Below are 57,080 nucleotides of genomic sequence, written 5' to 3'. Positions count from 1 at the left end.
GATGCGAGAATTGTGAATGAACAAGCTTGAGACGGCCAGCATGGGCAGCAACCATTGCCTGGCCCGCCGCAATCGCCGTCGGATCGCGGTCGAGCGCGATCACCTCGGCGCCGGCCGCAAGGATGGCCGAGCTGTAACCGCCCGCACCGAATGTACCGTCGAGGATGAGCTTGCCAGGCGCGGGCGCCAGCGCCGAAAGCACTTCATCAAGAAGAACAGGAATGTGACGAACCGGTCCGCCGCCGGCATCAGTTGAACCTCCGCCAGGATTCGCCACCATTCCGTTCCCTCGTTCTTTCAGGAACGCTTGCCCGCCAGCTTGCGCTCCCCTCGTGCCTGCGCCTGCGCAGCCACAAAAGCCTGCGGCTGCCAAAGCTGAAAATGATCCGCCCGACCGACGAAAGTCACTTCGTCCGAGATGCCGGTAAAGCCGCGAATGAAATCCGTGACCATCAACCGCCCCTCGGCGTCGAGCTTCATGAAGACCCCGCCCCCGTGGATGAGGAGCGACATCTCGTTCGCATCCGGCGAAAACGGATCCTCCGCAGCGATCTGCCGTTCGAATCTTTCGAGAAGATCCGGACCGCCGACGCTGATCGCCGGAAACACAAAGTCCTGGAAGCAATAGAGCTCCAGAACATTGCGCTGCGCCAGCACGGAACGAAACGCCGAAGGCACGGAAACCCTGCCCTTGGCATCGATCCTGTTGGTCGCATTCGAAAGGAAGCGGCTCATCACACGAAACATCCGTTCCCGCAGGGATCCGGACCAAAAGACGCCCGAAACTCCCGATATCAGGCACAGCTTCGCAAGCCGGATGAGTAAAGACCCCTCCGACGCTTCCAGAGAGGAAGACGCCTTTGCTTTGCGATGAATGGGCAGGTGATTGCCCTGGTGCAGTGCGCATTTGGGATAGCATGGGACCATATGGGCGTCAATGGGATACGCCCATTTTGCAATAGACGCATGATCAAAAATTTATAAGCCGTTAAGTTTAACAAAGGGTTAGGATCGCCCATCTCGCGATGGCGACCGCGCTGCTTTTGGAAAAAGAATTTTCAACAGGCGGAATGCATGAGCATCCACTTGAAAACTGTCGATTTCAGTGACTTAGCTGGAAGTGATCGCTGACATCGGGGCTTGGTCGCGCCACAAAAGTTAATCGCCAGTTGGCCTGTAAGCCGGGTTCTGTATGGCACCGGCGTGAACCGGAACGTGGCAGCCATTCGTCTGGGACAGCGTTCGCACGCTGCCTCGCGCAACCCACCCGGATGACTGGCCTGGAAACCGGCCGGAAGGCCTTTCGGCCTGCCACGTCATCCCTATTCGGTCTTGCTCCCGGTGGGGTTTACCGTGCCATTTCCGTTGCCGGAGATGCGGTGGGCTCTTACCCCACCCTTTCACCCTTACCTGTCATGACAGGCGGTTTGCTTTCTGTGGCACTTTCCCTGAGGTCGCCCTCGCCGGACGTTATCCGGCACCGTGTTTCCGTGGAGCCCGGACTTTCCTCACCCTACCGCCTTTCGGCATTGGTAAAGCGCGGCTGCCCAGCCAACTGGCAGGGCTCCCATAAACGAGAGAGATGGCAATTGCCATCAAAAACGATGGGCCTAGCGAAATTGCGGTGTGAAATCCGTGGAATAGCCCTGTTCGCTGATTCTGCCCGACAAAAGCAGCTCGGCCCCGAGCCGGCCGATTTCGTCCGAGCTCTTGGCAGAGGTGCCGGCGCAACCCGTCAGCACCGCAATGTCCGGCGATGAAGTGTAGCCGATCATCGGATGGCCCCTTTCCGTCTGCGACACGACGCAGGCGGCGGTCGAAATCGACAGCGGCGCCATGTCGGGCACGAGCCCTTCGACGATACGGTTGAGATATGTGCGCACGATCTCGCGCCCCTCGGTTTTGAACCAGGCGCGCATCGCGACCTCGTCGCCGAGCACCAGATCGTCGGGATCGCCGCCAATCTTCAGGTAGAATTTGCCGTCGGGATAACGGATCGGCGGCAGCAGATAGATATGGATGCCAGGCACATCAAGAATGAGCGACGGCATGGCCGCAAGACGCAGCGCATCGGTCTCGCTCACCTCGAAAAGCGTGACCGTCCGGCCATAAACTGTCATGGCAACCGGACGCGGCAACAGATTCTTCGCAATGGAAAATCCGCCCGCAGCCAGCAGCACCTTCTCACCGCGATAGCTCCGGCCGCCGGCTGTCTCGACCACAGCCGATCCGCCCTCGCTGCGGATCGAGACGGCATGGTCGCGAATGACCGCAGCACCCGCCTTTTCCGCCAGCAGCGACTGTGCCTTGACCAGGCTGCGCGGACTGATGTGGCCGGCCCCCTTCGCCTCGAAGACGCCGGCGGCGTCATCGGGAAAAGCGAAGTACGGAAAGGCGGCTTTCAGCCCGGCCTCATCGAGAAGGCGGGTCTCGACGCCGAGCGAGACCGCCGCCTGCCGGGTCCTCTCCAGATAATCGCTTCCATCCGGCGCGACGACCACGCAGCCGACCTCGCGATAGAAGTCGATGCCGCTGTCGCGGGCAATCTCGCGGTACCGGCCGATCGCGCGGTTGGCGAGCAGCGCCCAGTTGCGGTCGGGATCGATGGTGCGGGTGATCCGCCCCTCGTCGTAATGACTGGCGAAGACGCCCTGATGCGCCTTGCGATCATCAGGCTCGTCGGGGCCGATCACCGCCACGCCATCCGCCTGGCGGGCCAGATGCCGCGCCGCCGCAGCCCCCATCAGCCCGCGGCCGACGACGATATATTTGAAATCGACTGCCATGATGCTCCCTTTCAGGCAAAGACCGGCGTCAGCTCGCCGCGGAAATCACTGTCGCCGAGCGCACCTTCGGTCAGAAGCGCGGCGCCCAGCCGTCCGAGTTCGTCGGAGGATTTGGCTGCGACGAAATTGCCGCCGGTGAGCACCGCGATGCGCGGCGACTGCGTAAATCCGGCATAGGGATAACCGGTCGGCGTGAAATTCGCCACGCAAGGCCCCGAGGTGACCGGGCAGCCGGCAAGCGCCGGCATCAACGTGAGGGCGATGCGCGCGAGATGCTCGCGTTCGGCCACGCTGCCATCGGAATGGAACCACGCGCCAACATCCTCCAGCGCTCTGAAAGACAGCATCTCGGTATCGCCGCCGAGTTTCAGATAAGTCTTGCCGTCGGGATAACGCACTGGGGGCAGGATATAGATGTGGTCCTCCTCCCGCTCGCCGAGCACGATCGTCGACGGCATATCGCCGAAAATCGCCATCTCGCGCTCGCCGATCTCGTAGAAGGCGACCGTGCGAGCCATCACCCTGGTATCGACGGGACGCGGCAGCAGGGCATTGAAATTGCTGAAACCGCCGGCAGCGACCAGCACGCGCTCGGCACTGTAGATTCGGCCACCGGCCGTCACCTCGACATGGGCGCCGGCGTCGCGCACGGATGTCGCGACTGCTTCGATCAGCGAGACACCGCCCTGTTCGGCAAGCCTCGCCTGCGCCCGCACCAACGCCCGCGGGTTGATGTGCCCGGCGCGCTTGCGCTCGAAATATCCTGTGAAATCAGGATCGACGGCAAGATAGGAAAAACGCTGGCGAAGGTCCGACGGCGCGATGGTCTCGATATCGCTGCCGAGCGTCCGGCTGACGGTTAGTGCCCGGTTGATATAGTCCTGCTCGTCCTTCGGCGTCGGACCGGCAAAGAGGCAGCCGACCTCCGAATAAAAGGAAATGCCGCTCCTTGCCTCGATCTCGCGGTAGCGGTCGAGCGCACGAGCGGCGAAACTTCCCCAGGCCAGATTGCCGTCGAACGTGCGGGTGATGCGCGCTTCGTCGTAATGGCTGGCGAATATCCCGTGATGGGCCTTGCGTTGCTCCGGCTCGCGCGGGCCGATCAGCGCGATGCCGTCGGCCATCGAGGCGAGATGCCGTGCGGCGGCCGCCCCCATCATGCCGCGCCCGATGACGATGAACCTGAAATCGACTGCCATACCTAACCTCATCTCGAGGTGGCCTAACCTCATCTCGAGGTGGCCTAACCTCATCTCGAGGTGGCCTCACCTCGCATCGAGGTGGCCCACCTCGTTTCAGGTGGGGATATCACGGCAAGCATCCTGATTCATATCGCAAAAATGCCGGAAGAATTCTCGCCCGACGCGTCCGGCGAAGCTCAGTCGAGCATCGCCAGGACCTTGCCGCAATAGGTCTTGGACACCGGGTTCATGCGCGTGGCGGCATGGCCGGCATTGTACTTCAGGATAGTGTTGCAGGTCTGCCCGCCGCCAAGCTGATGGGCGGCCGCCAGATATTTCATCCCGTACTTGATGTTGGTCTCCGGATCGAACAGGCCCTTCTTCGTGCCGGAATACCCCATCATCCGCGCCGTCGCGGGCTTGATCTGCATCAGCCCGATTTCGCCGGCACTGCCGCGTGCCTTCGGATTGAAATTGCTCTCGACGCGCACGACGGCCTGAGCGAGCGCCACCGGCACATCATATTCCGCAGCATATTTGTTGATCAGCGCGGCATAGGGAATGCTCGCGGAAAAGTCCGGCATGGCATAGCCGCTCTGGCGATCGACGGTTTTCAGCGGGATGGTTTCGGCCCTGGCACCCCAGTCATCACCAGCCAAGGCAAAACTATTTCCCGCCAGCAGCATGCCAACGCATGCCGCAGCACCAACAATCATATTCTTCATGTAGTCTATTCACTCCGACCCATAGAATTGCAGGACTGCGCGCCTCGCCGTCATCCGGTCACACACGATCAATGATTGATCGCGTTCCGCAGCAATTCTTATCGTTTCATTTGGCGCTCGTGGTTACACTTGAAAAAGCCGTGAGCGCTGTTCAGCGGGCGTTCTTAGACCATCGCAATGAGGAGATAATAGGGAGATGATGTGGCGCGCTGGTTTTCTCGGCGGCCGCGCGAAAACTGCCCGGGTGTCCGGCTCTTCCGCTCAGGAATAACGCGGTAGCGCCGACAGCAGCCGGTGCAGCGTGTCGATCGTCGAGAAATCGGCGATGCCGTCCACCCGTTCAGGCCGGAAATGGCGCTGGAAGGCTTCCACGTCACCCGCCGTCCTTTCGGAAAATTGGCCTGTGATTTCAGTGCCGTAACCATAGAGAGACAACATCGACTGCAGTGCCTCCACAGGCTGGCCGGCGTCGCCCCGTTGGAAGAAGCGCCCGCCGGTGATCGTCGCCGGCTCGACCCAGTGCCCGATGCCCGCCTTGTGGAGCTCGCCCCAGGGAAATTTCTCACCCGGATCGACCTTGCGAATCGGGGCGACATCGGAGTGCCCGAGGATCCGTTCCGGCGCGATCGACCAACGTTTGACACAGTCGCGACACAATTCGATCACCGCGGCGATCTGCTCTTTAGGGTAATCGGGAAGTCCGCCGGGATGGCCGGCATTGGCGATCTCGATGCCGATCGACAGCGAATTGATATCCGTCTCGCCGTGCCAGCTGCTCTTTCCCGCGTGCCAGGCCCGCCGCACCTCCGGCACCAGCTGCACCACCTCGCCGTTCTCATGCACGAAATAATGGCTGGAGACCTGGCTCTCGGCGCGACAGAGCCAGTCGAGCGCGCCATCGGCCGTCGGCATGCCGGTATAGTGCAGCAGGATCATGTCTGGACGGCGCCCGTCCGCGCGCTCGCCATGGTTCGGCGAAGGCTGCACGCGGGCGCTCCCGCAGTCGGCCTCGAAAGAGGTCATGCGGCGCGGCGTTCCTTCTCGATCGCCGCATAGGCCGCGTTCAGCGCCGCCATGCGCTCATTGGCGATGACGTGGAACTCCTTCGGCACACCGCGCGAGATCAGCCGGTCGGGATGGTGTTCGCTGACGAGGCCGTGATAGCGGCGGCGGATGGTCGGGAAATCGTCCGAGGGCAACACGCCGAGCACCTTGTAGGGATCGCCGCCTGTGGAGACGTGACGGGCGGCGATCTGCTCGAAGCGCGTCTCGCTCATCTGGAAGATCTCGGCTATATGGCTGAGGAAATTCAGTTCCTTCTCGTGGATCAGCCCATCGGCCTTGGCGATATGGAAGAGACCGTCGAGCACGTCTTCCAGCACCGTGCAATTGGCCGCGCAGGTGATGCAGAGCGTCGAGAGCCGTTCGGCATAGGCTTCGTAGCCGGCCACGTCCTGGCGTGCGAGGTTGTAAAGCCTGGCGACGTTTTTGGCCTGGTCCTGCGGGAATTCGAAGATTTCGCGGAAGGCTTCGACCTCCTTCTCGCTGACGATGCCGTCGGCCTTGGCCATCTTGGCCGACAGCGCGATGATCGCCACGGAGAAAGCCACCTTGCGCCGGGTCTCGGGATCCCCTTCGAAAACCGTTCGGATAGCCTCGACCACCGCAGACAGCGCATTGCCCGCGGTATTGCCAATGGCATTCAACAGTTTTTCCCAGAAGGACATCGAAATCTCTCGCACGCTTGTCACCTTATATACAAACAGCTTGACCAAAGAATCGTAGCCTTTGCAAGGCGACTATTGGTCGTAGGGCCGAACACAGTTTTCACGATTTGGTAATTGTCGCACCGCAGCATATAGCCCTCTGGACCCGGCACCTGCGCCCCGCACCGCGCTCGCCGGCAATTTCCACAAGAGTTGTCGACAGTCAGAACGGGCTTGAAACGATTATATCTGCTGTTCCGGTCGCCACGCGGCAGAAAGGCGCGTTTTCGTAAATTCTTTACTTTACAGGCTCCTTTCCCTGCCGCATCCATGCGCTCATACATGTCGCTCGGAAGTGTGCAGCGGGTCCGGGATGACGACATGCATGAAAACAATGAGCTAAGCGCGTCGCTTGAATCGAATTCGATACGGCGCCGATAGCTGACACCGCCGTACCGAAACGCCATAGGAGGGATCATGGCCAAGCAGAAAGTCGCAATGCTGACCGCCGGAGGCCTGGCGCCCTGTCTTTCCTCCGCCGTCGGCGGCCTCATCGAACGCTACAGCGATATCGCCCCCGACCTCGATATCGTCGCCTACAAGTCCGGCTACCAGGGCGTATTACTCGGCGACAGCATCGCGATCACCCGCGAGATGCGCGAAAAGGCGCCGCTGCTGCATCGTTATGGCGGCTCGCCGATCGGCAACAGCCGCGTCAAGCTCACCAATGCCGCCGACTGCGTCAAGCGCGGCCTGGTCAAGGAAGGCGACAACCCGCTGCGAGTGGCCGCCGAACGTCTTGCCAATGACGGCATCACCATTCTCCATACGATCGGCGGCGACGACACCAACACCACCGCTGCCGACCTTGCCGCCTATCTTGCCGCCAACGGTTACAACCTGACCGTCGTCGGCCTGCCGAAGACCGTCGACAACGACGTCGTGCCGATCCGCCAGTCGCTCGGCGCCTGGACGGCCGCCGAAGTCGGCGCGCATTTCTTCGACAATGTCGGCAACGAACAGACGGCCGCCCCCCGCACCCTCGTCATCCACGAGGTCATGGGCCGCCATTGCGGCTGGCTGACGGCCGCCACCGCCCGCGCCTATCTCCAGCGCACCAGCCGCAACCAGTATGTCGACGGCCTGATGATGGACGCGCATCTGAAGAGCATCGACGCCGTCTACCTGCCCGAGATGGCCTTCGACCTCGACGCCGAGGCTGCCCGCCTGAAGGAGAGCATGGACCGCAACGGCCACGCCACGGTCTTCGTCTCCGAAGGCGCCTGCCTCGACGCTATCGTCGCGGAACGCGAAGCCGCCGGCGAGACGGTCAAGCGCGACGCCTTCGGCCATGTGAAGATCGACACGATCAATGTCGGCGCCTGGTTCCAGAAGCAGTTCGCCAGCCTGTTGAACGCCGAACGTTCGCTCGTGCAGAAATCGGGCTACTTCGCCCGCTCGGCGCCCGCCAACGGCGACGATCTCCGGCTGATCCAGAGCATGGTCGATCTCGCCGTCGAAAGCGCGCTCAATAAAGTCTCCGGCGTCACCGGCCACGATGAAGCGCAAAACGGTAAATTGCGCACTATAGAATTCCCACGCATCAAGGGCGGCAAGGCTTTTGACCTGTCGACGGCATGGTTTGCCGAAGTCATGGACAATATAGGCCAGAAATACAAAGAAGCGTGATTGACGGATGGTTAATATGATGTCTTTGCTTGTTCCTGAGGAATAGGAGGAGACACCATGTCACTTGAAGCTTGGCTCGCTTTTGCGGCCGCATCCGCCATCATGCTGGCCATACCGGGACCGACGATACTGCTCGTCGTTTCCTATGCGCTCGGTCATGGACGCAGGACTGCGTTTGCGACGGTGGGCGGCGTGGCGCTTGGTGACTTCACCGCGATGACGGCGTCTCTCTTCGGTCTCGGCGCCGTCCTCGCCGCTTCCGCCGCCCTCTTCACCGTGCTGAAGTGGATCGGCGGCGCCTACCTGATCTGGCTGGGAATCAAGCTTTGGCGGGCGCCCGTCATCGGCGAACCGGTTGCCGACAACGACAATCTTCCGGAGGAGAAATCGCTCAAGATCTTCCTCCACGCCTATGTCGTCACCGCCCTCAATCCGAAGAGCATTATCTTCTTCGTCGCCTTCGTGCCGCAGTTCCTCAACCCGGCCCTGCCCTTCCTCGGCCAGATGGCGATCATGGAAGCGACCTTCCTCGTGCTGGCGATCCTCAACGCCTCCACTTACGCATTTCTCGCCCATACCGCGCGCGGACTGATTCGCAAGGCGAGCGTCCAGCGCGCCGTAAACCGCACCGGCGGCACCCTGCTGATTGCGGCAGGCGCCGTAACCGCAGGGTATCGCCGTATTGCGGCTTAGAGCCTTTCCCGGTCAGATTGCAGCATTCTGCCGGAGCAGGTTTTCGTCGGGGCAGAGGCGATTGGCGACGGGCATACCCCTTGGTACGTTCCGAGCCGATCGCCTCTGATCCTGGCGGAAAGATGCCCGGCCCACCGGCCGCACCGCTTCGCCATGGCGAAGCGATCAGTGCGTCCGGCGCTTCCCAAGTCTTGCAGATTTGCCTGGCAAATCTGCGGGAGGGTTGGCTGAAACGGGCCGGCTGATCGACCGGCCAGCTTGGCCGTAGAGTTGGGCTACGACGCGCGCCGGCCGGTCGACCATCCGACTCCGTTTGAGCCAACAGAACGCTGCAATCCGACCGGGAAAGGCTCTAAAAATATTCCGTGGTTGCCGGAATGTCACGAATGGGTTAATGGGGTCGTCAGGTTTAAGCTTTTTAGTAACTTTTATAACGCTGCCGGGGCGGCGCGATTTCACGAAAGTGACGGAATGGTAGCGATCGGATTGTCCGGGCTGAAACGCAGTCTTGTCGTTTCTACGGTGCTCTGCTGTGGCGTGATGACCGGCTGCGCAAGCGTCGAATACACCTCCCAGGCCGAACTGACAGCTGCTCAGACCGTGGTGCCGATGCCGAAACCCGGTGAAGACGCCACGCTTGCCGCGATCCCGACAGCCGAAGGCACGGCCGCTCAGGCAGTCGCCGGCGCTACCCTTGCCCCGGCATCCCCTGCCCTGACCGCGACGGCGATGCCGACCGTGACCGCCTCCCAGCCTGCCGATCTCACCATGCAGCCGGCAGCTTACGCGCAGATCCCGCTGACACCCGAGATGACGGCGATCCAGTCCGTGGTGCCGACGCCGCGTCCGGGAGCGCCGGCACAACCGGCAACGCAGCTTGCCTTTGCCGCGACACCGCAGAACGGCGCGCTTGCGGCACTTGCCGCAGTCGACACGACGCCGCGTGCCAGCATGGACTACGGCTTCGATGAATCCGGGCCGATCGATCCGCCGACGGCGCCGCCGATGTTCAGCGACGACGACAAGGACGATGCGCCGACCGTCGAAAAGAGCTTCGTCACCAAGCTCATTCAGAAATATTCGAAACTCTACGAAATTCCGGAGACGCTGCTCCACCGCATCGTCCACCGCGAGAGCCGCTACAATCCGAAGGCCTACAACAAGCGCGGCTATTTCGGCCTCATGCAGATCAAGTACAACACCGCCAAATCAATGGGCTATGACGGCGCCCCGGGCGGTCTCTTCGATGCCGAGACCAACATCAAATATGCCGCGAAATATCTGCGCGGCGCCTGGCTCGTCTCCGACAGCAAGGAAGACGATGCCGTCCGCCTTTATGCGCGCGGCTATTATTATGACGCCAAGCGCAAGGGCATGAATGACGTCGCCCAGGGCAATTACTGACAACTCCCCCAGAAAAACGGCTTCAATGCTTCGGCCTATGGCCGCGGCCGGACCTGCCGCTCTGATCCGGCCTGCTGTTGCGGCATGCCCGATTGCGGCGACGCCGCCAGGACTGCCTTGAGAAGCGTCTGCGGCTGATAACCGAGCCAGCCCGGCGTCAGGCCAAGCCGAACGACGACGAGATTGGCGGACGGCACGATCGCCATGCTCTGCCCGTCATGCCCCGTCAGCCAGAACGTGTCCTCCGGCAGTCCGAATGCAGCACCCGAGCCGCCAGGCGCGAGCCACGCCTGGCCTTGCGTATACCTACCGTTCGATGCTGCTGTCGGCGTGCGCATGGCGCCGACGAACCCTTCCGGCAACAGCCGCCGGCCATTCCAGACGCCATCCTGCAGCAGGAACTGTCCGAAACGCGCCCAATCATGCGCAGTCGCATAGAGATAGGAGCTTCCGGCAAAGGTGCCGCGCGCGTCGAGTTCGAAGACGGCGCTGGTCATGCCGAGCGGGGAGAAGAGTGCGTCATGCGGATAGGAAAAGGCTGCCTGCGCATTGCCGACCCTGTCCATCCAGATGCGTGACAAGAGCGCCGCCGTGCCGCTCGAATAGCGGAACCGCTGCCCGGGTGCTGCCTCCATCGGCGCATTGGCCGGCAGCGAGACCATGTCTGGATCGAGATAGAGCATGCGCGTCACATCGGCGACGCTGCCGTAATCCTCATTGAAGGCAAGGCCGCTCTCCATGCCGAGCAGGTCGGAAACCTTGATCCTCGCACGCTGATCGTCCTTCCACTGTGCCATCAAGTGATCGTCGTCGAACGAGATCTTGCCGTCGAGCATCAGCCGGCCGAGGATGGCCGCGTTCACCGTCTTCGTCATCGACCAGCCGATCAGCGGCGTCTTCGACGAAAATCCGGGACCATAGGCTTCGGCGACGATACGGCCGTCGCGCACCACCACGATCGCCCGCATGGCCGGACCGGCAAATCGGGCATCGGCCAGCACCGCGGCGATCTTCGCGTCCGGCTGATTGCCGGTGCCCTCGCCTTGCGGCCACACCGCGTCATTCGCCTGCATTTTGGCCGGCGGATCGAACGGCACCGCGCCAATCGCCGCCTCGAAATTGCCGTCCGGCACGCTGGTGCATCCGAGAGCGCCGCGATAGAGCGCATAACTCGATGCGAACAGCCCCATGAAGCGCGCCGTCACCCGGCCGCTGTCACGCTCGACACCGACGCGCACCAGCCTCAGCAGCGGATTTCCCGGCGCCTGGACGTCGTCATGCAGCACATCGTCGGCATCCCGGCCGGCGACGAAGACATTGGAGCAGACGATCTTGGCGGCGTAGCCGTCCCCGACGCGCAAGAGCTCCGGCGGCCAGGCGAAGAGCCAGCCGGTCCCGGCAGCGATGATGAGAACCACAAGGAGAGCAAGCGCCTTCAGGACACGCAGCACAAATCGCATGGCATTCCTCCATGCCGGGAGAGAAGCAGGAATCGCACCTGTCGGAAAGGGGCCGGCGCGAAGTAGGCGCACCATTTCGATCACTCTTCATTGATGCCGGAGCCTTCCGAGAACGGCGCCCACAGCCCGCGTCATCAAACTGTAGCAGTGGCGCGCTACACGCCCTGAACGCTAAAAAGGTGACAGACTCATGTCAGAATTTGCACCGGATGCCGGCTTCCGCAAGAACCGGAAACTCAAGGACGCCCTTCTCCGCCACAAGGCTTTTTCGAAGGAAGGTTTCTCCGAGCGCCTCTTCGGCCTCCTCTTCTCCGGCCTCGTCTACCCGCAGATCTGGGAGGATCCGGATCTCGACATGCAGGCGATGGAGCTGAAGCCGAACCACCGCATCGTCACCATCGGCTCCGGCGGCTGCAACATGCTCGCCTATCTCTCCAAGGCGCCGGCCTCGATCGACGTCGTCGATCTCAACCCGCACCATATCGCGCTGAACCGCCTGAAGCTTACCGCCTTCAAGCACCTGCCGGATCATGTCGATCTCGTCCGCTTCCTGGCGATGCCGAACGAGAAGTCGAACAGCCGCGCCTACGACCTGCATCTCGCCGCCAAGCTCGACGACGCGACGCGCAGCTATTGGAACGGCCGCAAATTCGGCCGCCGCCGCGTCACCGTCTTCGACCGCAACATCTATGAAACCGGCCTGCTCGGCCGCTTCATCGGCGCAGCCCACCTTCTGGCCCGCCTGCATGGTGTCAAGCTGGGCGAGATGACCAAGACCCGCTCGATCCGCGAGCAGCGCCAGTTCTTCGAAGAGCAGATCGCGCCGCTGTTCGAAAAGCCGGTCGTTCGCTGGATCACCGGCCGCAAGAGTTCGCTCTTCGGCCTCGGCATTCCGCCGCAGCAATATGACGAACTTGCAAGCCTTGCCGCCGATCATTCGATCGCACCGGTGCTGAAGCACCGCCTGGAAAAACTCGCCTGTCATTTCCCGATGCGCGACAATTATTTCGCCTGGCAGGCCTTCGGCCGCCGCTACGGCACGGAAGAGGAAGGCCCGCTGCCGACCTATCTGAAGTCGGAACACTACGAGGTGATCCGCGCCAATGTCGACCGCGTCAACGTCCATCATGCAAGCTTCACCGAGCTTCTGGCCCGCGAGCCGGCCGCCTCGCGCGACCGCTACATCCTGCTCGATGCGCAGGACTGGATGACGGATGAGCAGCTGAACGACGTCTGGCGGGAAATCACCCGCACGGCACGCGACGGCGCCCGCGTGATCTTCCGCACCGCCGCCGAAAAAAGCATCATCGAAGGCCGCCTGTCTCCCTCGATCCGCGACCAGTGGGAATACTTCGAAGAGAAGTCGCGCGAGTTGACGGCGCTCGATCGCTCGGCGATCTATGGCGGCTTCCACATTTACGGGAAGAAGGCGTGAGCAAGGCCGGCACCGACACGGCAGGAAAGAGCGGCGAACATGCCAGCCTGATGGATGGCATGTACCGCTACCAGCGCCATATCTACGACCTCACCCGCAAATATTATCTCCTCGGCCGCGACAGCACGATCCGCAATCTCGACGTGCCCGAGGGCGGCACCCTGCTCGAAGTCGGTTGCGGCACCGGGCGCAACATGGCCTTCGCCCACAGGCATTTCCCGACTGCCAAGCTGTTTGGGCTCGACATTTCCCAGGAAATGCTGATCTCGGCGCGCAAGGCCTTCGCGACCAAGGCAACGATCCCGGATTTCCGCGTCGCCGATGCCACCGCCTTCACCCCGCGCGAATTCGGCGTCAGCGGCTTCGACCGCATCCTGATCTCCTATGCCCTGTCGATGATCCCGGATTGGGAGCGCGCCGTCGATGCATCGATCGCCGCACTCAACCCCGGCGGCCAGCTGCACATCGTCGATTTCGGCCAACAAGAAGACCTGCCCGGCTGGTTCCGCCGCATGCTGCAGTCATGGCTTGCAAAATTCCACGTCGCCCCGCGGCCCGATCTGCGCGAAGTCCTGGAAGCGCAAGCCCATGAAAATAACGCGAGATTGCTGTTCGACACCATCGGCGGCGGCTATGCCTGGCGGGCTGCCATTATCAGCAAGCGCTCATAATTCGCTTGAAACTAACCGATTTTTTACGTTGATATGGTGAAAAGAGGGTTATTCCTCTGCTGGACTCGTTTTTCTCGAAGGTCAGGCTGTGGGGCAAAGAGATCATTCGGTTCACGACGGGATACCCATGCGCCGGCTTTTGTTTTGCGTTCTGCCTTTGGCCATCCTGCTGGCTGGCTGCTCCTCCTCCGGTCATGACTATCTCGAAACCGCGTCGATAAAGCCGAAGACACGCTTCCAGGACACCGATCCGCAGGATTTCGGCCCGAAACATCCGCAGCAGAATGCGATCCATGGCATCGACATTTCCAAGTGGCAGGGCGATATCGACTGGAGCACGGTGAGGAGCTCCGGCGTCGCCTTCGCATTCATCAAGGCGACGGAAGGCAAGGACAGGGTCGACCCCCGCTTCGACGAATACTGGCGGGAAGCCCGCAACGCCGGCATCCCGCACGCGCCCTATCATTTCTATTATTTCTGCTCTTCGGCCGACGAACAGGCCGACTGGTTCATCCGCAACGTGCCGAAGGAGGCCATGCGCCTGCCGCCGGTGCTCGACGTCGAATGGAACGCCGAATCGAAGACCTGTCGCTATCGGCCCGGCCCGGAAACGGTACGCTCCGAAATGCAGCGTTTCATGGACCGGCTGGAGGCTTATTACGGCAAACGCCCGATCATCTACACTTCGGTCGATTTCCACCGCGACAATCTCGCCGGCTACTTCCAGGATTATCATTTCTGGGTCCGTTCGGTGGCGAAACACCCGGAAGTGACCTATTCCGACCGCCGTTGGGCCTTCTGGCAATATACCTCGACCGGCGTTATCCCCGGCATCAAGGGACCGACCGATATCAACGTCTTTGCCGGCAGTGCAAAGAACTGGAACAATTGGGTCGCGGCCGTTTCCAAGGATAGAAATTCTTAGTAACGTCTTTCCATGTTTCTTGCTTCCGTCACATTCCTCTGGGAAAGCGACGGACATCCATTTGATATAAGGACCGCATCCATGCACCGCTCGCTCGCAAGCCGCTCTGCACTCGCCCTTCTGTTTGCCCTCGCCCTTGCGGGCGGCGCAGCCGCCCAGCAGGCGCCTACAGCCGACCCTGCTGCCCCGGCAGCACCCTGCGGCGGCGATCTCACCGCCTTTCTTGAAGGCGTCAAGAAGGATGCAGTTGCCGCCGGCGCAAGCGCAGCAGCCGCCGACTCCGCCCTTGCCGGCGCCGAGATCGACCCCAAGGTTCTGAGCCGGGATCGGGCCCAGGGCGTCTTCAAGCAGACCTTCCTTGAATTCTCCCAGCGCACCGTCAGCCAGGCCCGCCTCGATATCGGCCGCCAGAAGATGAAGCAATATGCCGACGTCTTTGCCCGCGCCGAACAGGAATTCGGCGTTCCCGCCGGCGTCATCACCGCCTTCTGGGCGATGGAAACCGATTTCGGCGCCGTCCAGGGCGATTTCAACACCCGCAACGCCCTGGTGACGCTATCGCATGACTGCCGCCGCCCGGAACTTTTCCGCCCGCAGCTGATCGCCCTCATCGAGATGGTTCAACACGGCGATCTTGACCCCGCCACCAATACCGGCGCCTGGGCCGGCGAGATCGGCCAGGTACAAATGCTGCCGCGCGACATCATCGCCTACGGTATGGACGGCGACGGCGACGGCCATGTCCGCCTGAAGCAGAGCGGGCCGGACGCCATCCTGACGGCGGCGAAATTCATCCAGCACCTCGGCTTCGAGCGCGGCCAGCCCTGGCTGCAGGAAGTCACCCTGCCCGATAACCTGCCCTGGGAGAAATCCGGCCTCGGCGGCACGATGACGGCAGGCGAATGGTTCGCCCTCGGCGTCAAGCCGCGCGACGGCAATACCGCCTTCGGCAACCTCGAAGGCGACCTTGTTCTGCCGCAGGGCCGGATGGGACCGGCCTTCATCGCCTACCCGAATTTCAAGATCTATCTCGAATGGAACAAGTCGTTCATCTACACGACCTCGGCCGCCTATTTCGGGACCCGGCTTTCCGGCGCCCCGACCTATCTCAAGGGCGTGCCGGAACAGGGCCTCGCCAACGACCAGATGAAGACACTGCAGACCAAGTTGCAGTCGCTCGGCCACGATGTCGGCGAGATCGACGGTATCCTCGGCTCCGGCACGCGTGTCGCGATCCAGAAAGAGCAGCAGCGCCTCGGCATGCCGGCCGACGGCTGGGCGACGCCTGCCCTTCTCAACGCTCTCTGATCGCCGCCAGCACCTTACCGCCACCCGCTTCGCAAGAAACGGGTGGCGCGGTCCGCCGTCTGCGCTAAGCATGAGCCTGAAAGCTGGTGCCGGCTTTTGGCAACCGAGCGGCTTAAGGTGGAGAAACCGGTATGGACAGCAGAATGAATGCCTGGACCTGGGCCCTGCTGCTCCTGCTCGGGCTGATCTGGGGAGGCTCCTTCTTCTTTGCCCGCATTGCCGTCCAGCACGTGCCGCCGCTGACCCTTGTCTTCCTCCGGCTGCTGCTCGCCGCGCTGGCCCTGCACGTCTATATCGCCGGCCGCTTCGACGTCTATTCGATCCTCAAAGCCCGCTGGCGCGAATTCTTGATCCTCGGGCTGATCAACAATGCTCTGCCGCATGCGTTGATTTTTTTCGGCCAGACCCGCATCGGCGCCGGCCTTGCCGCGATCCTGAACGCGACGACGCCGATCTGGACGGTGCTGATTGCCAACTACTTCACATCCGATGAGAAGCTGTCCTCGGCAAAGATCGCCGGCTGCGTGGTCGGCCTCGCCGGAACGATCGTGCTGATCGGCCCCGGCCTGGCAGCTGGCGGCGAAGCGCCGCTCTGGGCTCTGCTGCTTCCCGTGCTTGCCGCCGTCTCCTATGGCTTTGCCGCCACCTACGGCAAGCGGTTCAAGGATGTTCCGGCACCGGTCACCGCGGCCGGCCAGTTGACGGCTCCTCGCTGATAACTCTGCCGCTGTCGTTGCTGGCCGATCGTCCCTGGACGCTTCCGATGCCGCCGGTCGATATTCTCGCCGCCGTGCTGGCGCTGGCGCTGGTATCGACCGCCTTCGCCTATATCCTCTATTTCCGGATCATGGCGGCGGCAGGTGCCACCAACGCCTCGCTCGTCACCTTGCTGGTGCCGCCGAGCGCCATCCTTCTCGGTGTGCTTTTCCTCGGCGAGAGGCTCACATCCGGCGAATTCGCCGGCATGGCGCTGATCGGTTTCGGCCTCGTCATTCTCGACGGCCGCGCCTATCGCCGGCTGGTGAAGACCACCTGATCTCAGTTTCGAATTCCGCGTGTTTTCAACCGCTTGCCGGTTCGCCATGTTTTCGGCGCATAGGTAAACCCGCAATCGCCGGATTTAACGGCATGTTAAAATCTGTGAACAAAAAATTATCGAATATAATCGATTAGTTTCAACGGCTTGCCGACAGGCTCTTCAACTTGTTCACCGCGCTCTTCTGCAGCGCAGCATAGAATTCGCTTTCCAACCGACATATTTCGGACATATTATCCACCGGTTAACGCGAGGAGACAGACATGGGACTCACGCAATCCTTGAATGTTCTGTTGGTCAGTGCAGCGTTTGCTTTCGTCTTGTCCATGCTCTTCATCTGAGCCGGCCGATGAAAGCGGAATGACTGGTAGTACCTGAACTCCCCTGATCAATCCGCCAATGAAAAAGCGCATGTCCCGCCCGACATGCGCTTTTTCACTTTTTTCAACCGTGTAGATCAGGCGGCCGCGCCCGCACTTTTTGCCGCCCGGCGGGAAAAGCCGAGATTGTCGAGCACGGCGGAAACCAGCGGCGCGCGGTTCATCGTGTAGAGATGGAACTCATTGATGCCGCGCCGGACGAGATCCTCGATCTGCTCGGCGGCGACATCGGCGGCGACTTTCGCCCGCTCCTCGGGCTTGTCGTCGAAGCCGGCGAAGCGTTCATCGAGGAAGGCCGGGATGATCGTGCCGCAGGCGCCGGCGAAACGCTTCAGCTGCGTCAGGTTCTGGATCGGCATGATGCCGGGCACAACCGGGATCGAGATCCCGGCAGCGCGCACCTTCTCCAGGTAGCGTTCGAAATTGTCGTTGTCGAAGAAGAACTGTGTCAGCGCCCGGTCGGCGCCGTTATCGGCCTTGCGCTTTAACATGTCGATATCGGCGGCCGTATCGCGGCTTTCCGGGTGTTTTTCCGGATAGGCGGAAACTGAAATCTCAAAATTGCCGACCGACTTGAGGCCGGCCACTAGCTCGGCCGCATTGGCATAGCCGCCGGGATGCGGCTGGTAGGGGGCGCCGGCGCCGCCGGGCGCATCGCCGCGCAACGCCACGAAATGCGTGACACCGACCTTGCGGAACGTCTCGATCATCTGGTGCGTCTCTTCCTTCGTCGCGCCGACGCAGGTGAGGTGCGAAGCGGTGGCAAGCGGCGTCTGCGACAGGAACCGCGTGACGGCGGTCAGCGTCGGCGCCTTGGTGGTGCCGCCGGCGCCATAGGTCACAGACACGAAATCCGGGTCCCAGTCCTGCAGCTTGCTGACAGTATCCCAGAGCTGCCCTTCCATCTCCTCCGATTTCGGCGGGAAGAATTCGAAAGAGATCCCGATATTGCGGCCGCGTGCCTCGTTATTCAAAGCCATGTCATACTCTCCCGGCAAATGTAGGTTCGGCGCCTTCGCTTAGTTGTGAAGCCATCAGGCGCCTTGGGTCGCGCGCGAGCCAGACGGTGACCGTCAATCCCTGCCCGCTTTGCTGCCCCGGATGAAGATCGACGACCTGCTCGACGTCGAGCCCGGCCCTGTGCAGCCAGTCGGATATCGCCTGGTGCGAGAAGCCGAGACGGACATGCGCATGCTCATCGCGGAGATATTCGAGCGCATGCGGCGCAAGGTCGATGACCACGAGCCGGCCGCCCGGCCGGAGCATGCGCGCCGCTTCGGTGATCGCAATCTCCGGCTGATCGAAGAAATGCAGCACCTGATGGATCGTCACCAGGTCGAAATCCTGGCCTTCGAACGGCAGGTTCAGGATATCGGCGTGGCGGACGGTCGCCTTGGTGATGCGGGACTTGTCGAGATTGGCGCGCGCCACGCTCAGCATGTCGCGGCTGGCATCCACACCGATCGCCCGGCGGTAAAGCCCGGAAAGAAGCTCGAGAATGCGGCCGGTCCCGGTGCCGAGATCGAGCAGCGAATCGATCGGCTGGTTGCCGAGCAGCCGGATGACGGCGGCATCGACCTCTTCGTCGGCCGCATGCAGGCGGCGAAGCTCGTCCCACTCAGCCGCGTTGCGGCTGAAATAGGCCTGTGCCCGCTCAGCCCTCTGGCGCTTGACCTGCGACAACCGCTCGCCGTCGCGAAGCACGGTCGGATCGTTCTCGGAGACATGCTTCAGCAATGCCCGCACCAGCATGGCCGCCTTTCCCTCCTGCTTGAGGCGGAAATAGGCCCAGGCGCCTTCCTGATAGCGTTCGATCAGTTCGGCCTCGCCGAGCAGCTTCAGGTGGCGGGAGATGCGGGGCTGGGATTGGCCGAGAATTTCGGTAAGATCGGTCACCGTCAGGTCGCCGCCGTCGAGAAGCGCCAGAAGACGCAGGCGCGTGGGCTCGCCGGCCGCCTTCATGACGTCCACCAGCGCATCCAGTCCAAGCTTCAAGGGTTCGCTCATCTTCGATCCAATCAAGATATAAAGATATCTTTATGTGATTTGATCAATGGTGACAAGCGGCAATTCGCACTTGAGCGAAATTGCCTGCTCAAATTGCGACAGGGCAGATGCGAAAAAGCCCCGGTAGAACCGGGGCTTGTCGACGGCGAAAACGGCTGCGATCAGCGTGTCAGGCGCTTATGGGCCTGGCTGCCCGGGTTGAGGGCATCGGGACCAAGGCGGCGGATCTTGTCCTGCTCATAATCCTCGAAATTGCCTTCGAACCATTCGACATGGCCTTCGCCTTCGAAAGCCAGGATGTGCGTCGCCAGGCGGTCGAGGAACATGCGATCGTGGCTGATGATGATGGCACATCCGGCAAAGGCCTCAAGCGCGCTTTCGAGCGCACCCAGGGTTTCCGTATCGAGGTCGTTGGTCGGTTCGTCGAGCAGCAGAACGTTGCCGCCGGCCTTCAGCATCTTGGCAAGGTGAACGCGGTTGCGCTGACCGCCGGAGAGGTTGCCGACCTTCTGCTGCTGATCGCCGCCCTTGAAGTTGAAGGCGCCGCAATAGGCGCGGGAGTTCATATCGAACTTGCCGAGCTTGATGACTTCGGCGCCGCCCGAGATTTCCTCCCAGACGGTCTTGCTGCCGTCAAGTGCGTCGCGGCTCTGGTCGACATAACCGAGATGGACCGTCTCGCCGATGCGGACAGATCCTGCATCCGGCTTTTCCTGGCCGGTGATCATGCGGAACAGCGTCGTCTTGCCGGCGCCGTTCGGGCCGATGATGCCGACGATGCCACCCGGCGGCAGCTTGATCGACAGGTCGTTGATCAGCGTGCGGCCTTCGAAGCCCTTGGTGATGCCTTCCATCTCGATGACCACCTGGCCGAGCCGCTCGCTGACCGGGATGATGATCTGGGCGTCGCCGGGACGCTGCTTTTCGGCCGCTTCCACCAGCTGTTCGTAGGACTTGATACGCGCCTTGGATTTGGCCTGACGGGCCTTCGGGCTGGAGGCGATCCATTCCTGTTCGCGGCTGATCGCCTTCTGGCGGCCTGCCTCTTCCCGGTTTTCCTGCTGCATGCGCTTGGCCTTGGCGAGCAGGTAGGCCGAGTAATTGCCTTCGTAGGGAATGCCGCGGCCGCGGTCGAGTTCGAGGATCCAGCCGGTGACGTTGTCCAGGAAGTAGCGATCGTGGGTGATCATCATCACGGCGCCCGGATAATCGCGCAAGTGCTTTTCGAGCCAGGCGATGGTCTCGGCGTCGAGATGGTTGGTCGGTTCGTCGAGCAGCAGCAGGTCCGGCTGCGAAAGCAGCAGGCGGCAGAGCGCGATACGGCGGCGCTCGCCACCGGACAGGCTGGTGACATCGGCATCGCGCGGCGGGCAGCGCAGCGCTTCCATCGCCATCTCGACCTGGCTTTCCAGATCCCAGAGGTTCTGGCTGTCGATGATGTCCTGAAGCTTGGCTCCCTCTTCCGCCGTCTCGTCGGAATAGTTCATCATCAGTTCATTGTAGCGTTCGAGCACCGCCGTCTTCGAGGCAACGCCCTCCATGACGTTTTCGAACACCGTCTTGTTGGGATCGATGTGCGGCTCCTGTTCGAGATAACCGACCGTGGCACCCTCGGCGAGCCAGGCTTCGCCGGTATACTCCTTGTCCTGGCCGGCAATGATGCGCAGCACAGTGGATTTACCGGCGCCGTTCGGCCCGAGAATACCGATCTTGGCATCCGGGTAGAAGGAAAGGTGGATGTTCTCCAGGATCTTCTTGTTGCCATAGGCCTTGTTGAGGCCGGACATATGATAGATGAACTGACGTGCCATGCTGCGCTGCTCCGGGCGGGAAACTTCGATCGTGCCGCTATGTAGGCGAAACAGCGCCTGCGGGCAACGCCGAAACCCGGTTTACGCAGGATTTCCGGTCAGAAGCCCGCAGCGTCGACGACACCCTCGTCGCAGCCGAACGTCGTTTTTCCCGCGCCCTGGATCAGATCGCCAAGCCCGGTGCTTTTCGCCGACGCCGCGCCGGCAGCTTCGGAAAGCCCGATCGTCAACCCGCTAATCATCTTGACATTGCCGGCCCGCCGGCAGCTCATCTTGACGCGGTCGCCGGCACCCGGCCCGAAACTCTTGTCGAAAGCCGCCTTGATCGCCTCGGCCTTGACCGGCTTGCCGATATTGGCGGCGAAGAGATCGCGCACGGCCGAGGTGTTGAGCGCGCCGACGAGATGCACGCCAACGCCGAAATAATCTTCGGCGCTCATTTTCGTGCAGGTGCCGTGCTTTACCCATTCATGCCGTTCCAGGCCGGATTGCGTGCCGGGCATCGCTTTTGCCAGCGCCGCCTGCGTTTCCGCCGACAGCGTGACCGCCGGCAATGTGTTCCACTTGCCGTCCTTGTCGGCGGCCTTCTGCTCGGCGCTCACGCCGCAGTAGTTCTGTCGCATCGGCCAAAGCCCGTGCAACGAAAAATTCGTCGCGTCGGGGCGCTCGCCGGTCTGGCTCGCACATTCGGCCTTCTTCTGGTTCGTCTGGCAAAAGGCCGGCTGCCAGCTTGCTGAAAGAATGAAGCGGGTTGTCCCGCCGCCCTCCTGCGCCAAAGCGGCGCCGGCAAGACCCATCGATACGGCGAACGCCGCGCTACGCAACTGCATGCTGCTCATTTCAACCCCCAAAAGAACAATACAGGAACAAATAAGCACGAAGATTAAAAGCCCGCAACCCTGAATCGCAGCAGGAACGCAATTTGTTATCGGATAGACCCGGAACCGGTGTTGCTTTTGGGCGGCAATCTGGTCTGTTGCCGCGAGGAGGATCCAGATGTTTTCTGAAACGCAATGGCTCGCCGCGCCGGGCGCGTCGCTCGCTTATCATCATGCCGAGGCCGCCGGCCCGGCCCGCGGCATCCTGTTGATATCACACGGCCTCGCCGAACATTCGAAACGCTATCGCGCTTTTGCCGAGACGATGGCGGCGCGCGGCTATCATGTCTACGCTCATGATCACCGCGGCCACGGCGAGACGACGGCGCCCGACGCGCCGATCGGCCGCTTCGCCCGGCGGGACGGCGTCGACAAAGTCATCGGCGACGTCCTTGCCATGCGCGCCCACGCGGCCTCCCGCCATCCCGACCTGCCGGTGATCCTCTTCGGCCATTCGATGGGGGGCCTGATTGCCCTCAATGCCGCCGTCACGGCGCCGGCCGATTTCGACGCCGTCGCCGTCTGGAATTCGAATTTCGCCGTCGGCCTTGCCGGCCCCGCCGCTCAGGCAATCCTGCTTGCCGAACGCATGCTGAAAGGCTCCGACGTGCCGAGCAGCCTGTTGCCGAAACTCACCTTCGCAGCCTGGGGAAAGTCGATTCCGGGCCGCCGCACCGAGTTCGACTGGCTGTCGCGCCGTCCCGATGAAGTCGACAAATATGTCGCCGACCCGCTCTGCGGCTTCGACGCTTCGGTTTCGCTCTGGCTCGATCTCTTCGAACTGACGTTTCGCGCGCCCAAGAAGCGCCATCTGGATCGGCTGCCCCGCGACCTGCCGATCCATCTCGTCGGCGGCGGAGAAGATCCGGCGACGGAGCGCGGAAAAGCCATCCTCTGGCTGTCAAACCATTTGAAAGCCCGCGGCTTCTCTCGTATCAGCACCGAGATCTATCAGGATATGCGGCACGAAACGCTGAACGAGATCGGCGCGGATGCTGCGACCGCCGCCTTCGCGGACTGGTGCGACGAGGCCGTCGCCAGATTGCAAACGGCAAGATTCTGAACCAGGGAGAGTCCGTCATGAGCAGCACCTCCGCCCGCACCGTTTCCTCAGCCTCCGAGGTGACGACCGGGCTTGCGCTGATGTTCCTTTCGGTGATGTTCTCGCCTTTGATCGATATCTACGCCAAGCTTGCCGTCGTCACCGTCCCTTCCGCCGAGGTCACCGCCGGCCGCTTCGTCGTGCAGGCGCTGTGCATGCTGCCGATCGTCATATGGCGGCGCAGTTTTGCCGATTTCTCCTGGCGCCAGAGCCTGTTCCATGCCATCCGCGGCTTGATCATCACCGTCTCGATGATCTCTTTCGTCACCACGCTGAAATACATGGCGGTCGCCGACGCGATTGCGATCTTTTTCGTCGAGCCGATCATGGTGACGATCCTCGGCGGCATCTTCCTCAAGGAGACGATCGGCTGGCGGCGCTATACCGCCTGCGGCGTCGGCTTTTTCGGGGCGATGCTGATCATCCAGCCGAGTTTCCAAGAGGTCGGCTATATCGCTCTCCTGCCCGTCCTCAGCGCGCTTTGCATCGCGATCTTCGTGCTGATGACCCGCGTCCTCTCGCATCGGGAAGATCCCTGGGCGATGCAGTTCCAGATGGGAATCTGGGGCCTCGTCTTCTGCACCCTCCTGCTTTTTGCCGGCGAAGGAAGCGGTTCCGATCTCTTCGATCCCGTCATGCCAGAAGGCAGCGCCTGGTTCTATCTCGCCGGCGTCGGCGCCATGGCCGCGATTGCGGGCATCTTCGGCGTTTATGCCTATCGCGCCGCACCCGCCTCGACGCTGGCGCCGCTGCAATATTTCGAAATCGTCTCGGCGACGATCTTTGCCTGGCTGGTTTTCGGCGACTTTCCGGATGCGATCAAATGGCTCGGCATCGCCATCATCATGGCATCGGGCTTGTACATCCTCTGGCGCGAGCGCCGCTTTGCTTCAAAGCCTGTATCCGATACATCTGAGGCGACGCTGGCGCCGTAAAACCGACGAGGGCATATGACGCAAACCACGAAAAACCCGCCGCTTGCAGGCATCCGGGTGATCGAGCTTGCCCGCGTGCTGGCCGGCCCGTGGGCGGGGCAGATGCTCGCCGATCTCGGCGCCGATGTCATCAAGGTCGAAAACCCCGACGGCGGCGACGATACCCGTCAATGGGGGCCGCCCTTCGTCGAAGGTACCGACGGCGAAAACCTCTCGGCCGCCTATTACCACGCCGCCAATCGCGGCAAACGTTCAGTCACCGCCGACCTGAAGAGCCCCGAAGGCCAGGATCTCGTCCGCCGGCTGGTTGCGTCAGCCGATGTGGTGATCGAGAATTTCAAGCTCGGCGGCCTCGTCAAATATGGGCTCGACTACGACAGCCTGCGCAAGGTGAACCCGAAGCTCGTCTACTGCTCGATCACCGGCTTCGGCCAGACCGGCCCCTATGCCAGCCTCGCCGGCTATGATTACATCGTCCAGGGCATGTCCGGCTTCATGTCGATCACCGGCGAGCCGGACGGCCAGCCGATGAAGGCCGGCGTTGCCATCGCCGACATCTTCACCGGCATCTATGCCGTCTCGGCGATCGAGGCCGCCCTGATCCACGCGCTCAAGTCGGGCGAAGGCCAGCACGTCGACATGGCCCTGCTCGACGTGCAATCGGCCGTTCTCGCCAATCAGAACATGAACTACCTGGTCTCCGGGGCCGCACCCACCCGCCTCGGCAATGCCCATCCGAATATCTCGCCCTATGAGGTCGTGCCGGCGGCGGACGGTTTTCTCATTCTCGCCGTCGGCAATGACGGCCAGTTCCGCCGCCTCTGCGCCATCCTCGGCCTTGATGCGATCGCCGGTGACGGGCGTTTCGCCACCAACAAGGCCCGCGTCGCCAATCGCGGCGAAGTCCGCCGTCTCGTCTCCACCGAGACGCTGAAATGGCAGAAGGCGGATCTGTTGAAGGCCTGCGAGGAGAATGGGGTTCCCGCCGGCCCGATCAACACGATCGAGGAGATGTTCGCCGACCCGCAGGTAAGGGCCCGCGGCCTGCGCATCGACCTTGCGGATGCCGCCGGCACCGTCATTCCGGGCGTCAGGACGCCGGTGGTACTGTCGGAGACGCCGCTGCATTACACCAGGCCGAGCCCGCGTCTCGGCGAACACACCGAAGAAATTCTGGCGGAACTCGCCGAGCGCGAGAGGAAGGTATCGTCATGAAGAAGAACGGCGGGGAACTGATCGTCGAGGCGCTGAAGGCGAACGGCGTCAAGCGTCTGTCCTGCGTGCCGGGCGAGAGTTTCCTCGCCGTTCTCGACGCGTTGCGCGACAGCGAGATCGACGTCGTCGTCTGCCGCCAGGAGGGCGGCGCGGCGATGATGGCGGATTGCTGGGGCCGGCTGACCGGTGAACCCGGAATCTGCATGGTCACCCGCGGCCCCGGCGCCACCAACGCCTCTGCCGGCCTGCATATATCCAAGCAGGATTCGATTCCGATGATCCTCTTCATCGGCCAGGTGCAGCGCGAAGCACGCGAGCGCGAGGCTTTCCAGGAGGTCGAATTCCGCCGCGCCTTTACCGAATTCGCTAAATGGGTGGGCGAGATCGACGATGCCGCCCGCATTCCCGAATTCGTCACACGCGCCTTTGCGATCGCAACCTCCGGCCGCCCCGGCCCTGTGGTGCTGACGCTGCCGGAGGACATGCTGCGCGACGAGGTCGAGGCACCCCGCGCCAAGCGCCATGTCGGCGTCGAGGCCCATCCCGGCCGCCGCCAGATCGACGATGTCTATGTCAGACTGCTGAAGGCCGAGCGGCCGCTGGTCATTCTTGGCGGCACGCGCTGGGATGCCGACGCCGTCGCCGATTTCGCCATCTTCGCCGAGCGTTTCCAACTGCCGGTCGGCTGCTCCTTCCGCCGGCAGATGCTGTTCGATCATCTCCATCCCTCATATGCCGGCGATGTCGGCATCGGCATCAATCCGGCGCTGGCAAAGGAGATCAAGGAGAGCGACCTGCTGATCCTGCTCGGCGGCCGCATGTCGGAAATGCCGTCCTCGTCCTATACGCTGATCGATATCCCCTACCCCCAGCAATCGCTGGTGCACGTCTATCCCGATCCTTCCGAACTGGGACGCGTCTACCGCCCGGATCTTGCCATCTGCGCCGCTCCTGCCGATTTCGTCGCGGCCCTTGCCGATCTCGAAGCGCCGGCCGAGCCGCATTGGCTAGAGCGCACGCAGCGCATGCACCAGGCCTATCTTTCCTGGTCGAAGCCGCCGGCGACAGGTCCTGGCCCGGTCCATATGGGGCCGATCATGGAGTGGCTGGAAGCCAATACCGGGCCGGACACGATCTTCACCAATGGCGCCGGCAATTATGCCACCTGGCTGCACCGCTTCCATCGTTTCCGCCGCTTCAACACCCAGGCCGCCCCCACCTCAGGCTCGATGGGTTACGGCCTGCCGGCCGCCGTCGCCGCCAAGCGGCTCTTTCCCGAGCGCGAGGTCATCTGCTTTGCCGGCGACGGCTGCTTCCTCATGCACGGCCAGGAATTCGCCACCGCCATCCGTTACGGCCTGCCGATCATCGCAATCGTCGTCAACAATGGCATGTACGGCACGATCCGCATGCACCAAGAGCGCGAATATCCCGGCCGCGTCAGCAGCACCGACCTGACCAACCCCGACTTCGCAGCCCTGGCCCGCGCCTATGGCGGCCATGGCGAAACGGTGGAAAGCACCGAGCAATTCGCCCCCGCCTTCGAGCGGGCGCGCGAAAGCGGCAAGCCGGCAATCATCGAAGTCAAACTCGATCCCGAGGCAATCACGCCGACACGCACGCTGTCGGAAATCGCGCAAACAAAAAGCCGGTAGGTTTCCCAACCGGCTTTCAAAGACAGAACGACCGCTACGTCAGTCGATCGCGGCCGTGACGATGAACTCGACCTTGTACTTCGGCGCTGCGAGCTTGGCTTCGCTGGTGGCGCGGGCCGGCGGGTTGGCCGGATCGATCCAGGCTTCCCAGGCGGCGTTCATCTCGGCGAAATAGGCGATGTCGGAGAGATAGACGAGGGTCTGCAGGATCTTCGACTTGTTGCTGCCTGATGCAGCGAGCAGACGGTCGACTTCGGCAAGCGCGGACTTGCACTGATCGGTGACGCTCTCGCCCTCGCCGACCTGGCCTGCGAGATAAACCGTGTTGCCGTGAATGACGGCGCCGCTCATGCGCGCGCCGACGTCGATACGCTTAATGCTCATCATAGTCTCCTGAGTGAATGGCAAGATGGCGGCGCTGCGATGCAGCGCCGGAAAATCGGCAGCCGGACGGGGCCTAGCTGCGGATATGGTGGGTCTTCTGGTAGATCGCCGTCGAGCGGGCGCCGGAGCGGCAATAGCCGAGCATCGGCCGCGGGAATTCGTCGAGCGCATCGACCATGCCCTGCACGGCTTCCTCGGTCACGCCCATCGGCCCGACCGGCACATGGCTGATCTCGAGACCAAGTTCCTTGGCGCGCGCCTCGATGACGGAGAACGACGTCTGATCGGGGCTTTCATGATCGGGGCGGTGGCAGACGATCGATTTGAACCCCAGCGCCTTGATCTCGTCGAGGTCATCGGGCGTGATCTGACCCGAAACCGAATATTCATCGTCGATCTGGCGAATATCCATCGTCCTGTCTCCTCAAAAATCGTGGGCTGAAGGTCTACGACGCAGCTTGGCAAGCGTCAACAAGACTTCGCTCACACGAAGGCAAAGCTCAGCCCATAGCTGCGGCTCTCGCCTGATGCCAGCATGTTGAATTCGCCGGCCGCCTGAAGCTCGTCGCGCGTGACCCAGCGATGCGAGACCGGCTCGATGCCGATAATATGGGCCGGCGCCTTCTGGTTTCGCCAGACCTGCAGATAAGGCAGCGTGTCGGCGCGGAAACGCACGCGGAGCGTCCTGCCGCCGATCGCGGCGATCGGCCCGAGGCGGACTTCCGCCAAGCCCTGCTCCGTTCCCGGCGCCTCAACGCAGAAGATGCCGCCCGGCTCCTCGCCGAATGTCCAGGGAAAACCGCCATTCTCCAGCATTCGGCCTTCCAGCCGCGTGCCCTCGTCCAGCCATTTGCCGCCGGTGTTCATGTGATACATCAGGAAGGTCGGCACCGTCCGGTCGCTGGTATTGACCACCCGGTCGTCGAGCCGCACCTCGCCGGTCGCCCCGTCGATCCGCCACAGCCGCTCGATGCGCTGCGGCAGTCCCTCGACGGTCACGATGTCGATATCGGCGCGGCATTCGGCGTTGCCGTTCTCGTATTTCGTCCACAGCACCTGTGCAGCATGGCCGGAGGCCGATCCGTGCAGCGGATAGACCTTGCCGTCGGCACGGCCGGCGATCGGCTGGCGATGGCGGATATGGTCCGGTCCGCAGGTGAACAGGAAACCTTCGAGCGAATGATCGATTCGCGGATCGCCGTCGTCGGGAATGGCGCGCTTCGGGGCGATATCGACGCCGCCGACGATGCATCCGCCGATATCCAGCACCGATGTTTCGTCGAGCATCAGGCGCGGTCCGCTTGCAGCGGCAAAGTCGATCATCGCAGTCTCCTCAGGAGGTTGTCGGCCCCTTAGAGCGGCGTGCGTCCTTTCGGACGCACAAAGGACGCTCTAACACTTTCAATGCGCTAGCGTTAGGTTTTGCGCCGTCTTTCGTCAATCGAACCCTTTTCCTCTCTTGCGCTTTTGCCGCAACCATGGATTTTGCGGAACTGACACGGAGACGCAAACGTTTATGAGGAAAAGGAAATCTTAGTGATTTTCATATTTTGTTCAGCACGGTTTCATAAATTCCACACTAGCGTCAAAATTCGCAGGTGTGTGTCGGCCTAGTCACTGTTCGAGGTGTGAGACGTGAATCGTTTTTTAAAGTCGGCATTTTCGCTTGCGGCCGTGCTGGCAGCCATTGCGGCTGCAGCACCGGAGGCTGGCGCGCAGCAGTTCCGTGACCGCCGCCAGAGCGATGTCGTGCTCGTCACCCCGAGCGGCGAAATCCTCGACTATGTCCCGCGCGGCTATATTTACGCCCGCGACCGCAGCGGCAACCGCGTGCTGATCGACGACTACGGCAATGTCGTCGCCACCGAAATGCGCGCCCGCGGCTACTATCCGCCGCGGCCTGGCCCGCGCGAGGTCTATGCCGACCAGAACGGCAACGATCCCTATTACGCCGACGATGGCGACACGCGTTATTCCGAGCGCGGTGCGGTCACCGGCGGCATCCCGCGCGATGCGGCGATCGAACGTCAACCGCTCGGCGAGCAGCCCTATCCCGAGGATAACAGCATCGGCAATCCGCAGTCCGGCGACGATTATGCCTCGATCGATCCCGACCAGCAGATCCCACCCGCCGACGCGCCCAAGGCCGCGCCGGATGAACCCGTGATCACGCTGAAGAACAAGTCGAAGCCGGAGATCGTCGCGCTGCAGGTCTTCCTCGATCGCGCCGGCATCTCGCCCGGCGTCATCGATGGCCATATGGGCTCGAACGTCACCAAGTCGGTCTACGCCTATGACCAGATGACCGGCTCCAAACTCGACCCGAACGACACCGACGCCATTCTGGAAGAGCTGCGCATGAACGGCGGCCTGCCGGTCGTCAGCTACACGATCACGCCCGCCGATGCCGCCGGCCCCTACGTCGCCGAGATCCCGGAAGACTATTCGCATAAGGCGCTGCTGCCGTCGCTGGCCTATACATCGATTACCGAAATGCTGGCCGAGCGCTTCCACATGGACGAGGCCTTCCTCAAGGAGATGAACCCCGGCGCCGATTTCAGCGTCCCAGGCACCGTCATCAAGGTCGTCAATCCGGGCGAGCCGAAGAGCGGCGAGGTTGCCCGCATCATCGCCGACAAGGGCCGCAAGCAGGTCTTCGCCTATGATAATGGCGGCAATCTCATTGCCGCCTATCCGGCATCGATCGGCTCCACCGACACACCCTCGCCGTCGGGCACCGTGACGGTCGAGCGCGTCGCCTTCAATCCCGGCTATACCTACAATCCGAAGATCAATTTCCAGCAGGGCGCCAACGACAAGATCCTCAACATTCCGCCCGGCCCGAACGGCCCCGTCGGCACCGTCTGGATGGCGCTCTCCAAGCCGACCTACGGCATCCACGGCACGCCCGAGCCCTCCAAGATCGGCCGCACACAGAGCCACGGCTGCATCCGCCTGACCAATTGGGATGCCACCGAGCTTGCCAAGATGGTCAAGCCGGGAGTGACGGTCGAATTCGTCGATTGATCGGAATGTGACGCCAGGCGGAATGAAGCCTGGTGAGGAACCATATCGGAGGGCCGGGATTGACCGCAGCGCGGTCGATCCCGGCCCTTCTTTTTTGACACAACAATCTAGCGGGAGCCGCTGCGGCAGTTCAAATTTGCTCCCCCGTTTCAAAGTTTGGAACCTGAAAGCGCGCAAAAAGCCATTAAATCTGTAGATTTAACCACATAACAATTTTGGAGGTCGTATGAAATCGTTTGTTCGCTTGGCTTTGAGCCTGTTCGCGGGTTTGGTCGCAGTCGGCACGGCGCGGGCTGCCGATATCTCGGAAATTCGCGTGGACTGGGCGACCTACAACCCGGTCAGCCTTATCCTGAAGGATGAAGGCATCCTGGAAAAGGAATTCGAAAAGGATGGGATCAAGATCACCTGGGTCCAGTCCGCAGGCTCCAACAAGGCCCTCGAATTTCTGAATGCCGGTTCCCTCGACTTCGGCTCGACCGCGGGTGCCGCCGCATTGATCGGTCGCGTCAACGGCAATCCGATCAAATCCATCTATGTCTATTCGCGGCCGGAATGGACCGCACTGGTAACCCGCAAGGATACCGGCATCGCTAAGGTCGATGACCTCAAGGGCAAGTCCATCGCCGTGACGCGCGGCACCGATCCGCACATTTTCCTGGTGCGCGCGCTTGCCGATGCAGGTCTCACCGAAAAGGACGTGTCGCTCGTCTTGCTGCAGCATGCCGACGGCCGCCTTGCGCTGAAGCGCGGTGACGTCGATGCTTGGGCGGGCCTCGATCCGATCATGGCCTCCGCCGAGATCGAAGATGGCGATGTGCTCTTCTATCGCAAGCCGGAGAACAACAGCTGGGGCGTTCTCAACGTGCGTGAGGAGTTCGCCGCCGCGCATCCCGAGATCGTCAAGCGCGTTCTAGCCTCCTATGAGAAGGCCCGCAGCGAGGCTTTGAAAGACCCGGCCAAGCTGAAAGCCGCCCTCGTTGCCTCCACCAGGCTGCCCGATAGCGTCATCGAGCGCCAGTTGGAGCGCACCAACCTCGGCTATTCCGTGATCGGCGATTCCCAGCGCGAAACGATCGAGGCTGCGGGTCTTGCTCTTCAGAAGGCAGATGTCATCAAAGCCGACGTCGATGTCAAACAGACCGTGTCGGCGTTGATCGACCCCAGCTATGCCTCCGCCGCGCTGGGCCAATAAAGCCACAATGCATGTCGCCCGGAAGTGTACAGCGGTTCCGGGAGAACGACATGCATCAACACGAAAAACTAAAGGCATTCCCATGTCGTTGGTAGACATCGCGCTGTCATGGCGCAAGAGCGAAACCACAAAAGAGACCCGGCAGCGCCGGGTCTCGCCTTTCGATCATCCGATCGTTGGGATCGCGTTTCCAGTTGCCCTGTTTGCCGCCTGGGAGATCCTGGTCCGTGCGGGAGTGGTCGGGGGTCGTCTGATGCCTCCGCCCTCGAAAATTCTCTCTACGGTCTATACGCTGGCCGCATCAGGAGATCTGACAACACATGTGGGTGCGACGCTGCGCAGAGTGGCGATCGGTTTTGCCTTCGGGTCTCTGGCGGGGACGGTGCTCGGAGCGCTGACCGGCTACTCCAAATTGCTTGCACGCCTGCTCGATCCGACCCTGCAGGCGCTGAGAGCCATTCCGTCGATTGCCTGGGTGCCGCTGTTCATCCTGTGGTTCGGTATTTTCGAAGCCTCCAAAGTCGCCCTGATCGGGGTCGGCGTCTTCTTCCCGGTCTATCTCGGCGTCTATGGCGCCGTCGTCGGCGTTGACAGGCGCATCGTCGAGGTCGGCCGCGTCTTCCGGCTGTCCGGCTTCGACCTCATTCGCCTGATCTTGCTGCCGGCAGTTCTACCCGACTATATCCTTGCCCTGCGCGCGGGCCTGGGTCTCGGTTGGATGTTCGTCGTCGCAGCGGAATTCATGGGCGCGTCGGAGGGGCTGGGCTATCTGCTTGTGGATGGTCAGCAACTCGGCAAACCGGATCAGATCCTCGCCGCTATCTTGATCTTTGCCATTGTCGGCAAGGCGACCGACAGCCTGCTTCTGATCGCAACCGCGCCGTTTCTGCGCTGGCGTGACAGCCATGCGAGCGGGATTTGACATGCTCGACATTCGTTCGCTATCCAAGATTTACCCCAATGGAACGCATGCGCTGCAAGACTTTTCCCTGAGCGTCGAAAAGGGGGAACTGATCGCAGTCGTCGGCGGATCGGGCTGCGGCAAGAGCACTCTCCTGCGGCTGTTGTCGGGGCTCGAAGCCCCCACCCAAGGCGAGATCAGCCTGGAGGGACGGCGGCTGACGGAGCCGGACGCGCTCGTGAATATCGTTTTCCAGGAGCCTCTGCTTTTTCCCTGGCTGACGGTCGCGGGTAACATCGGTTTCGGCCTGCGTCATCTGGCAAACGGCGAACGCGAGGAACAGGTATCGGCGGCCCTCGAGAAAATCGGCCTTGCCGGCTACGAGGGACGCTGGATCAAAGAATTGTCCGGCGGGCAGGCTCAGCGTGTGGCCTTGGCGCGCGCGCTCGTGACGAAACCGTCCGTGCTTCTCTTGGATGAACCCTTCTCGGCCCTCGATGCGATGACGCGCGCCGAACTCCAGGATCATCTGATCGATCTATGGCGTTTGAATGCCACGACGATGCTGCTGGTCACCCACGATATCGAAGAGGCCGCGTTTCTCGCCGATCAGGTCGTCGTGATGTCTCCTTGGCCGGGCCGCATTCTCGAAGTGGTCGATGTGGGCTTGCCCCGGCAACGCAATCGCATGTCGGACGAATTGGCCGCAGTCAAAAGACGTCTTTCCGATCTCCTGGCACATTCTCTCAACAATGGCGTCCGCACGGCACGTGGCTAAAAACGAAATGCGTCGCGGGCGAACCGGACGCATTTCGTCTGAGGAGGCGGAATCTGTCAGGCCGCCGTCGCCATGCGGGGCGATGCCGTCAGCCTGACCGGCAGTTTGCTCATAATTTCCTCGGCGAAACAGGTCGCGTTCTCACGCGCCTTGTCGAGATTGCTGACGCGTGCGGGATCGATCGTGTGCAGTGTGCCGCCACAGTCGAAGATGTCGCGGAAGGCCGAGCGTTCGATGATCGCGGTATCCAGCACCGGCACGTGCCGCTCGCTGAGCAGCGACTTGACGAGCTGCAGCGCCCTTGTCGTCACCATCGAGTTGACGCGGGTCAACACCACCGAATGCCCGATCTTGATGCCTGCCTTCTCGTCCAGATATTGCAGCAGTTCGAGCACCTGTGCGCCGCCGCGCGCGTCCATTGCGCAGCCCTGGATCGGGATCAGCACATGGTCGGAAAGGCCGACGGCGGTGGCAAGCAGCGGATTGCGCGCACCCGGCAGGTCGACGATGAAATAGTCGGTATTGTGCTTGTTCTCGCTGATATGCAGCGGCAGCGAGGCGGTGGTCACGAAATCGATCACCGAAATATTGGGTACGTGACCCGAGATCTCGTGCCAGCGCGAAATCCAGTGCTGCGGATCGGCGTCGAGAATGGTGACGCGGTAACCCTTGCGGGCAAGCTCGGTGGCGAGCAGGAGAACAGCGGTGGTCTTGCCGGCGCCGCCCTTGGTGTTTGCGAATGTGATGACAGGCATGTTCAGTCCTCGGAAGGAAATGGTGCGAGCCGGAATCGCTCTTTTACGCACCATCGAGCATCGTGCGGTTAATCCATCCTTTCTAATCATGGTTAACAAATTCCAAACACGCGCGCCGAAATTGCAGCCGGTATTTTTCACATCCCTAAAATTGGGGATGTCGCTAGAATGAAAGAAGCCCGGAAAGCAGGCTTTCCGGGCCGGTCTGCAGGTCCGATCTTATGATCTCAGAAGCAATCCCTGAACAAGGCCTTGGTATTTTCGAGCGTCATGGCAACCGGGTTGCCGCCTGCACTCGGATCTTCGATCGCCATGGCCGACAATTCATCGATGCTATCGGGCGCGATTCCCATCGCCGACAGCGTCTCCGGCACGCCGAGGTCGGAGCGGAGCTTCAGCACATAGTCGTAGAAGCCGTCGAAACCGCCCGAAATGCCGAGATAGGCGGCCGCCCGGTCGATCTTCTCCTCAATCACCTTGCGGTTGAAGCGCAGCACCGCCGGCATCACCACCGCATTGGTCATGCCGTGATGGGTGTTGTAGACGGCGCCGATCGGGTGCGACAGCGCATGGATGGCGCCGAGCCCCTTCTGGAACGCGACCGCGCCCATGGCGGCGGCGGCCATCATGTTGGCGCGGGCTTCGAGATCCGTGCCCTCCCGATAGGCGCGCGGCAGGAATTCCTTGACGAGACGCATGCCTTCGAGCGCGATGCCGGCCGACATCGGATGATAGAAGGGCGAGGAATAGGCCTCCAGGCAATGGGCAAACGCGTCCATGCCGGTGCCGGCCGTGATGATCTTCGGCATGCCGACGGTCAGTTCCGGGTCGGAAATGACGACGCCAGGCAGAAACTTCGGATGGAAGATGATCTTCTTCACATGCGTGACGGAATTGGTGATGACGCTGGCACGGCCGACTTCCGAGCCGGTGCCCGCCGTTGTCGGCACGGCGACGATTGGCGCAATGCCCTCGACGCTCGCACGCGTCCACCAATCGCCGATATCCTCGAAGTCCCAGACCGGGCGGGTCTGGCCGGCCATGAAGGCGACGCACTTGCCGAGATCGAGGCCGGAGCCGCCGCCGAAGGCGACGACGCCGTCATGGCCGCCATCCTTGAAGGCCCTGACGCCGGCCTCGAGGTTCTTCTCGTTCGGGTTCGGATCGACATCGGCAAAGATCGCCCGGCCGAGGCCGGCATCTTCGAGAATGTCGAGCGCGTTCTTGGTGATCGCCATCGAGGCAAGGCCGCGGTCGGTGACGAGCAGCGGCTTCTTGATGCCGAGGCTCTTGCAGGCGTCGGCCAGTTCCTTGATCCGGCCCCGGCCGAGCTTGACCGATGTCGGGTAGCTCCAGTTTGCGGTGATGTTGCTGCTCATGCTGTGACTTTCTTCAGGTGGAAGGATTTCGGACGGGTCAGATTCTGGAAGCCGATGATCGACAGCGAGCCGCCGCGGCCGGTCTCCTTGACGCCGGTCCAGCAGAGCGCCGGATCGAGATAATCCGCGCGGTTCATGAAAACGGTGCCGGTTTCGATCTCGCGGCCGAGCCGTGCGGCCCGCTCGACATCTTTGGTCCAGAGCGAGGCCGTCAGCCCGTACTGGCTGTCGTTCATCAAGGCGAGCGCCTCCTCGTCGCTCTTCACCTTCATGATGCCGACTGCCGGACCGAAAGTCTCTTCGCGCATGAAGGCCATGGAATGGTCGACATCGACGAGAACCTGCGGTGCGAGATAAGCGCCGCCATCATCCTCCGGGAAAAGTTTCGGATCGACAAGCGCCTTGGCGCCCTTGGAAACCGCATCGGCGATCTGCTCGCGCACCACCTTGGCGAAGCGCTTGTTCGCCATCGGCCCGAGCGAAGTCTCGGCATCGAGCGGATTGCCGAGCTTGTAGTTCGACACCCAGGCAACCGATTTCTCGACGAAGGCGTCGTAGAGGGATTCGTGCACATAGATGCGTTCGATGCCGCAGCAGCACTGGCCGGAATTGTAGGTCGCGCCATCCATCAGCGTATCGACGGCCGCCTCGAGATCGGCGTCCTCCATGACGTAACCCGGATCCTTGCCGCCGAGTTCGAGGCCGAGGCCGGTAAACGTGCCGGCGGCGGCCCGCTCCATCGAGCGCCCACCTTCGACGGATCCGGTGAAATTGACGAAATTGAAGCTGCCGGCGGCAATCAGCGCTGAGGTCGTCTGATGATCGAGGAAGACGTTCTGGAACACGTCCTCGGGAACGCCCGCCTCGCTGAAGGCCTGCACCAGCCGCTCGCCGACCAGCAGCGTCTGCGAGGCATGTTTCAGCACAACGGTGTTGCCCGCCATCAGCGCCGGCGCGATCGTATTGATCGCCGTCATATAGGGATAGTTCCAAGGCGCGACGACGAAGACCACACCATGCGCTTCACGCTCGATGCGGCGCTCGAAACGGTCGCTTTCCTCGACCACCAGCGGCGCCAGCGCATCGGCCGCGATCGAGGCGACATAGTTGGAGCGCTCGTTGAAACCCTTATATTCGCCGCCATACTTGACCGGCCGGCCCATCTGCCAGGCAAGCTCCGGCACGACGACTTCGGACATCTCGTTCAGCCGTGCCGCGCCCTTCAGCACCAGTTGCACACGCTCTTCGAGCGGCCGTTTCGCCCAGGCCTTCTGCGCCTTGCGGGCACGCAAGACAACGTCCTTGGCGGCGTCGAGCGAAAGCGCCGGACGCTCCGCGTAAACCGATCCGTCAATCGGTGAAATACATTGGATCATTGCCATGATCGATTTCCGTCCTCGTATTGATCAAAAATTTCGTCGAGGGCCATAGCCCCTCATCCACCTGCCGGCACCTTCTCCCCGCTCGCGGGGAGAAGGGGGATGGCCGCGGCCTCTCCGTCCCCCACAGCCTCTCTCAGGGCACGTCCCCTCTCCCCGTTCTTACGGGGAGAGGGTTAGGGTGAGGGGCAGCAACCCGCAATCCGTACTATGCTCTTTCGAAACCGCGCGCCACTTCCCAATCGGTGATGCGGCGGTCGTATTCTTCCTGCTCCCATTCGGCAGCGCGGGTGTAATGGTCGATCACGTCGTCGCCGAAGGCCTTGCGCAGCATTGCCGATTCCGTCATCGCGGTCGTGGCGGCGCGCAGCGTGCGCGGAATTTCGCGGATATCCTTGCCGCCATAGGCATCGCCGACGAAGGGGGCTTCGAGTTCGAGTTTGTTCTCGATCCCATCGATGCCGGCGGCAAGCAGCGCGGCAAAGGCGAGATAGGGATTGAGATCGGAGCCGCCGACGCGGCATTCGATGCGGATGCCCTTGGTCTCTTCGCCGCAGAGGCGGTAGCCGGCCGTGCGGTTGTCCTTGCTCCAGATCGCCTTGGTCGGCGCAAAGGTGCCGGCCATGAAGCGCTTATAGGAGTTGATGTAGGGCGCCAGGAAATAGGTGATCTCGCTCGCATGGGCGAGAAGCCCGGCGATGTAATTGTGCATCAGCGGCGACATGCCGTATTTGCCGGTATGATCGAAGAACAGCGGCTTTTCCTCCAGGCTCCAGAGCGACTGATGGATATGCGAGGAACTGCCGGCGGCGTTGTAGTTCCATTTAGCCAGGAAGGTGATGGCCTTGCCCTTCGACCAGGCGATCTCCTTGCAGCCGTTCTTGATGATCGCGTGCCGGTCGGCCATGGCGAGCGCATCGGCATAACGCACGTTGATTTCTTCCTGGCCGGCGGAGGCCTCGCCCTTGGAGTTCTCGACCGGGATGCCGGCGCCTTGCAGGCCGGTGCGGATCGCCCGCATCACCTCTTCCTCCTTGGTGGTCTGGAAGATGTGGTAATCCTCGTTATAGGCGCTGGTGAGCTTGAGGTTGCGGTAGCCGGCGGCATGCGCCGTCTCGTAGCTCTGGTCGAACAGGAAGAATTCCAGCTCTGAGGCCATATAGGCCTTCATGCCCATGTCTTCGAGGCGCTTGACCTGCTTCTTCAGGATCGCTCGCGGCGAATGGGCGACCTCTTCATGGGTGTGATGGTCGAGCAGGTCGCAGAGCACCAGCGCCGTGCCGTCGAGCCAGGGAATGCGGCGCAGCGTCGCGAGATCCGGCTTCATCGTATAGTCGCCGTAGCCCTTTTCCCAACTCGTCGCCTTGTAGCCGGAGACGGTCTCCATCTCCATGTCGGTGGCGATCAGATAGTTGCAGCTATGCGTTTCCTTCCAGGCGCTCTCGATGAAATATTCCGCCTGGAAACGCTTTCCCATCAGCCGGCCCTGCATGTCCACCTGGCACGCCAGAACCGTATCGATGCGCCCTTCGGCAACATCCTTCCTGAGATCGTCGATTGTGTAGCTGCTCATGATTGATCCGCCTAAAATTGGAATTGAGAGATCGGGGCAACGAAATCGCATGCGCTCGGCCGATGGTGGCCCGATGCCTTTTCGTTGAACCGGTGATGGGGCCGCAGGAGCGGCCCCGCCATTTGAGAGGGAAGTCTCGATGCTTAGTGTTCGCCGCTTTCGCCGACAGCTGCTTCGGCTGCCGCGATTTCGGCCTGGCGCTTTGCCACTTCGGCGCCGATCGGCGGGCCCTTGAAGCGCCGGCTTTCGAAGCCGAACCAGACGATCGCCGTCAGCAAGAGGAAGCCAACGGTAACGTAAAGCGCAGCACCGTTCGGCGGCTGGATGCCGAGAATGAAGATCAGAACCATGGCGATGACGGTCAGCACGGCAAAGAGCTTGAAGACGCCTTCGCCGAGATTCCACGGCCCCATCTTGTCCCACTTCGACGTGCCCCAGGCGAAGAGGCCGAGCGTGATCGGGATCGCGAAGGAGAAGAACAGGAAGATGACGGTGCACGACACGACGATCGTATAGACCGGCGTGTCGCCGACTTTCATGAAGTCGAGTGAGGTGAACCAGACGAACAGCACCGACAGGATCGAGCCGGTCCAGATCGCAGCCACCGGCGTGCGGTACTGCGGGCTGACCTTCGACAGCGCCTTCGATGCCGGCAGGCCGCCGTCACGCGAGAAGGCGAAGATCATGCGCGAGACCGAGGTGACGGTGGCAAGGCCGCACAGCCACTGGCTGACCAGGATGGCCAGATAGAGGATGTCCTTGACGATCGGGTTGACTTGGCTGTCCATCGCCCAGAAGAACACGTTCCAGCCCTGTTTTGCGGCATCGTCCATGTTCGGCAGCATGAGCACGAAGGCGCACAGCATGATATAGCCGAACAGCGCCGACCACAGCACCGAGGCGACCATGCCGCGCGGCACCGACTCGGCAGCCTTGACCGTCTCTTCCGACGTATGCGCCGAGGCGTCATAGCCGGTGATGGTGTAGATCGGCAGCAGCAGGCCGAGAAGGAAGACCCAGGCACCGGAGGTGGAAGGCCAGACGTTGCCGCCGACTTCGCCGGAATAGTTGGCGAAGGTGAAGAGACGGCCGAACTCATAGGAGGGTGCCGCCGCCAGGCAGACCAGCGCCAGCGCAATCGAGCTCGCGAAGATCAGATAACCCGAAAAGTCGGTCAGCTTCGCCGTCAAACCGATGCCCATGTGGTTCACGAGCGCCTGCGCGCCGGTGATGACGACGAGGAAGATGATGCGCACCGTCGTCGTGTCCGTCAGCCCCAGATAGGTCGTTCCGAAGGAGCCCATGAAGAAATAATAGGTACCGACGTTGATGGCGCCGAGCACGGTGACGAGACCGAGCAGGTTGAACCAGGCGGTCAGCCAGCCGGTGAAGCGGTTGCCGAGGATCGAGCCCCAGTGATAAAGGCCGCCGGCCGTCGGATAGGCCGAGCTGATCTGCGCCATGGCGATGGCGAAGACCAACGAGATGAAGCATCCCACAGGCCAGCCGATGCCGATGGCGGCTCCGCCGGCACCGGAGGTCGCCTGCGCCAGCGAGTTGATGCCGCCGGAGAGAATGCAGATGATGGAAAATGAGACGGCGAAATTCGAGAACGAGCTCATGCGTCGTTCGAGTTCCTGGGCATAACCCATGGAATGCAGGATGTGCACATCCTGCTTCTTGTCCAGATCGGTATAGTCCGACATGACTTCCCCCTGTTCACGACCGGCCGCGGGATTGCGGGCCTGGTTCAGTGCCAATTGCCCGCGGCATTTGCGCCGTGCGGACGTTCGCAGTTAGACTGCTCCCTCGGGTCTTCTTTTTTTATCAGGCGTCCAGACTTTGCTGGAGCAGCCCCTTTAGATAGTCGGCCATGACCCCTTGGCCGACATCGTCTGTGATGAGGTCGTTGCGGACCTCGATCATTACATTGCGCAGGCCGTTCGAAAGTCCGTGCAGGATCAGCGTATGGGTCACGCCGTCCTCGGGCCCGTAAGGCTGGTTGCGTTCCGTCCTGTAGAGCGGCGCCTCGGTCGCAGCCTCCAGCATGCGGTCGGCGAGCCGGCTGTCCTCATCGTGCAATATACCGAGTTCGACGGCGCGTTCGCGGCCGTGATAGACCGGCGTGAAACTGTGGATCGTTACGATGATGCTGTCCTGCCCCCTCACCCGGCGGTCCCGGATCAGCCCGCGAATGGCGTCGTGAAAGGGCACGTAGAGCGCGTCGGTGCGCGCCAGGCGTTCTTCGGCGGTCAGATCCGCGTTGCCGGGAATGGCGTAGATCTCGCTTTTCTCAGGCATGGCGCCGGGTGAACTCGGCGGCCTGTTACAGTCGTAGATCAACCGGGAGAAGCGCTGGTAGACGAGCGTCGCATCGAGCCCTTCCGATATGCCGCGAGCGACCGAAAGCGCCCCCGGATCCCAGGCAATGTGGCTCGAAAGCGCTTCGCTGGGCAGGCCAAGATCGCCGAAACGAGCAGGCAGCACATTCGAAGCGTGCTCGCAGACGATCAACACTGGGCTCCGGCCGCCGACGCGTTCGATCCCGACGCAATCGCCGTCCGTTTCGCTGAGGATTTTCGGCCCGGCCAGCACCAATGGCGCCACTCCTATCCCTTAATAAAATCTTTCCAAGAAAAGAATTCTTCAGGTTTCGGCCAGTGTCAAGCGTCGACTGAAAATTTCTTTTCATGACAGTGGTTGACATGGATTATGACAGCGTTGTTAACTTTGAGTGGGAAAGTGGGGCCAGACCATCCCGGGGAGCATAGTTAGGTGACAGTTGCGTCTAAGACGGTTTCGGACGTCATACACTCGCATTTCGGGGTGCTGACGCGCGCCGAAAAGCAACTGGCCGAAAGCCTTCTCGACAATTATCCGGTTTCCGGGCTCGGCAGCATCACCACGATCGCCGAGAATGCCGGTGTTTCGACGCCGACCGTCGTGCGCATGGTGCAGAAGCTAGGCTTCAAAGGCTATCCGGATTTTCAGGCCCATCTGCATCTGGAGGTGGAGGCGACGATCTCCAACCCGATCGCCAAGCACGACCGCTGGGCCCAGAATGCGCCTGGCACCCATATCCTCAACCGTTTCGCCGATGCCATTATGAGCAATTTGCGCCAGACGCTGACCGATCTCGACACCGCCACTTTCGACAGCGTCGCCTCGCTGCTGTCGGACCGCAAGCGCGGACTCTATTTCGTGGGCGGCCGCATCACCGGCGCGCTTGCCGAGTATTTCTTCACCCACATGCAGGTGATTCGACCGGCGACGACACTGCTGTCGTCGAACTCCAGCAGCTGGCCGCAATATGCCCTCAACATGAATGCCGGCGATATCCTGATCATCTTCGACATCCGCCGCTACGAGCAGGAGATGGTGAGCCTTGCCACTGCCGCCCGCAAACGCGGCGCAGAAATCGTCGTCTTCACCGACCAGTGGAGCTCGCCCGCCGCCAAGCTCGCCCGGCATGCCTTCCGCGTTCGGATCGAGGCGCCATCAGCTTGGGATTCCTCCGTCGTCACCCTCTTCATCGTCGAAGCGCTTATCGAGGCCGTTCAAAATTCCACCTGGGACGAGACCAAGGAGCGCATGAAGACGCTTGAGGGCTTGTTCGAGCAGACCAAGCTTTTCCGCAAACCGGGTTAGGAGGGACACGACCAACAGAGGGAAAAAAAGGACGGATTTTCGCGGAAACAGGCAGTGCCGTCGCAAATAAAACACGTGTCGCAAACGCCTGCTATTCATAGCAAAGTTAACGTCATCCAGCCGTCACACAAGCTTCATGTAAGCTGATTAACAGCATCGCCAGACACTGAAAACCCGAAGGAGAACAACAGTGATCTCTAACATTTCTCGACTTCTGTCGCTCTCTACTGCGATGATCGTGGCTTCGACCGCGATTGCCGCCGCCGAGCCGAGCGCTGAACTTATCGCCGCCGCCAAGAAGGAAGGCACGCTGACGACGATCGCTCTTCCGCACGACTGGTGCGGCTATGGCGACGTCATTGCCGGCTTCAAGGCCAAGTATGGTCTCGAGGTCAACGAACTGAACCCGGATGCGGGTTCGGGCGATGAAGTCGAAGCCATCAAGGCGAACAAGGGCAATACCGGCCCGCAGGCGCCTGACGTCATCGACGTCGGCCTCTCCTTCGGTCCGTCTGCCAAGAAGGACGGCCTGATTCAGCCTTATAAGGTTTCCACTTGGGACTCGATCCCGGATACCGCCAAGGATCCCGAAGGCTACTGGTATGGCGACTATTACGGCGTTCTGTCGTTCCTGGTGAACAAGGATCTCGTCAAGGAATCGCCGGTCGACTGGGCCGACCTGAAGAAGAGCGACTACGCAAACACCGTTGCTCTGGCAGGCGATCCGCGCACCGCCAACCAGGCTGTTCAGGGCGTGTATGCCGCTGGTCTTTCCGCATCCGGCGGTGACGCGGCCAAGGCAGGCGAAGAAGGCCTGAAGTTCTTTGCCGAACTGAACAAGGCCGGCAATTTCGTACCTGTCGTCGGCAAGGCTGCTCCGTTCGCACAGGGCTCGACGCCGATCATCGTCGCTTGGGACTACAACGCCCTGTCCTGGGGCCAGAGCCTCAAGGGCAACCCTCCGTTCGAGGTTGTCGTTCCGAAAACGGGCGTCGTTGCCGGTGTCTACGTTCAGGCGATTTCCGCCTTCGCTCCGCATCCGAACGCTGCCAAGCTCTGGATGGAATACCTTTATTCCGACGAAGGTCAGCTCGGCTGGCTGAAGGGCTATTGCCACCCGATCCGCTTCAACGATCTTGCCAAGAACAACAAGATCCCGAAGGACCTGCTCGACAAGCTGCCCCCGGCAGCAGCCTATGAAAAGGCTGTCTTCCCGACGCTCGAAGAGCAGGCCGCCGGCAAGGAAGCCATCACCAAGAATTGGGATTCGGTCGTCGGCGCCAGCGTCAAGTAATCTCTAATCCTGCCTCCCCGCCGCATAGGCGGGGAGGTTCTCTCACTCCGACGCCCCAGGATAAGCTTTTCCATGAGCACGGTTTCAACGCCTATGGTGAGCAGCGCCCCCTTGATCAACAGAGATCGCGTGATCGACTGGCTGGGCATTGCACCCTTCATTATCTTTTCCCTGCTGTTCCTGATCATCCCCACGCTTTATCTTGTGGCGGGCGCATTCCTGACCCCCGAGGGCCACCTCACGCTGAAGAATATCGGCGATCTCTTTACCCCCTCGATCATCAGCGCCTACTGGATCAGTATCCGTGTCTCGGTGGCGTCGGCTCTCGGCGGTGCGTTGATCGGCTTCTTCCTCGCCTGGGCCGTCGTGCTCGGCGGCCTGCCCGCCTCCGTCCGCTCGACGCTTCTGACCTTCTCCGGCGTCGCCTCCAATTTCGCCGGCGTCCCGCTCGCCTTTGCTTTCCTGGCAACGCTCGGCCGCACAGGCCTTGTAACGATCTTCCTGCGCGAATGGTTCGGGTTCAATCTGTACGGCACGGGCTTCAACCTGCTGTCCTTCCTCGGCCTCACCATCACCTACATGTATTTCCAGATCCCGCTGATGGTGCTGATCCTGACGCCTGCGCTCGACGGCATGAAGAAGGAATGGCGCGAAGCCTCGCAGATCCTCGGCGCCACAAACCGCCAGTACTGGACGATGGTCGCGCTGCCGATCCTCTGGCCGAGCCTGCTTGGCACGACGCTGCTGCTTTTCGCCAACGCCTTCGGCGCCATTGCCACCGCCTTCGCGCTGACCGGCAGCTCGCTGAATATTGTGCCGATCCTGCTCTATGCGCAGATCCGCGGCGACGTCCTGCACAATGCCAATCTCGGTTACGCCATCGCGCTCGGAATGATCGTGATCACCGGCGTCTCCAATGTCCTGTACCTCATGCTGCGCATGCGCGCCGAACGGTGGCAGAAATGAAGGCGCAACGTCTCGGAGCCTGGATCGCCATTATTCTGGGCGCGTCCTATTTCATCATTCCGCTAATCGGCACCATTGAATTTTCGCTGCGCATGCGCCGCGGTGAATACAGCCTCGATGCCTATCAGTCGGTCTTCTCGGACGCCCAGTTCCGCGAGACCTTCGGCTATTCCATGATGATGGCCCTTTTGACCATTGTCTTCGGCATGCTGCTCGTCGTGCCGACGGCCTACTGGGTGCGGCTGCGGCTGCCGCAGATGCGCCCGGTCGTCGAATTCATCACGCTGCTGCCGCTGGTCATCCCGGCAATCGTCATCGTCTTCGGTTATCTCAGGATGTACAATTCGTCGTCCTATCTGCCGCTGACGGGTTCGACGACCGGTACCAATATCCTGCTGGTGTTTTCCTACATCACCCTGTCGCTGCCTTATATGTACCGCGCCGTCGATACCGCCATGCGCGCCATCGACGTCCGGACCCTCACGGAAGCGGCAGAGAGCCTCGGCGCGCGCTGGACGACGATCATGTTCAGGTGCATTTTCCCGAACGTCATGAGCGGCGTGCTGTCAGGCGCCTTCATTACGCTGGCGATCGTCATGGGCGAATTCACCTTCGCCGCCCTTCTGAACCGCCCGGCCTTCGGCCCTTACCTGCAGCTTGTCGGCGCCAACAAGGCTTATGAGCCTTCGGCACTCGCCGTCATCGCCTTCTCGATCACCTGGCTCAGCATGGGCCTGCTCAACCTCGTTTCCCGCTTCGGCAAAGCCCGCCCGGCAAAGGCTTAAGGTAACTGGCTCATGTCCTTTCTCACACTGAACAACATTCAGAAATCCTTCGGCCCGGTTCAGGTCGTCAAAAATTTCAATATGAATATCGAAAAGGGAGAGTTCGTCTCCTTCCTCGGACCGTCGGGCTGCGGCAAGACCACCGTTCTGCGCATGATCGCCGGCTTCGAAACCCCGACCGGCGGCACGTTGACCATCAATGGCAAGGACCAGAGCGCGCTGAAGCCAAACCAGCGCAACATCGGCATGGTCTTCCAGGCCTATGCGCTGTTTCCAAATATGACGGTGCACGACAACGTCGCCTTCGGCCTCAAGGTCGCCGGCGCCCCAAAGCCCGAGATCGACGCCCGCGTCAAGGAAATGCTCGGCCTGATCAAGCTCGATCACCTGGCCGACCGCTTCCCCTACCAATTGTCGGGTGGCCAGCAGCAGCGTGTAGCACTTGCCCGTGCGCTCGCCGTCAAGCCGCAGGTGCTGCTGCTCGACGAGCCGCTCTCCGCACTCGACGCCAAGATCCGCGTGTCGCTGCGCGAGGAAATCCGCGCGATCCAGCAGCAGCTCGGCATCACCACGGTTTTCGTCACCCATGACCAGGAAGAGGCGTTGTCGATCTCCGACCGTATCGTCGTGATGAATGCCGGCAAGGCCGACCAGATCGGTTCGCCCTTCGAGATCTACAATACGCCGGCAACGCGCTTTGTCGCCTCCTTCGTCGGCACGCTGAACCTCATCGAAGCCAAGGTCGTCGATCCCGACGCCAACCGCATCCAGATCGGCGATCAGGCCATCACGCTGAAGCAATCGGTCGCAGCCCACAAGGCCGGCGAGACAATCTCGCTGGCGCTGCGCCCTGAAGCAGGCTCGCTCTCCGACAGCGTCAGAAGCGATACCGCGCTCACCGGTCAGGTCGTCTCGGCCCACTTCCTGGGGTCGGTCATCCGCACCCGCATGAATGTCGGCGGCAATGTCATTTCTTTCGACATGTTCAACAGCCCAGGCACCACGCCGCCGCAGGCCGGCGAAACGGTGACCCTGCGTTTCATGGCGGCCGATCTGCTGGTCATCCGGGACTGAGTTTGACAAACCACTCATGAAAAAGGCGCCGCAAAAAGCGGCGCCTTTTTTATTGTTCGGACGAAACCGTATCGCGATCGTTCGGATCAATTGCCGCGCTTTTCTGCACCGCGCGCTTCCGAAGGCCGAAAGGTCAGAGGTCCATCGGCCAGGTGTCAGAGAGGCGATAGCCGGCCTGGAACGGATCGGCCGGATCGACCATGAGCTGCTTCGTGCCGATGACCCATGCACGACCCGAGATGATCGGGATGATGCCAGACTTGCCGTTGATGTCGACTTCGCTATCGATGCTGCAGTGGAACTCCGTGTCCAGCAGCGAGGTGCCTACGAATTTTTCGCCTGCCTTCATCCGACCCTTGGCGTGAAGCACGGCCATGCGAGCCGAACATCCCGTGCCGCAGGGAGAACGGTCTATTTTGCCCGGACGGATGGCGACCGCATTCTTGCCCCAGAACACGCCACCCCTCTTTTCGACCGGATCGGTGATCTGGCAGAAGGAGATGTGGCCCCAGTCATTGCCCGGGTGCTTGAAGCCGAGCTGCTCATTGGCGGCTTCGGTGATCTTGACGCCCATTCGGGCGATATCGCGGGCGTGGTCCGATCGAAGGCTGAGCCCTATGGATGCCGCATCGACGATGACGAAGCTGTCCCCGCCATAGGCCGTGTCGACCGTGACCGTGCCGATACCTTCGACTTCAATTCTGGCATCGAGCATATCGGCAAAGGACGGGACGTTGCGGACGCGGATGCGTTCGGCCTTGCCGTTGCGGCACTCGGCCTCTACCTCGATCAGGCCACCCGGCGGCTCGAGGATCATGCGGGTGATGGGTTCCTGCATCGGAATGATGCCCGTATCGAGCAGCACTGTTGACACGCACATGGAGTTTGAACCCGACATCGGAGGCGTGTCGGCCGGCTCCATGATGATCCAGCCCATCTGCGCCTTGGGGTTCTTCGGCGGGACGAGCAGGTTGACGTGGCGGAACACGCCACCGCGAGGTTCGTTCAATACGAAGTTTCTCAGCGTCTCATCCTCGGCAATCCACCGCGACTGCTCCCACACCGTTTCGCCGGGAGGCGACGCAACGCCGCCAACGATGACGTCACCCACCTCACCTTCCGCATGGCAGCTGACGATATGCACGATCTTGGATGTACGCATTTGATGTTCCCCGCACCTGTTCTTCGAAGCTGGAGCAGTCCGACAAAACCGTACAGCAATCTTGCGGCCGAAATTGCAGGAAAGCAAAAGCTGTGGAGGTCACACTCTTCAGTTTGGAATAACGTATACGATCTACGATAACAGAGTCAAGTGAGAGCCGCCTCAGGGCGACGGCAGAACGCGAGCAGAAAGGAGATTGTGCTGTGGTAAGCAGCGACGACGATATTCCGGCGGCGCCAGCCCGACGCCAACCGCATCCAGATCGGCGATCAGGCCATCACGCTGAAGCAATCGGTCGCAGCCCACAAGGCCGGCGAGACAATCTCGCTGGCGCTGCGCCCTGAAGCAGGCTCGCTCTCCGACAGCGTCAGAAGCGATACCGCGCTCACCGGTCAGGTCGTCTCGGCCCACTCCCTGGGGTCGGTCATCCGCACCCGCATGAATATCGGCGGCAACGTCATTTCCTTCGACATGTTCAACAGCCCCGGCACCACGCCGCCGCAGGCCGGCGAAACGGTGACGCCCCGCTTCATGGCGGCCGATCTGCTGGTCATCCGCGACTGAGGCTTGCGACATCGCGTATGAAAAAGGCGCCGCGAAACGGCGCCTTTTTCATTTCACGCCTGCCGACTTATCAGCAATCGTGATGCAGCCATCACGACAAAGCACTTGAACTCTTTCAACTCAGTGCCAGAAGGAGCAAGCCAATGGGCCGGGCACGCCCGCCCGGCGTTTACGCGATGGGATATATCAATGATTACCTGCCACCTGCGTTATGTAATCGATCCGTACAAGCTTGCCGAATTCGAGGAATATGCCCGGCTCTGGATTCCGATCGTCAACAGGATGGGCGGCACCCATCACGGTTATTTCCTACCATCCGAAGGCGCCAACAACATTGCAGTCGCCTTGTTTTCCTTCCCGAGCCTTGCTGCCTACGAGGACTATCGCACCCGCATGGCAAGCGATCCGGAATGTCAGGCCGCTTTCGAACTCGACAAACGCAACCGCAGTATCGTCAGTTATGAACGGAGCTTCATGCGGCCCGTGCTCGGCTGATCGAATTCGTGCACTCCGATATGCATGTCGCCCGGAAGTGTGCAGCGGTTCCGGGACAACGACATGCATCAAAACAAAGAGTTAAAGCGCGTCAACTAGATTTGACGCGACGCGCTTGAAAAGCCCCGCACGCGGGGCTTTTTTGTTCTTTCATGCTCAGCGGATCGCCCGGTCGTCGGCATCGAAGCGATGCACGCGCGCCTGATCCGGCGTCGCATAAACGATCTCGTCCGGTTCATACTGGTGTTCGCCGAACAGGCGGGCCGTCAGCAAGCCACATTGCTCGGATTCCAGATAGATGATCGTGTCGGCGCCGAGATGCTCGACATGCACGACCTTCGCTGCCCAGCTCCCCTGATCGCGCGATAGCGTCACATGTTCGGGACGCACGCCGATCGTCTTGGCGCTGTGATCGCCGACCTTTTCGGCTGCGATGAAATTCATCTGCGGCGAGCCGATGAAGCCGGCAACGAAGACGTTCGCCGGACGATTGTAGAGTTCCATCGGCGAGCCGATCTGCTCGATCGCGCCGGCATTCAGCACCACGATCTTGTCGGCAAGCGTCATCGCCTCGACCTGGTCATGGGTGACGTAGATCATCGTCGCCTTCAGGCTGCGGTGTAGCCGGGCGATTTCAAGGCGGGTCTGAACACGCAGCGCAGCGTCGAGGTTCGACAGCGGCTCGTCGAACAGGAAGAGTTCCGGTTCGCGCACGATGGCGCGGCCGATCGCAACGCGCTGGCGCTGACCGCCGGATAATTCGGCCGGCCGCCGCGCCAGATAGGGGGCGACCGACAGCATGCCCGATGCCTTGCCGACTCGGCTGTCGATCTCACCCTTCGGCGTACCCGCCTGCTTGAGGCCGAGGCCCATATTGTCCTTGACCGTCAAGTGCGGATAGAGCGCATAAGACTGGAACACCATGGCGATGCCGCGCTTGGCCGGCGGCGTCAGCGTCTCGTCGCGGCCGTTGATGACGACGGCGCCCGAGGTGACGTCCTCGAGGCCCGCAATACTGCGCAACAGCGTCGATTTTCCGCAGCCCGAGGGGCCGACGAAGATGACGAATTCGCCGTCCTCGACCTCGAGGTCGATGCCCTTAAGCACCTCATGCGTGCCATAGGTCTTGCGGATGGATTTGAGTTGAAGCGATCCCACTGATTTTTCCTTACAATCTGACCGGCTGGCCGGTGCGCACGCTCTCGTCGGCGGCAAGGCAGATGCGCAGCGACGCGACCGCATCCGCCATATGGCGATCGAGGTTCAGATCCTCGCGGATCGCCCTCAGCACGAAGGCCTGTTCCAGGTCGCAGAGCGCCTGGTGACCAGGCTCGCCCGTCATCCTCATATCCCGGTCGGGCCGGATGAACTTGCCGTCCGGGCCGGTTTCGGCCGTATGCAGACGGATCACCGACGTCTTGGTATGCGTGTCGATGTCGTCGGACTTGGCGTTCGGATCCATGACGATCGACACCGCCCCCTTCGGCGACATCACATCCTTGACGAAGAAGGCGGTCTCCGAAATCATCGGTCCCCAGCCGGCCTCGTACCAGCCGACCGAACCGTCCTCGAAGAGCACTTGCAGCTGGCCGTAATTATACATGTCGGCGGCGATCTCGTCGGACAGCCGCAGCCCCATGCCGCGCACCTCGACGGCTCTCGCATCGGTGATCTGGCACATGACGTCGACATAATGCACGCCGCAATCGACGATCGGTGAGGTGGTTCGCATCAGCGACTTGTGCGTCGCCCAGGTCGGACCGCTGGACTGCTGGTTGAGGTTCATGCGGAAGACGTAAGGCGGGCCGAGTTTGCGCGCCTCCTCGATCAGTCTCGTCCAGGATGGGTGATGGCGCAGGATATAACCGATCACCAGCTTGCGCCCCGCCTTCTTCGCCGCGGCGACCACACGCTCGGCGTCGGCAACGGTCGTCGCCAGCGGCTTCTCCACGAAGACATTGCAGCCGGCCTCGAGGGCAGCGACGGCATAATCGGCGTGGCTGTCGGAATAGGTGTTGATCGAGCAGAGGTCCGGCTTCAGCTCGGCAAGCGCCGTCGTGAAGTCGGGATGGATCGTATAGGTCTGCAGCTCGGGCTCCAGCTTCGGCGTCGAGCGGTTGACGAGACCGACGATCTCGAAGCCTGGATTGTTGTGATAGGCAAGCGCATGGCTGCGACCCATATTGCCGAGGCCGGCAACAAGGACTCGGATCGGTTTGTCCTGGTTCATTTGACGGCTCCCGACGTGATGCCGCGGATCAACTGCCGCGAGAAGATGACGTAGAGGATGAGGATCGGCAGGATCGCCAGCGACAGCGCCGCCAGCACCGCATTCCAGTTGGTGACGAATTGGCCGATGAAGATCTGCGAGCCGAGCGTTACCGTCTTGGTGGCCTCGGAGGGCGCCAGGATCAGCGGGAACCAGAGATCGTTCCAGATCGGGATCATGGTGAAGACGGCGACCGTCGCCATGGCGGGGCGCACCAGCGGCAGCACCAGGCGGAAGAAGATCGCGTATTCGGACAGCCCGTCGATACGCCCGGCATTCTTGAGATCGTCCGAAACCGTGCGCATGAATTCCGACAGGATGAAAATCGCCAGCGGTATGCCCTGCGCGGTATAGACGAGGACCAGCGCCGTCAGCGTGTTGACGAGACCGGCCGCCACCATGCCCTGCAGGATCGCCACCGTGCCGAGACGGATCGGGATCATGATGCCGATCGCCATATAGAGCCCGAGCAGCGTATTGCCGCGGAAGCGGTATTCTGAAAGCGCGAAGGCCGCCATCGCTCCGAAAAGCAGCACCAGCAGGATCGAGACGATCGTGACGATGAAGCTGTTCTGGAAATAGGTGGCGAAATCGCCCTGCCCCAGCACCGTCTGGTAGCCGACGAGGCTGAAGGTCGACGGCGTCGGCACCATCAGCGGCTCGCGGAAGATCGAGGCGCGATCCTTGAATGAGTTGACCACGGTCAGGAAAACAGGAAACAGCGCGACCAGCGTATAGGCGCCGAGCGCCAGATGCACGAGGCCGGTGCGGATGGGAGATGTGCGTGCCTTGGACATGCGCGCTCCTCAGAACTGGTAGCGACGCATGCGCCGCTGGATGACGAAGAGATAGAGCGAGACGCCGGCGAGGATGATGAGGAACATCACCGTGGCGACCGTCGCGCCCATCGAGCGGTCGCCGAGCTGAAGCTGGAAACCGAAGAAGGTGCGGTAGAGCAGCGTGCCGAGAATATCAGTCGACATATCAGGTCCGGCGAGCGCCCCCTGCACCGTATAGATCAGGTCGAAGGCATTGAAATTGCCGACGAAGGTCAGGATCGAAATGATGCCTATCGCCGGCAGGATGAGCGGCAGCTTGATCTTCCAGAACTGCGCCCAGCCGGTGATGCCGTCGCATTCGGCCGCCTCGATCACCTCTTCGGGAATGCTGAGCAGCGCGGCATAGATCAGCATCATCGGAATGCCGATATATTGCCAGTTGGAGATCAGCGACACCGCGATCAGCGCCGAGCCGGGCTTGCCGAGCCAGGGCGCGAACAGGAATTTCAACCCGATGAGATCGAGCATCCAGGGCGCAACACCCCAGATCGGCGAAAGGATCAGTTTCCAGATGAAGCCGACGATGACGAAAGAGAGCAGCGTCGGCAGGAAAATCGCGGTGCGGTAAAAGGCGACGCCGCGCAGCTTCGGCACCGAAAGCATGGCGGCGAGCGCAATACCGATCGGGTTTTGCACACACATATGGATGACGAAGAAGATCAGGTTGTTGACGAGCGCGTTCCAGAAATCATGCGCCCAGCGCGGATCGCCGAACAGCACCTTGAAATTCGCAAAGCCGACGAAGGCCGGCTGACCGTCGACGATATTGTAAAGCGAAAGCCTGAGCGTTTCGATGAGCGGCAGCACCATGACGGCGGAATAGACGATCACGGCGGGCAGCATGAAGACGAAGATGTGCCAGCGCACCGGGCGCTTGATCGGGACGATATCGATCGCGTTGTCGGTTTGGCTCATGGCTTTTGCCTGTTCTTGTCGACTGGCCGCAATCCTGCGGGCGCAGATGGAAGATGGTGCGCCTCACCCGAACTCTCTGCCGACGGGAGAGAGAGGCAATGCCCTGCTGGGATGCTGAATCGGGCTGAGAGGTCGCTGCGAGTCTCCTTCTCCCCGCGCGCGGGGAGAAGGTGGCCGGCAGGCCGGATGAGGGGCCGCGAACGCCGCCCCTCGCCATATCACTTGGCCGGCTTGTACCAGCTGTCGAGGCCCTTCTGGAGCTTTTCGGCAGCGACCTTCGGCGTATCGGTGCCGTTGATCACGTTGGCCGACTCGACCCAGGTCTCGTTTTCAAGGTTCGGCGTGCCGCGCGACAGGATCTGATAGGTCGAGCGCACCGTCGACTTGTACGGGCCGCGCCAGGAAACGAATTCCTGAGCGAGCGGATCGGACATCTTGACCGGGTTGGAGTTCAGGCTGAAGAAGCCCGGCAGCGCGTTGGCGTAGATATCGGCGAACTCGGGCGAAGCGACCCAGCTGAGGAACTTCTTGGCTTCCTCGGCATGCGTGCTCTTCGCGTTCAGGGCAACGCCGATATCGGGATGGTCGGAGATGTAGCCGGTGTCACCGGCCTTCGGAACCGGCGGCGGGAATGCGCCCATCTTGAACTGGGCTTGCGTGTTAAACAGCGCGATTTCCCAGGAACCGGCCGGATAGATCGCAGCGCGGCCAAGCGTGAAGAGGTTCTGGCTGTCCGAGTAGGTCTGGGCTTCGAAGCCGTCCGCGAGATAGGGCTTCCACTTGGCAAGCTCTTCGTAGGGCTTGACCCAGTCGGCGTCCGTCAGCTTCTGCTTGCCGGCGATAAGCGCTTCGCGGCCCTCTTCACCCTTCCAGTAGTTCGGGCCGATGTTCTGGTAGCCCATGGTCGCGGCTTCCCAGAGGTCCTTCGTGCCCATGGCGAGCGGAATATAGGTGCCGTCGGCCTTGATCTTGTCGAGCGCTGCGTAGAACTCGTCCTGCGTCTTCGGCACCGAGATGCCGAGCTTGTCGAAGGCATCCTTGTTGTAGATGAAGCCGTGGATGACCGAAGCCATCGGGACGCAGAAGGTCGACTTGCCGTCGTCGGTCGTCCAGGCGGCCTTGGCGACCGGTGAGAAGTTCTCCATACCAGGCAGGCTGGTGATGTCGACCAACTGCTTCTTGTTGAAGAGTTCGAGCGAAGCGTCGAACGGACGGCAGGTGATGATGTCGCCTGCGGAACCGGCATCGAGCTTGGCATTCAGCGAGGCGTTGTATTCGGTCGGCGCGGTCGGCGAGAAGACGATCTTGATGCCGGGGTTCTTCGCTTCGAAGGCCGGGATGATCTTCTCCTGCCAGATCTGCAGGTCGTCGTTACGCCAGCTTTCGACAGTCAGCGTGACGTCGGCGGCATGGACGAGACCGGCCGAAGTCAGCAGGCTGGAGGCAAGCAGAAAGCTTTTCAGAGCAGTGTTTTTCATTTCCCTCTCCTGTGTTTTAAGCGCCGGAAGGCGCTGTTTTCGATCTGAAACAAGCGTTGGCGTGCCTGAGGAAACACCCAATGCCCCTTGGAGGACCGCCAGCACCTGCCGGCCCCGAAAGCTCGATGACCGTGAAGGCGGATCGCGTGCGGCCGGACTGCGCCCTACCGATGACCTGCATCGGGCGAGCAAAATTCATGGGGAAAAGCCGATGGATGCTGAACTTCGCCCCAGCCTGACGGGCCGGCGGGCCGTTTCTCGATCATCCTCGAAGCGGTTCCGGCTTGGTTTGACCTGCCGGTTTTCGTGGGCTTCGATGCGCTGTTCCCTTTTGCCGAATTAAGTCCAAAAAAATACCAATTGTCCAGCCGATTTTAACTTTTCAGCGATCAAAAATTCATTTAAAAATTTTATCTAATAAAATCAATATGATAAAAAGATCGATTTTCTCCATCGTTTCCACTTGGTAAATGGTATTTTTTTGGTATGGTAATAAAAACCATGGGGAACGGCGTAATCGGAGGCCCGATGACAGAGCTTGCAATCGGCATAGACGGCGGCGGAACGAGCTGCCGAGCAGCGGTCGCAGATAGAAACGGCAACATCATCGGCCGCGGCAAATCAGGCCCCGCCAACATCCTGTCCAATCTGGAAAATTCTCTTCTCAATATCGTCGAATCTGCCCGCCGGGCGTTGCACGATGCCGGGCTTGCCGCGGAAACTATCTCGTCCGTTGCATCGGTCGTCGGCGTCGCCGGCGCCAATGTCACGGATTACGGCCAGCGAATCGAAAAGGCCCTGCCCTTTGCCGAAGGCCGCGTCGTCACCGATGCGCTGATTGCGCTGCAGGGCGCACTCGGCGATGCCGACGGCATCGTCGGCGCCTTCGGCACTGGCTCGGTCTATAATGCCCGCAGGAACAGTCGGCTGAACGGCATCGGCGGCTGGGGCTTTATCGTCGGCGACCAGGCAAGCGGCGCCCGCCTCGGCCGCGATCTGATGGAGCGATCGCTGCTCGCCCATGACGGCGTATGCCCGGCTTCACCCATCACCGACGCGATCCTGGCCGAATACGGCAAGGATCCTGAACGCATTGTCGAATTTGCCCATTCGGCAAGACCGACGGATTTTGCACGCTACGCGCCCGTCGTCTTCGAACATGCGGCCAGGGGCGATGCCATCGCGGCCGGCATCGTCAGGGATGCGGCAACAGCGATCGGCGAAAGCCTTGACGCGCTGCTCTGGCCGGAATGCCCATCGATCTGCCTGCTCGGCGGGCTTGCGGAAGCCTATGAGCCGTGGCTTTCCGAACGCTACAGGTCACGGCTCGTCAGGCCGAAGGGCGATGCCCTGCAGGGTGCGGTGGAACTTGCGGTGAAACTCCTCAACGACCGGCAGAGAGGTGCGGCATGACCGACGACCTCGCCACTCTCCTTTCCCTGCAGCGCCTGCAGGCGGCCGGCACCGGTCCGCTCTACGTCAAGCTGCGCCGCACGCTCGAGGAAGCCGTGCGCACCGGCACGCTCGGTCATGGCGATGCGCTGCCGCCGGAGCGCGACATCGCCGAATTCGCCGCCGTCAGCCGTGTCACCGTGCGTAAGGCGATCGACGAGCTCGTTGCCGACGGCCTCTTGGTGCGCCGCCACGGTTCGGGCACCTTCGTCGCCAAGCCGGTCTCCAAGGTCGAGCAGCGCCTGTCGCAACTCACCTCCTTCACCGAGGATATGGCGCGCCGCGGCATGTCTTCCCGCTCCGAATGGCTGCACAAGGGCGTCCATACCCCCTCGCCCGACGAGATGATGATCCTTGGTCTCGGCACCGACGTGAAGGTTTCGCGGCTTTCGCGCCTGCGCATCGCCGACGATCAGCCACTGGCGATCGAGAATGCCAGCGTTTCCGGCGAATTCCTGCCCGATCCCTCAGTCGTCACCAATTCACTTTACGCCGAACTCGAACGCCTCCAGGTCCGCCCGGTGCGCGCCGTGCAACGCATCTCGGCGACCAATATGAAGGAAGCCGACGCCCAGCTTCTCGGCGTCTCCGTCGGCGCCGCCGGCCTGTCGATCGAGCGCATCTCCTATCTCGGCTCCGGCCGCGCCGTGGAATTCACCCGCTCGCTCTATCGCGGCGATGCCTATGACTTCGTCGCGGAGCTGACGATCGGCGTAACGTAGCGGCCTTGAATTTATCCGAATTATACGTATAAGTCGGATATCGTAGTTTGGATGGCGACCATGACGCAGACAACGTCTCTAGAATTTCAGCGCAAATTCGGAGAATTTCAACATCAGGCGCAACGCGAGCCCGTCGAGATCACGCGCCATGGCCGCCGTGAATTCGTGCTGATGTCGGCCGCGCATTATGATTGGCTGAAGGGCGCCGCGCAACGGACGCACAGGACCGCTGATGCCTCGTCCGTCGTCATCGATGCGGTCGAAAGAGCGGAGATGGATACGGCCCACACCTCTCTCGATGACTTGCTGAAATAACCCGTCATGGCGTCAATTCCCGAGCCGAAACCCGGCCTCGTCGTGCGCTATGATTACCTGTGGTCGCGCGAAGCATTGGCGGGTCGCGACCAAGGCAAAGACAGGCCCGCCTGCCTCGTCGCGGCCAGCGACAGCTTCGCGAAGCCCCGCTACGTCGTTCTACTCCCGATCACGCACAAGCCGCCATCCGGCGAAATCGTGGGAATAGAGATCCCGCCGAAGGTGAAGCAGGCGATCGGTCTGGACGACGCCCCGAGTTGGGTCATCGTCTCCGAACACAATATCGATGAATGGCCGAATGGCGGCCTTTTCGCCGGTGCCGGGAAGCGAGGATTCGCCTACGGCTTCATTCCGCCCGGACTTTTCGCGTCGATCAAGGCGAAGTTTCTTGATCTCGCCAAAGCCAGGAAGAGCGATCCCGTTCACCGCTGATGCATGTCACGCCAAAGCGGTGGAGAGACCATGACCTGCCACTGCGAATTTCCTCCAGAATTGATTAGAGTCCGGCCCATCAAAGGACGGACGAATGAAGAAGCAGAGATTTACCGAAGAGCAGATTATTGCGGTACTGAAGGAGCAGGAGGCTGGTGCGAAGGCAGCCAACCTCTGCCGTAAGCACGGGATTTCGGAAGCGACGTTTTACAACTGGAAAGCCAAATACGGTGGTATGGAAGTGTCCGAGGCCAAGCGGCTGAAGGCGCTTGAGGACGAGAACGCCAGGCTGAAAAA

The 57,080-nt window shown here is 61.5% G+C and carries 53 protein-coding genes, 1 other RNA gene and 2 pseudogenes (1 of these 56 running past the window's edge); 28 read left to right on the top strand and 28 right to left on the bottom strand.

The genetic code is table 11. From position 1 onward, the window contains the following. The 8 genes from rsmH to ATY75_RS25045 all read right to left on the bottom strand — a co-directional run. A protein-coding gene (gene rsmH, locus ATY75_RS25080) for a 16S rRNA (cytosine(1402)-N(4))-methyltransferase RsmH (protein WP_088939622.1) crosses the window boundary here: on the bottom strand, positions 1-280 show its 5' portion. It extends 746 nt beyond the left edge of the window; 280 of the gene's 1,026 nt are visible here — the first part of the coding sequence; the start codon lies at positions 278-280; its stop codon lies beyond the left edge, outside the window. A gap of 17 nt (positions 281-297) precedes the next feature. Continuing rightward, complete coding sequence (gene mraZ / locus ATY75_RS25075; protein WP_064839704.1) at positions 298-735, bottom strand: division/cell wall cluster transcriptional repressor MraZ; 438 nt, start codon at positions 733-735, stop codon at positions 298-300. A 426-nt stretch (positions 736-1,161) separates the two neighbouring features. Further along, positions 1,162-1,559, bottom strand: an RNA gene (gene rnpB, locus ATY75_RS25070) — RNase P RNA component class A. A gap of 51 nt (positions 1,560-1,610) precedes the next feature. Then, positions 1,611-2,786 (bottom strand): FAD-dependent oxidoreductase, encoded by a 1,176-nt coding sequence (locus ATY75_RS25065; RefSeq protein ID WP_088939621.1) that lies wholly within the window; start codon positions 2,784-2,786, stop codon positions 1,611-1,613. A gap of 11 nt (positions 2,787-2,797) precedes the next feature. After that, on the bottom strand, positions 2,798-3,985 hold the full coding sequence (locus tag ATY75_RS25060; protein ID WP_088939620.1) for an FAD-binding oxidoreductase: 1,188 nt from the start codon (positions 3,983-3,985) through the stop codon (positions 2,798-2,800). Positions 3,986-4,164: 179 nt separating this feature from the next. Then, positions 4,165-4,692, bottom strand: a complete 528-nt coding sequence (locus ATY75_RS25055) for a lytic transglycosylase domain-containing protein (protein WP_088939619.1) — start codon at positions 4,690-4,692, stop codon at positions 4,165-4,167. Between the two features lie 261 nt (positions 4,693-4,953). Continuing rightward, entirely contained in the window at positions 4,954-5,715 is a 762-nt protein-coding gene (locus ATY75_RS25050; RefSeq protein ID WP_088939618.1) for an N-acetylmuramoyl-L-alanine amidase, read from the bottom strand. Then, entirely contained in the window at positions 5,712-6,419 is a 708-nt protein-coding gene (locus ATY75_RS25045; RefSeq protein WP_088939617.1) for a DnaJ family molecular chaperone, read from the bottom strand. The genes ATY75_RS25050 and ATY75_RS25045 overlap by 4 nt, the downstream gene beginning before the upstream one ends. A gap of 456 nt (positions 6,420-6,875) precedes the next feature. Between ATY75_RS25045 and ATY75_RS25040 the strand changes: the two genes are divergently transcribed. The 3 genes from ATY75_RS25040 (at position 6,876) to ATY75_RS25030 (ending at position 10,184) form a co-directional block, all read left to right on the top strand. Then, complete coding sequence (locus ATY75_RS25040) at positions 6,876-8,087, top strand: pyrophosphate--fructose-6-phosphate 1-phosphotransferase (protein WP_088939616.1); 1,212 nt, start codon at positions 6,876-6,878, stop codon at positions 8,085-8,087. 57 nt (positions 8,088-8,144) lie between these two features. After that, complete coding sequence (locus ATY75_RS25035) at positions 8,145-8,780, top strand: LysE family translocator (RefSeq protein WP_088939615.1); 636 nt, start codon at positions 8,145-8,147, stop codon at positions 8,778-8,780. Positions 8,781-9,251: 471 nt separating this feature from the next. Then, positions 9,252-10,184: a lytic transglycosylase domain-containing protein gene (locus ATY75_RS25030; RefSeq protein ID WP_088939614.1), complete on the top strand. Its 933-nt coding sequence runs from the start codon at positions 9,252-9,254 to the stop codon at positions 10,182-10,184. Between the two features lie 35 nt (positions 10,185-10,219). Here ATY75_RS25030 and ATY75_RS25025 read toward each other — a convergent pair whose 3' ends face one another. Further along, positions 10,220-11,644: a serine hydrolase gene (locus ATY75_RS25025; protein WP_088939613.1), complete on the bottom strand. Its 1,425-nt coding sequence runs from the start codon at positions 11,642-11,644 to the stop codon at positions 10,220-10,222. 190 nt (positions 11,645-11,834) lie between these two features. Between ATY75_RS25025 and ATY75_RS25020 the strand changes: the two genes are divergently transcribed. From ATY75_RS25020 to ATY75_RS25000, 5 genes and pseudogenes are all read left to right on the top strand, one after another. Continuing rightward, complete coding sequence (locus ATY75_RS25020; protein ID WP_088939612.1) at positions 11,835-13,079, top strand: DUF3419 family protein; 1,245 nt, start codon at positions 11,835-11,837, stop codon at positions 13,077-13,079. Beyond that, positions 13,076-13,750: a class I SAM-dependent methyltransferase gene (locus ATY75_RS25015; RefSeq protein ID WP_088939611.1), complete on the top strand. Its 675-nt coding sequence runs from the start codon at positions 13,076-13,078 to the stop codon at positions 13,748-13,750. The genes ATY75_RS25020 and ATY75_RS25015 overlap by 4 nt, the downstream gene beginning before the upstream one ends. Positions 13,751-13,877: 127 nt before the next feature. Continuing rightward, entirely contained in the window at positions 13,878-14,675 is a 798-nt protein-coding gene (locus ATY75_RS25010) for a GH25 family lysozyme (RefSeq protein WP_064839727.1), read from the top strand. A gap of 81 nt (positions 14,676-14,756) precedes the next feature. Continuing rightward, positions 14,757-15,983, top strand: coding sequence for a lytic murein transglycosylase (locus ATY75_RS25005; RefSeq protein ID WP_088939610.1), 1,227 nt, complete (start codon positions 14,757-14,759; stop codon positions 15,981-15,983). A 131-nt stretch (positions 15,984-16,114) separates the two neighbouring features. Continuing rightward, positions 16,115-17,019: pseudogene (locus ATY75_RS25000) on the top strand (DMT family transporter). 457 nt (positions 17,020-17,476) lie between these two features. On the opposite strand, the gene metF reads toward ATY75_RS25000, so the two are convergent. From metF to ATY75_RS24980, 4 genes are all read right to left on the bottom strand, one after another. Beyond that, positions 17,477-18,379, bottom strand: coding sequence for a methylenetetrahydrofolate reductase [NAD(P)H] (gene metF, locus ATY75_RS24995; RefSeq protein ID WP_088939609.1), 903 nt, complete (start codon positions 18,377-18,379; stop codon positions 17,477-17,479). A gap of 1 nt (position 18,380) precedes the next feature. Continuing rightward, positions 18,381-19,406 carry a metalloregulator ArsR/SmtB family transcription factor gene (locus ATY75_RS24990; protein ID WP_088939608.1) on the bottom strand — a complete coding sequence of 342 codons (1,026 nt, stop codon included), beginning with the start codon at positions 19,404-19,406 and terminating at the stop codon, positions 18,381-18,383. Positions 19,407-19,567: 161 nt separating this feature from the next. Beyond that, positions 19,568-21,217 carry an energy-dependent translational throttle protein EttA gene (ettA, locus tag ATY75_RS24985; RefSeq protein ID WP_088939607.1) on the bottom strand — a complete coding sequence of 550 codons (1,650 nt, stop codon included), beginning with the start codon at positions 21,215-21,217 and terminating at the stop codon, positions 19,568-19,570. 98 nt (positions 21,218-21,315) lie between these two features. Further along, positions 21,316-22,056 carry a ribonuclease T2 gene (locus tag ATY75_RS24980; protein WP_088939606.1) on the bottom strand — a complete coding sequence of 247 codons (741 nt, stop codon included), beginning with the start codon at positions 22,054-22,056 and terminating at the stop codon, positions 21,316-21,318. 157 nt (positions 22,057-22,213) lie between these two features. Here ATY75_RS24980 and ATY75_RS24975 point away from each other — a divergent pair, with 157 nt between their 5' ends. Genes ATY75_RS24975 through ATY75_RS24960 form a run of 4 tightly spaced genes read left to right on the top strand, consistent with a single transcriptional unit; the run spans position 22,214 to position 27,002 of the window. Further along, positions 22,214-23,158, top strand: a complete 945-nt coding sequence (locus ATY75_RS24975; RefSeq protein ID WP_088939605.1) for an alpha/beta hydrolase — start codon at positions 22,214-22,216, stop codon at positions 23,156-23,158. A 17-nt stretch (positions 23,159-23,175) separates the two neighbouring features. Further along, positions 23,176-24,132, top strand: coding sequence for a DMT family transporter (locus tag ATY75_RS24970; RefSeq protein ID WP_088939604.1), 957 nt, complete (start codon positions 23,176-23,178; stop codon positions 24,130-24,132). A gap of 15 nt (positions 24,133-24,147) precedes the next feature. Then, positions 24,148-25,347 (top strand): CaiB/BaiF CoA-transferase family protein, encoded by a 1,200-nt coding sequence (locus ATY75_RS24965; protein WP_088939603.1) that lies wholly within the window; start codon positions 24,148-24,150, stop codon positions 25,345-25,347. Further along, entirely contained in the window at positions 25,344-27,002 is a 1,659-nt protein-coding gene (locus tag ATY75_RS24960; RefSeq protein ID WP_088939602.1) for a thiamine pyrophosphate-binding protein, read from the top strand. The genes ATY75_RS24965 and ATY75_RS24960 overlap by 4 nt, the downstream gene beginning before the upstream one ends. Before the next feature lie 39 nt (positions 27,003-27,041). On the opposite strand, the gene ATY75_RS24955 is transcribed toward ATY75_RS24960, so the two are convergent. The 3 genes from ATY75_RS24955 to ATY75_RS24945 all read right to left on the bottom strand — a co-directional run bounded on the left by ATY75_RS24955 (position 27,042) and on the right by ATY75_RS24945 (position 28,709). Further along, entirely contained in the window at positions 27,042-27,386 is a 345-nt protein-coding gene (locus tag ATY75_RS24955) for a RidA family protein (RefSeq protein ID WP_088939601.1), read from the bottom strand. A gap of 73 nt (positions 27,387-27,459) precedes the next feature. Beyond that, positions 27,460-27,798, bottom strand: coding sequence for a TIGR01244 family sulfur transferase (locus ATY75_RS24950; RefSeq protein WP_088939600.1), 339 nt, complete (start codon positions 27,796-27,798; stop codon positions 27,460-27,462). 71 nt (positions 27,799-27,869) lie between these two features. Then, positions 27,870-28,709, bottom strand: a complete 840-nt coding sequence (locus ATY75_RS24945) for a DUF4432 family protein (RefSeq protein WP_088939599.1) — start codon at positions 28,707-28,709, stop codon at positions 27,870-27,872. A gap of 312 nt (positions 28,710-29,021) precedes the next feature. On the opposite strand from ATY75_RS24945, the gene ATY75_RS24940 reads away from it, so the two are divergent. The 4 genes from ATY75_RS24940 (at position 29,022) to ATY75_RS24925 (ending at position 33,287) form a co-directional block, all read left to right on the top strand. Further along, positions 29,022-30,413 (top strand): L,D-transpeptidase, encoded by a 1,392-nt coding sequence (locus tag ATY75_RS24940; protein ID WP_088939598.1) that lies wholly within the window; start codon positions 29,022-29,024, stop codon positions 30,411-30,413. Between the two features lie 226 nt (positions 30,414-30,639). After that, complete coding sequence (locus ATY75_RS24935) at positions 30,640-31,608, top strand: aliphatic sulfonate ABC transporter substrate-binding protein (RefSeq protein WP_088939597.1); 969 nt, start codon at positions 30,640-30,642, stop codon at positions 31,606-31,608. Positions 31,609-31,690: 82 nt separating this feature from the next. After that, positions 31,691-32,530: an ABC transporter permease gene (locus ATY75_RS24930; RefSeq protein WP_088939596.1), complete on the top strand. Its 840-nt coding sequence runs from the start codon at positions 31,691-31,693 to the stop codon at positions 32,528-32,530. A 1-nt stretch (position 32,531) separates the two neighbouring features. Next, a complete protein-coding gene (locus ATY75_RS24925) occupies positions 32,532-33,287 on the top strand; it encodes an ABC transporter ATP-binding protein (RefSeq protein ID WP_088939595.1) in 756 nt (251 codons plus the stop codon). 56 nt (positions 33,288-33,343) lie between these two features. Here the strand turns inward: ATY75_RS24925 and ATY75_RS24920 are convergent, their stop codons facing one another. The 6 genes from ATY75_RS24920 to ATY75_RS24895 all read right to left on the bottom strand — a co-directional run bounded on the left by ATY75_RS24920 (position 33,344) and on the right by ATY75_RS24895 (position 40,971). After that, complete coding sequence (locus ATY75_RS24920) at positions 33,344-34,042, bottom strand: ParA family protein (RefSeq protein WP_088939594.1); 699 nt, start codon at positions 34,040-34,042, stop codon at positions 33,344-33,346. A 227-nt stretch (positions 34,043-34,269) separates the two neighbouring features. After that, a complete protein-coding gene (locus ATY75_RS24915) occupies positions 34,270-35,421 on the bottom strand; it encodes an iron-containing alcohol dehydrogenase (protein ID WP_088939593.1) in 1,152 nt (383 codons plus the stop codon). After that, positions 35,418-36,803, bottom strand: a complete 1,386-nt coding sequence (locus tag ATY75_RS24910) for an aldehyde dehydrogenase family protein (protein ID WP_088939592.1) — start codon at positions 36,801-36,803, stop codon at positions 35,418-35,420. Before ATY75_RS24910 ends, ATY75_RS24915 begins: the two co-directional genes overlap by 4 nt. Before the next feature lie 205 nt (positions 36,804-37,008). After that, positions 37,009-38,373 (bottom strand): glutamine synthetase family protein, encoded by a 1,365-nt coding sequence (locus ATY75_RS24905; protein ID WP_088939591.1) that lies wholly within the window; start codon positions 38,371-38,373, stop codon positions 37,009-37,011. A gap of 143 nt (positions 38,374-38,516) precedes the next feature. Then, positions 38,517-40,079 (bottom strand): amino acid permease, encoded by a 1,563-nt coding sequence (locus ATY75_RS24900; protein ID WP_088939590.1) that lies wholly within the window; start codon positions 40,077-40,079, stop codon positions 38,517-38,519. Between the two features lie 121 nt (positions 40,080-40,200). Next, positions 40,201-40,971, bottom strand: a complete 771-nt coding sequence (locus ATY75_RS24895) for an N-formylglutamate amidohydrolase (RefSeq protein ID WP_088939589.1) — start codon at positions 40,969-40,971, stop codon at positions 40,201-40,203. A 177-nt stretch (positions 40,972-41,148) separates the two neighbouring features. On the opposite strand from ATY75_RS24895, the gene ATY75_RS24890 reads away from it, so the two are divergent. The 5 genes from ATY75_RS24890 (at position 41,149) to ATY75_RS24870 (ending at position 46,140) form a co-directional block, all read left to right on the top strand. Next, positions 41,149-42,021 carry a MurR/RpiR family transcriptional regulator gene (locus tag ATY75_RS24890; RefSeq protein WP_003593299.1) on the top strand — a complete coding sequence of 291 codons (873 nt, stop codon included), beginning with the start codon at positions 41,149-41,151 and terminating at the stop codon, positions 42,019-42,021. Between the two features lie 190 nt (positions 42,022-42,211). After that, a complete protein-coding gene (locus ATY75_RS24885; RefSeq protein ID WP_049733683.1) occupies positions 42,212-43,315 on the top strand; it encodes an ABC transporter substrate-binding protein in 1,104 nt (367 codons plus the stop codon). A 72-nt stretch (positions 43,316-43,387) separates the two neighbouring features. Then, entirely contained in the window at positions 43,388-44,281 is an 894-nt protein-coding gene (locus ATY75_RS24880; protein ID WP_088939588.1) for an ABC transporter permease subunit, read from the top strand. Next, positions 44,278-45,066 carry an ABC transporter permease gene (locus tag ATY75_RS24875; RefSeq protein WP_003593296.1) on the top strand — a complete coding sequence of 263 codons (789 nt, stop codon included), beginning with the start codon at positions 44,278-44,280 and terminating at the stop codon, positions 45,064-45,066. Before ATY75_RS24880 ends, ATY75_RS24875 begins: the two co-directional genes overlap by 4 nt. Positions 45,067-45,078: 12 nt before the next feature. After that, a complete protein-coding gene (locus ATY75_RS24870; protein WP_088939587.1) occupies positions 45,079-46,140 on the top strand; it encodes an ABC transporter ATP-binding protein in 1,062 nt (353 codons plus the stop codon). A gap of 133 nt (positions 46,141-46,273) precedes the next feature. On the opposite strand, the gene ATY75_RS24865 is transcribed toward ATY75_RS24870, so the two are convergent. Beyond that, positions 46,274-47,302, bottom strand: a complete 1,029-nt coding sequence (locus ATY75_RS24865; RefSeq protein ID WP_088939586.1) for a proline racemase family protein — start codon at positions 47,300-47,302, stop codon at positions 46,274-46,276. Positions 47,303-47,542: 240 nt separating this feature from the next. Between ATY75_RS24865 and ATY75_RS24860 the strand changes: the two are divergent. Together ATY75_RS24860 and ATY75_RS24855 are read left to right on the top strand one after the other, a co-directional pair. Continuing rightward, positions 47,543-47,866 (top strand): annotated as a pseudogene (locus ATY75_RS24860) (TOBE domain-containing protein); the annotation flags it as partial. Between the two features lie 189 nt (positions 47,867-48,055). Next, positions 48,056-48,361, top strand: a complete 306-nt coding sequence (locus ATY75_RS24855) for an NIPSNAP family protein (protein ID WP_012758329.1) — start codon at positions 48,056-48,058, stop codon at positions 48,359-48,361. Positions 48,362-48,517: 156 nt separating this feature from the next. On the opposite strand, the gene ATY75_RS24850 is transcribed toward ATY75_RS24855, so the two are convergent. The 5 genes from ATY75_RS24850 to ATY75_RS24830 form a co-directional block, all read right to left on the bottom strand. Next, entirely contained in the window at positions 48,518-49,519 is a 1,002-nt protein-coding gene (locus ATY75_RS24850) for an ABC transporter ATP-binding protein (RefSeq protein WP_088939584.1), read from the bottom strand. A 10-nt stretch (positions 49,520-49,529) separates the two neighbouring features. After that, positions 49,530-50,591 (bottom strand): Gfo/Idh/MocA family oxidoreductase, encoded by a 1,062-nt coding sequence (locus ATY75_RS24845; RefSeq protein ID WP_088939583.1) that lies wholly within the window; start codon positions 50,589-50,591, stop codon positions 49,530-49,532. Next, complete coding sequence (locus ATY75_RS24840; protein WP_064839783.1) at positions 50,588-51,427, bottom strand: carbohydrate ABC transporter permease; 840 nt, start codon at positions 51,425-51,427, stop codon at positions 50,588-50,590. The genes ATY75_RS24845 and ATY75_RS24840 overlap by 4 nt, the downstream gene beginning before the upstream one ends. Before the next feature lie 9 nt (positions 51,428-51,436). Further along, complete coding sequence (locus tag ATY75_RS24835; protein WP_088939582.1) at positions 51,437-52,384, bottom strand: sugar ABC transporter permease; 948 nt, start codon at positions 52,382-52,384, stop codon at positions 51,437-51,439. A gap of 218 nt (positions 52,385-52,602) precedes the next feature. Further along, entirely contained in the window at positions 52,603-53,862 is a 1,260-nt protein-coding gene (locus ATY75_RS24830; RefSeq protein WP_088939581.1) for an ABC transporter substrate-binding protein, read from the bottom strand. Between the two features lie 528 nt (positions 53,863-54,390). On the opposite strand from ATY75_RS24830, the gene ATY75_RS24825 reads away from it, so the two are divergent. The 5 genes from ATY75_RS24825 to ATY75_RS24805 form a co-directional block, all read left to right on the top strand. Beyond that, positions 54,391-55,275: an N-acetylglucosamine kinase gene (locus ATY75_RS24825; RefSeq protein ID WP_088939580.1), complete on the top strand. Its 885-nt coding sequence runs from the start codon at positions 54,391-54,393 to the stop codon at positions 55,273-55,275. Continuing rightward, positions 55,272-56,036, top strand: coding sequence for a GntR family transcriptional regulator (locus ATY75_RS24820; protein ID WP_071087758.1), 765 nt, complete (start codon positions 55,272-55,274; stop codon positions 56,034-56,036). Before ATY75_RS24825 ends, ATY75_RS24820 begins: the two co-directional genes overlap by 4 nt. A gap of 60 nt (positions 56,037-56,096) precedes the next feature. Beyond that, on the top strand, positions 56,097-56,351 hold the full coding sequence (locus ATY75_RS24815) for a type II toxin-antitoxin system prevent-host-death family antitoxin (RefSeq protein ID WP_088939797.1): 255 nt from the start codon (positions 56,097-56,099) through the stop codon (positions 56,349-56,351). Positions 56,352-56,357: 6 nt separating this feature from the next. Continuing rightward, positions 56,358-56,783 (top strand): hypothetical protein, encoded by a 426-nt coding sequence (locus ATY75_RS24810; RefSeq protein ID WP_088939579.1) that lies wholly within the window; start codon positions 56,358-56,360, stop codon positions 56,781-56,783. Positions 56,784-56,877: 94 nt separating this feature from the next. Continuing rightward, the coding region (locus tag ATY75_RS24805; RefSeq protein ID WP_143535339.1) for a transposase at positions 56,878-57,080 on the top strand (203 nt) is incomplete at its 3' end.

The organism is Rhizobium sp. N122 (assembly GCF_002211295.1).
GTDB lineage: Bacteria > Pseudomonadota > Alphaproteobacteria > Rhizobiales > Rhizobiaceae > Rhizobium.
Note: the sequence above shows the minus strand (reverse complement) of the source record. Positions and strands in the feature narration are given on the sequence as shown.

Excerpts from the sequence above, each read along its gene's own strand:
- mraZ (WP_064839704.1), bottom strand. The coding sequence starts at position 735 with ATGAGCCGCTTCCTTTCGAATGCGACCAACAGGATCGATGCCAAGGGC.
- ATY75_RS25065 (WP_088939621.1), bottom strand. The coding sequence starts at position 2,786 with ATGGCAGTCGATTTCAAATATATCGTCGTCGGCCGCGGGCTGATGGGG.
- ATY75_RS25060 (WP_088939620.1), bottom strand. The coding sequence starts at position 3,985 with ATGGCAGTCGATTTCAGGTTCATCGTCATCGGGCGCGGCATGATGGGG.
- ATY75_RS25055 (WP_088939619.1), bottom strand. The coding sequence starts at position 4,692 with ATGAAGAATATGATTGTTGGTGCTGCGGCATGCGTTGGCATGCTGCTG.
- ATY75_RS25050 (WP_088939618.1), bottom strand. The coding sequence starts at position 5,715 with ATGACCTCTTTCGAGGCCGACTGCGGGAGCGCCCGCGTGCAGCCTTCG.
- ATY75_RS25045 (WP_088939617.1), bottom strand. The coding sequence starts at position 6,419 with ATGTCCTTCTGGGAAAAACTGTTGAATGCCATTGGCAATACCGCGGGC.
- ATY75_RS25040 (WP_088939616.1), top strand. The coding sequence starts at position 6,876 with ATGGCCAAGCAGAAAGTCGCAATGCTGACCGCCGGAGGCCTGGCGCCC.
- ATY75_RS25035 (WP_088939615.1), top strand. The coding sequence starts at position 8,145 with ATGTCACTTGAAGCTTGGCTCGCTTTTGCGGCCGCATCCGCCATCATG.
- ATY75_RS25030 (WP_088939614.1), top strand. The coding sequence starts at position 9,252 with ATGGTAGCGATCGGATTGTCCGGGCTGAAACGCAGTCTTGTCGTTTCT.
- ATY75_RS25025 (WP_088939613.1), bottom strand. The coding sequence starts at position 11,644 with ATGCGATTTGTGCTGCGTGTCCTGAAGGCGCTTGCTCTCCTTGTGGTT.
- ATY75_RS25020 (WP_088939612.1), top strand. The coding sequence starts at position 11,835 with ATGTCAGAATTTGCACCGGATGCCGGCTTCCGCAAGAACCGGAAACTC.
- ATY75_RS25010 (WP_064839727.1), top strand. The coding sequence starts at position 13,878 with ATGCGCCGGCTTTTGTTTTGCGTTCTGCCTTTGGCCATCCTGCTGGCT.
- ATY75_RS25005 (WP_088939610.1), top strand. The coding sequence starts at position 14,757 with ATGCACCGCTCGCTCGCAAGCCGCTCTGCACTCGCCCTTCTGTTTGCC.
- metF (WP_088939609.1), bottom strand. The coding sequence starts at position 18,379 with ATGGCTTTGAATAACGAGGCACGCGGCCGCAATATCGGGATCTCTTTC.
- ATY75_RS24990 (WP_088939608.1), bottom strand. The coding sequence starts at position 19,406 with ATGAGCGAACCCTTGAAGCTTGGACTGGATGCGCTGGTGGACGTCATG.
- ettA (WP_088939607.1), bottom strand. The coding sequence starts at position 21,217 with ATGGCACGTCAGTTCATCTATCATATGTCCGGCCTCAACAAGGCCTAT.
- ATY75_RS24980 (WP_088939606.1), bottom strand. The coding sequence starts at position 22,056 with ATGAGCAGCATGCAGTTGCGTAGCGCGGCGTTCGCCGTATCGATGGGT.
- ATY75_RS24975 (WP_088939605.1), top strand. The coding sequence starts at position 22,214 with ATGTTTTCTGAAACGCAATGGCTCGCCGCGCCGGGCGCGTCGCTCGCT.
- ATY75_RS24970 (WP_088939604.1), top strand. The coding sequence starts at position 23,176 with ATGAGCAGCACCTCCGCCCGCACCGTTTCCTCAGCCTCCGAGGTGACG.
- ATY75_RS24965 (WP_088939603.1), top strand. The coding sequence starts at position 24,148 with ATGACGCAAACCACGAAAAACCCGCCGCTTGCAGGCATCCGGGTGATC.
- ATY75_RS24960 (WP_088939602.1), top strand. The coding sequence starts at position 25,344 with ATGAAGAAGAACGGCGGGGAACTGATCGTCGAGGCGCTGAAGGCGAAC.
- ATY75_RS24955 (WP_088939601.1), bottom strand. The coding sequence starts at position 27,386 with ATGAGCATTAAGCGTATCGACGTCGGCGCGCGCATGAGCGGCGCCGTC.
- ATY75_RS24950 (WP_088939600.1), bottom strand. The coding sequence starts at position 27,798 with ATGGATATTCGCCAGATCGACGATGAATATTCGGTTTCGGGTCAGATC.
- ATY75_RS24945 (WP_088939599.1), bottom strand. The coding sequence starts at position 28,709 with ATGATCGACTTTGCCGCTGCAAGCGGACCGCGCCTGATGCTCGACGAA.
- ATY75_RS24935 (WP_088939597.1), top strand. The coding sequence starts at position 30,640 with ATGAAATCGTTTGTTCGCTTGGCTTTGAGCCTGTTCGCGGGTTTGGTC.
- ATY75_RS24930 (WP_088939596.1), top strand. The coding sequence starts at position 31,691 with ATGTCGTTGGTAGACATCGCGCTGTCATGGCGCAAGAGCGAAACCACA.
- ATY75_RS24925 (WP_088939595.1), top strand. The coding sequence starts at position 32,532 with ATGCTCGACATTCGTTCGCTATCCAAGATTTACCCCAATGGAACGCAT.
- ATY75_RS24920 (WP_088939594.1), bottom strand. The coding sequence starts at position 34,042 with ATGCCTGTCATCACATTCGCAAACACCAAGGGCGGCGCCGGCAAGACC.
- ATY75_RS24915 (WP_088939593.1), bottom strand. The coding sequence starts at position 35,421 with ATGAGCAGCAACATCACCGCAAACTGGAGCTACCCGACATCGGTCAAG.
- ATY75_RS24910 (WP_088939592.1), bottom strand. The coding sequence starts at position 36,803 with ATGGCAATGATCCAATGTATTTCACCGATTGACGGATCGGTTTACGCG.
- ATY75_RS24905 (WP_088939591.1), bottom strand. The coding sequence starts at position 38,373 with ATGAGCAGCTACACAATCGACGATCTCAGGAAGGATGTTGCCGAAGGG.
- ATY75_RS24900 (WP_088939590.1), bottom strand. The coding sequence starts at position 40,079 with ATGTCGGACTATACCGATCTGGACAAGAAGCAGGATGTGCACATCCTG.
- ATY75_RS24880 (WP_088939588.1), top strand. The coding sequence starts at position 43,388 with ATGAGCACGGTTTCAACGCCTATGGTGAGCAGCGCCCCCTTGATCAAC.
- ATY75_RS24875 (WP_003593296.1), top strand. The coding sequence starts at position 44,278 with ATGAAGGCGCAACGTCTCGGAGCCTGGATCGCCATTATTCTGGGCGCG.
- ATY75_RS24870 (WP_088939587.1), top strand. The coding sequence starts at position 45,079 with ATGTCCTTTCTCACACTGAACAACATTCAGAAATCCTTCGGCCCGGTT.
- ATY75_RS24865 (WP_088939586.1), bottom strand. The coding sequence starts at position 47,302 with ATGCGTACATCCAAGATCGTGCATATCGTCAGCTGCCATGCGGAAGGT.
- ATY75_RS24855 (WP_012758329.1), top strand. The coding sequence starts at position 48,056 with ATGATTACCTGCCACCTGCGTTATGTAATCGATCCGTACAAGCTTGCC.
- ATY75_RS24845 (WP_088939583.1), bottom strand. The coding sequence starts at position 50,591 with ATGAACCAGGACAAACCGATCCGAGTCCTTGTTGCCGGCCTCGGCAAT.
- ATY75_RS24840 (WP_064839783.1), bottom strand. The coding sequence starts at position 51,427 with ATGTCCAAGGCACGCACATCTCCCATCCGCACCGGCCTCGTGCATCTG.
- ATY75_RS24835 (WP_088939582.1), bottom strand. The coding sequence starts at position 52,384 with ATGAGCCAAACCGACAACGCGATCGATATCGTCCCGATCAAGCGCCCG.
- ATY75_RS24830 (WP_088939581.1), bottom strand. The coding sequence starts at position 53,862 with ATGAAAAACACTGCTCTGAAAAGCTTTCTGCTTGCCTCCAGCCTGCTG.
- ATY75_RS24825 (WP_088939580.1), top strand. The coding sequence starts at position 54,391 with ATGACAGAGCTTGCAATCGGCATAGACGGCGGCGGAACGAGCTGCCGA.
- ATY75_RS24820 (WP_071087758.1), top strand. The coding sequence starts at position 55,272 with ATGACCGACGACCTCGCCACTCTCCTTTCCCTGCAGCGCCTGCAGGCG.
- ATY75_RS24815 (WP_088939797.1), top strand. The coding sequence starts at position 56,097 with ATGACGCAGACAACGTCTCTAGAATTTCAGCGCAAATTCGGAGAATTT.
- ATY75_RS24810 (WP_088939579.1), top strand. The coding sequence starts at position 56,358 with ATGGCGTCAATTCCCGAGCCGAAACCCGGCCTCGTCGTGCGCTATGAT.